Source organism: Micromonospora sp. NPDC007208 (genome assembly GCF_042869175.1).
Classification (GTDB): Bacteria; Actinomycetota; Actinomycetes; order Mycobacteriales; family Micromonosporaceae; genus Micromonospora; species Micromonospora foliorum.
Map to the genome: position 1 here is coordinate 230,687 of NZ_JBIAFG010000001.1, position 57,671 is coordinate 288,357.

49 protein-coding genes and 1 pseudogene (2 of these 50 running past the window's edge) are annotated in these 57,671 nt (G+C 70.9%); 33 read left to right on the forward strand and 17 right to left on the reverse strand.

The genetic code is table 11. From position 1 onward, the window contains the following. Positions 1–92 carry the 3' end of an FkbM family methyltransferase gene (locus ACFYL6_RS00900; RefSeq protein WP_387165804.1) on the forward strand. Its footprint begins 709 nt before the window's first position, so only the last 92 of its 801 coding nucleotides appear in the window; its start codon lies beyond the left edge, outside the window; it ends in the stop codon at positions 90–92. A gap of 12 nt (positions 93–104) precedes the next feature. On the opposite strand, the gene ACFYL6_RS00905 is transcribed toward ACFYL6_RS00900, so the two are convergent. Next, on the reverse strand, positions 105–503 hold the full coding sequence (locus ACFYL6_RS00905) for an NUDIX domain-containing protein (protein ID WP_387165806.1): 399 nt from the start codon (positions 501–503) through the stop codon (positions 105–107). 76 nt (positions 504–579) lie between these two features. On the opposite strand from ACFYL6_RS00905, the gene ACFYL6_RS00910 reads away from it, so the two are divergent. Then, positions 580–999, forward strand: a complete 420-nt coding sequence (locus ACFYL6_RS00910; RefSeq protein WP_387165808.1) for an ASCH domain-containing protein — start codon at positions 580–582, stop codon at positions 997–999. Between the two features lie 106 nt (positions 1,000–1,105). Here the strand turns inward: ACFYL6_RS00910 and ACFYL6_RS00915 are convergent, their stop codons facing one another. Then, positions 1,106–1,339: a GntR family transcriptional regulator gene (locus ACFYL6_RS00915; RefSeq protein WP_387165810.1), complete on the reverse strand. Its 234-nt coding sequence runs from the start codon at positions 1,337–1,339 to the stop codon at positions 1,106–1,108. A gap of 242 nt (positions 1,340–1,581) precedes the next feature. Between ACFYL6_RS00915 and ACFYL6_RS00920 the strand changes: the two genes are divergently transcribed. From ACFYL6_RS00920 to nrfD, 5 genes are all read left to right on the forward strand, one after another. Beyond that, a complete protein-coding gene (locus ACFYL6_RS00920; RefSeq protein ID WP_387165812.1) occupies positions 1,582–1,785 on the forward strand; it encodes a hypothetical protein in 204 nt (67 codons plus the stop codon). Positions 1,786–1,889: 104 nt separating this feature from the next. Beyond that, positions 1,890–2,687 carry a PrsW family intramembrane metalloprotease gene (locus ACFYL6_RS00925; protein ID WP_387165814.1) on the forward strand — a complete coding sequence of 266 codons (798 nt, stop codon included), beginning with the start codon at positions 1,890–1,892 and terminating at the stop codon, positions 2,685–2,687. A 146-nt stretch (positions 2,688–2,833) separates the two neighbouring features. Next, the gene (gene fdh, locus ACFYL6_RS00930) at positions 2,834–6,109 is read left to right on the forward strand and encodes a formate dehydrogenase (protein ID WP_387165816.1); all 3,276 of its coding nucleotides are present in this window, start codon (positions 2,834–2,836) and stop codon (positions 6,107–6,109) included. A 3-nt stretch (positions 6,110–6,112) separates the two neighbouring features. Beyond that, entirely contained in the window at positions 6,113–7,156 is a 1,044-nt protein-coding gene (locus ACFYL6_RS00935; RefSeq protein WP_387165818.1) for a 4Fe-4S dicluster domain-containing protein, read from the forward strand. Further along, positions 7,153–8,118 carry an NrfD/PsrC family molybdoenzyme membrane anchor subunit gene (nrfD, locus tag ACFYL6_RS00940; RefSeq protein WP_387165820.1) on the forward strand — a complete coding sequence of 322 codons (966 nt, stop codon included), beginning with the start codon at positions 7,153–7,155 and terminating at the stop codon, positions 8,116–8,118. Before ACFYL6_RS00935 ends, nrfD begins: the two co-directional genes overlap by 4 nt. A gap of 86 nt (positions 8,119–8,204) precedes the next feature. Here nrfD and ACFYL6_RS00945 read toward each other — a convergent pair whose 3' ends face one another. The 6 genes from ACFYL6_RS00945 to ACFYL6_RS00970 all read right to left on the reverse strand — a co-directional run bounded on the left by ACFYL6_RS00945 (position 8,205) and on the right by ACFYL6_RS00970 (position 14,189). Beyond that, on the reverse strand, positions 8,205–9,764 hold the full coding sequence (locus ACFYL6_RS00945) for an OFA family MFS transporter (RefSeq protein ID WP_387166813.1): 1,560 nt from the start codon (positions 9,762–9,764) through the stop codon (positions 8,205–8,207). 220 nt (positions 9,765–9,984) lie between these two features. After that, entirely contained in the window at positions 9,985–10,812 is an 828-nt protein-coding gene (locus tag ACFYL6_RS00950; protein WP_387165822.1) for an alpha/beta fold hydrolase, read from the reverse strand. Continuing rightward, entirely contained in the window at positions 10,809–11,681 is an 873-nt protein-coding gene (locus tag ACFYL6_RS00955) for an SDR family oxidoreductase (protein WP_387165824.1), read from the reverse strand. Before ACFYL6_RS00955 ends, ACFYL6_RS00950 begins: the two co-directional genes overlap by 4 nt. Continuing rightward, positions 11,671–13,164, reverse strand: coding sequence for a flavin-containing monooxygenase (locus ACFYL6_RS00960; protein WP_387165826.1), 1,494 nt, complete (start codon positions 13,162–13,164; stop codon positions 11,671–11,673). The genes ACFYL6_RS00955 and ACFYL6_RS00960 overlap by 11 nt, the downstream gene beginning before the upstream one ends. After that, positions 13,165–13,464 carry a DUF4873 domain-containing protein gene (locus ACFYL6_RS00965; RefSeq protein ID WP_387165828.1) on the reverse strand — a complete coding sequence of 100 codons (300 nt, stop codon included), beginning with the start codon at positions 13,462–13,464 and terminating at the stop codon, positions 13,165–13,167. Next, positions 13,461–14,189 (reverse strand): TetR family transcriptional regulator, encoded by a 729-nt coding sequence (locus ACFYL6_RS00970; RefSeq protein ID WP_112642633.1) that lies wholly within the window; start codon positions 14,187–14,189, stop codon positions 13,461–13,463. Before ACFYL6_RS00970 ends, ACFYL6_RS00965 begins: the two co-directional genes overlap by 4 nt. Before the next feature lie 48 nt (positions 14,190–14,237). Between ACFYL6_RS00970 and ACFYL6_RS00975 the strand changes: the two genes are divergently transcribed. Beyond that, positions 14,238–15,128 carry a diiron oxygenase gene (locus ACFYL6_RS00975; protein ID WP_387165830.1) on the forward strand — a complete coding sequence of 297 codons (891 nt, stop codon included), beginning with the start codon at positions 14,238–14,240 and terminating at the stop codon, positions 15,126–15,128. Positions 15,129–15,171: 43 nt separating this feature from the next. Here ACFYL6_RS00975 and ACFYL6_RS00980 read toward each other — a convergent pair whose 3' ends face one another. Next, entirely contained in the window at positions 15,172–15,696 is a 525-nt protein-coding gene (locus ACFYL6_RS00980) for a winged helix-turn-helix domain-containing protein (protein ID WP_387165832.1), read from the reverse strand. 320 nt (positions 15,697–16,016) lie between these two features. Between ACFYL6_RS00980 and ACFYL6_RS00985 the strand changes: the two genes are divergently transcribed. Next, on the forward strand, positions 16,017–20,360 hold the full coding sequence (locus ACFYL6_RS00985) for a S8 family serine peptidase (protein ID WP_387165834.1): 4,344 nt from the start codon (positions 16,017–16,019) through the stop codon (positions 20,358–20,360). A gap of 72 nt (positions 20,361–20,432) precedes the next feature. Here ACFYL6_RS00985 and ACFYL6_RS00990 read toward each other — a convergent pair whose 3' ends face one another. After that, a complete protein-coding gene (locus ACFYL6_RS00990; protein ID WP_387165836.1) occupies positions 20,433–20,939 on the reverse strand; it encodes a winged helix-turn-helix domain-containing protein in 507 nt (168 codons plus the stop codon). Between the two features lie 273 nt (positions 20,940–21,212). Here ACFYL6_RS00990 and ACFYL6_RS00995 point away from each other — a divergent pair, with 273 nt between their 5' ends. The 4 genes from ACFYL6_RS00995 to ACFYL6_RS01010 are packed head-to-tail and all read left to right on the forward strand — an operon-like array spanning position 21,213 to position 24,856. Next, entirely contained in the window at positions 21,213–22,190 is a 978-nt protein-coding gene (locus ACFYL6_RS00995) for a phosphatase PAP2 family protein (protein WP_387165838.1), read from the forward strand. Positions 22,191–22,206: 16 nt separating this feature from the next. After that, a complete protein-coding gene (locus ACFYL6_RS01000) occupies positions 22,207–22,899 on the forward strand; it encodes a response regulator transcription factor (protein WP_238659822.1) in 693 nt (230 codons plus the stop codon). Next, a complete protein-coding gene (locus ACFYL6_RS01005) occupies positions 22,896–24,356 on the forward strand; it encodes an ATP-binding protein (RefSeq protein ID WP_387165840.1) in 1,461 nt (486 codons plus the stop codon). The genes ACFYL6_RS01000 and ACFYL6_RS01005 overlap by 4 nt, the downstream gene beginning before the upstream one ends. After that, positions 24,353–24,856 carry a hypothetical protein gene (locus ACFYL6_RS01010; RefSeq protein ID WP_387165842.1) on the forward strand — a complete coding sequence of 168 codons (504 nt, stop codon included), beginning with the start codon at positions 24,353–24,355 and terminating at the stop codon, positions 24,854–24,856. The genes ACFYL6_RS01005 and ACFYL6_RS01010 overlap by 4 nt, the downstream gene beginning before the upstream one ends. Positions 24,857–24,868: 12 nt before the next feature. Here the strand turns inward: ACFYL6_RS01010 and ACFYL6_RS01015 are convergent, their stop codons facing one another. The 3 genes from ACFYL6_RS01015 to ACFYL6_RS01025 are packed head-to-tail and all read right to left on the reverse strand — an operon-like array spanning position 24,869 to position 28,166. After that, on the reverse strand, positions 24,869–25,894 hold the full coding sequence (locus ACFYL6_RS01015) for a D-alanine--D-alanine ligase family protein (RefSeq protein WP_387165844.1): 1,026 nt from the start codon (positions 25,892–25,894) through the stop codon (positions 24,869–24,871). Then, positions 25,891–27,033: an alanine racemase gene (gene alr, locus ACFYL6_RS01020; RefSeq protein ID WP_387165846.1), complete on the reverse strand. Its 1,143-nt coding sequence runs from the start codon at positions 27,031–27,033 to the stop codon at positions 25,891–25,893. Before alr ends, ACFYL6_RS01015 begins: the two co-directional genes overlap by 4 nt. Continuing rightward, positions 27,030–28,166, reverse strand: a complete 1,137-nt coding sequence (locus ACFYL6_RS01025; protein ID WP_387165848.1) for an acyltransferase family protein — start codon at positions 28,164–28,166, stop codon at positions 27,030–27,032. The genes alr and ACFYL6_RS01025 overlap by 4 nt, the downstream gene beginning before the upstream one ends. Positions 28,167–28,314: 148 nt before the next feature. Between ACFYL6_RS01025 and ACFYL6_RS01030 the strand changes: the two genes are divergently transcribed. Further along, positions 28,315–29,187, forward strand: coding sequence for an LLM class F420-dependent oxidoreductase (locus ACFYL6_RS01030; protein WP_387165850.1), 873 nt, complete (start codon positions 28,315–28,317; stop codon positions 29,185–29,187). Between the two features lie 88 nt (positions 29,188–29,275). After that, positions 29,276–29,788 (forward strand): annotated as a pseudogene (locus ACFYL6_RS01035) (maleylpyruvate isomerase N-terminal domain-containing protein); the annotation flags it as partial. Between the two features lie 464 nt (positions 29,789–30,252). On the opposite strand, the gene ACFYL6_RS01040 reads toward ACFYL6_RS01035, so the two are convergent. Beyond that, entirely contained in the window at positions 30,253–32,514 is a 2,262-nt protein-coding gene (locus tag ACFYL6_RS01040) for a catalase (RefSeq protein WP_387165852.1), read from the reverse strand. Between the two features lie 184 nt (positions 32,515–32,698). On the opposite strand from ACFYL6_RS01040, the gene ACFYL6_RS01045 reads away from it, so the two are divergent. The 11 genes from ACFYL6_RS01045 to ACFYL6_RS01095 all read left to right on the forward strand — a co-directional run bounded on the left by ACFYL6_RS01045 (position 32,699) and on the right by ACFYL6_RS01095 (position 44,881). Then, positions 32,699–33,598: an alpha/beta hydrolase family protein gene (locus ACFYL6_RS01045; RefSeq protein ID WP_387165854.1), complete on the forward strand. Its 900-nt coding sequence runs from the start codon at positions 32,699–32,701 to the stop codon at positions 33,596–33,598. Between the two features lie 136 nt (positions 33,599–33,734). Then, complete coding sequence (locus ACFYL6_RS01050) at positions 33,735–34,523, forward strand: ABC transporter ATP-binding protein (protein WP_387165856.1); 789 nt, start codon at positions 33,735–33,737, stop codon at positions 34,521–34,523. Positions 34,524–34,581: 58 nt separating this feature from the next. Further along, complete coding sequence (locus ACFYL6_RS01055) at positions 34,582–35,304, forward strand: ABC transporter ATP-binding protein (RefSeq protein WP_387165858.1); 723 nt, start codon at positions 34,582–34,584, stop codon at positions 35,302–35,304. Between the two features lie 30 nt (positions 35,305–35,334). Then, the gene (locus tag ACFYL6_RS01060; protein WP_387165860.1) at positions 35,335–36,213 is read left to right on the forward strand and encodes a branched-chain amino acid ABC transporter permease; all 879 of its coding nucleotides are present in this window, start codon (positions 35,335–35,337) and stop codon (positions 36,211–36,213) included. Continuing rightward, positions 36,210–37,322 (forward strand): branched-chain amino acid ABC transporter permease, encoded by a 1,113-nt coding sequence (locus ACFYL6_RS01065; RefSeq protein WP_387165862.1) that lies wholly within the window; start codon positions 36,210–36,212, stop codon positions 37,320–37,322. The genes ACFYL6_RS01060 and ACFYL6_RS01065 overlap by 4 nt, the downstream gene beginning before the upstream one ends. A gap of 85 nt (positions 37,323–37,407) precedes the next feature. After that, complete coding sequence (locus ACFYL6_RS01070; RefSeq protein WP_387165864.1) at positions 37,408–38,694, forward strand: ABC transporter substrate-binding protein; 1,287 nt, start codon at positions 37,408–37,410, stop codon at positions 38,692–38,694. A 145-nt stretch (positions 38,695–38,839) separates the two neighbouring features. Then, on the forward strand, positions 38,840–39,607 hold the full coding sequence (locus ACFYL6_RS01075) for an SDR family oxidoreductase (protein ID WP_387165866.1): 768 nt from the start codon (positions 38,840–38,842) through the stop codon (positions 39,605–39,607). Positions 39,608–39,701: 94 nt separating this feature from the next. Beyond that, positions 39,702–40,313 (forward strand): TetR/AcrR family transcriptional regulator, encoded by a 612-nt coding sequence (locus ACFYL6_RS01080; protein WP_387165868.1) that lies wholly within the window; start codon positions 39,702–39,704, stop codon positions 40,311–40,313. Positions 40,314–40,377: 64 nt separating this feature from the next. After that, complete coding sequence (locus ACFYL6_RS01085) at positions 40,378–43,200, forward strand: AAA family ATPase (RefSeq protein WP_387165870.1); 2,823 nt, start codon at positions 40,378–40,380, stop codon at positions 43,198–43,200. 46 nt (positions 43,201–43,246) lie between these two features. Next, positions 43,247–44,395, forward strand: a complete 1,149-nt coding sequence (locus ACFYL6_RS01090) for an acyl-CoA dehydrogenase family protein (RefSeq protein ID WP_387165872.1) — start codon at positions 43,247–43,249, stop codon at positions 44,393–44,395. Positions 44,396–44,416: 21 nt separating this feature from the next. Further along, on the forward strand, positions 44,417–44,881 hold the full coding sequence (locus ACFYL6_RS01095) for a MaoC family dehydratase (RefSeq protein WP_387165874.1): 465 nt from the start codon (positions 44,417–44,419) through the stop codon (positions 44,879–44,881). Positions 44,882–44,947: 66 nt separating this feature from the next. On the opposite strand, the gene ACFYL6_RS01100 is transcribed toward ACFYL6_RS01095, so the two are convergent. The 3 genes from ACFYL6_RS01100 to ACFYL6_RS01110 all read right to left on the reverse strand — a co-directional run bounded on the left by ACFYL6_RS01100 (position 44,948) and on the right by ACFYL6_RS01110 (position 48,414). Continuing rightward, positions 44,948–46,249, reverse strand: coding sequence for a vanadium-dependent haloperoxidase (locus ACFYL6_RS01100; RefSeq protein ID WP_387165876.1), 1,302 nt, complete (start codon positions 46,247–46,249; stop codon positions 44,948–44,950). Positions 46,250–46,356: 107 nt separating this feature from the next. Further along, positions 46,357–47,355 carry an acetylxylan esterase gene (locus tag ACFYL6_RS01105; protein ID WP_387165877.1) on the reverse strand — a complete coding sequence of 333 codons (999 nt, stop codon included), beginning with the start codon at positions 47,353–47,355 and terminating at the stop codon, positions 46,357–46,359. Between the two features lie 21 nt (positions 47,356–47,376). Beyond that, the gene (locus tag ACFYL6_RS01110) at positions 47,377–48,414 is read right to left on the reverse strand and encodes a LacI family DNA-binding transcriptional regulator (RefSeq protein WP_238658457.1); all 1,038 of its coding nucleotides are present in this window, start codon (positions 48,412–48,414) and stop codon (positions 47,377–47,379) included. 319 nt (positions 48,415–48,733) lie between these two features. Between ACFYL6_RS01110 and ACFYL6_RS01115 the strand changes: the two genes are divergently transcribed. From ACFYL6_RS01115 to ACFYL6_RS01145, 7 genes are all read left to right on the forward strand, one after another. Then, the gene (locus tag ACFYL6_RS01115) at positions 48,734–51,097 is read left to right on the forward strand and encodes a glycoside hydrolase family 3 N-terminal domain-containing protein (RefSeq protein ID WP_387165879.1); all 2,364 of its coding nucleotides are present in this window, start codon (positions 48,734–48,736) and stop codon (positions 51,095–51,097) included. A 10-nt stretch (positions 51,098–51,107) separates the two neighbouring features. Then, positions 51,108–52,097 carry an ABC transporter permease gene (locus ACFYL6_RS01120; RefSeq protein WP_387165881.1) on the forward strand — a complete coding sequence of 330 codons (990 nt, stop codon included), beginning with the start codon at positions 51,108–51,110 and terminating at the stop codon, positions 52,095–52,097. After that, a complete protein-coding gene (locus tag ACFYL6_RS01125; RefSeq protein WP_387165883.1) occupies positions 52,094–53,002 on the forward strand; it encodes a carbohydrate ABC transporter permease in 909 nt (302 codons plus the stop codon). Before ACFYL6_RS01120 ends, ACFYL6_RS01125 begins: the two co-directional genes overlap by 4 nt. A 54-nt stretch (positions 53,003–53,056) precedes the next feature. Next, on the forward strand, positions 53,057–54,694 hold the full coding sequence (locus tag ACFYL6_RS01130; RefSeq protein WP_387165885.1) for an extracellular solute-binding protein: 1,638 nt from the start codon (positions 53,057–53,059) through the stop codon (positions 54,692–54,694). A gap of 143 nt (positions 54,695–54,837) precedes the next feature. Continuing rightward, on the forward strand, positions 54,838–55,527 hold the full coding sequence (locus ACFYL6_RS01135; RefSeq protein ID WP_387165887.1) for a DUF624 domain-containing protein: 690 nt from the start codon (positions 54,838–54,840) through the stop codon (positions 55,525–55,527). Beyond that, positions 55,524–57,557 carry a beta-galactosidase gene (locus ACFYL6_RS01140; RefSeq protein ID WP_387165889.1) on the forward strand — a complete coding sequence of 678 codons (2,034 nt, stop codon included), beginning with the start codon at positions 55,524–55,526 and terminating at the stop codon, positions 57,555–57,557. Before ACFYL6_RS01135 ends, ACFYL6_RS01140 begins: the two co-directional genes overlap by 4 nt. Continuing rightward, positions 57,554–57,671: the 5' portion of an alpha-glucuronidase gene (locus tag ACFYL6_RS01145; protein ID WP_387165891.1), read on the forward strand. It continues 2,021 nt past the right edge of the window; 118 of the gene's 2,139 nt are visible here — the first part of the coding sequence; its start codon is at positions 57,554–57,556; its stop codon lies beyond the right edge, outside the window. Before ACFYL6_RS01140 ends, ACFYL6_RS01145 begins: the two co-directional genes overlap by 4 nt.

Sequence of the window (57,671 nt, forward strand, 5' to 3'; positions counted from 1 at the left end):
TGGCGACGCACCTGCACGAACTGCCGCACGCCGCGAACTCCGGTGACGTGTACTGCGTGTCCCGCGACCGGGAGGTCGTCGCCACGCCGTAGCCGTACCCGACGCTAAATCATGCGCAGGACCAGTGCGGCGGAGACCGCCAGCTCACGATCGATCACTTGGTCCCGGGGGACGAACACCATGGCCTGCCCCTCACCGAGGACCACGTCCTCCTGCCGAGCCGTGGTGGTGCCACGAAACACGTGGACGGTCACGGTGTGGGGAAAGCCCGTTTCGTACGGACGCGGACCGCTCCACAACGGGTACAGCTCACCTGCGGTCAGACCAGTCTCCTCCAGCAGCTCGCGGCGGGCCGCCTCCTCCGGCGACTCGCCGGGCTCGATGTGGCCACCCGGCAGGCTCCACTGGCCCGGCGAGACGACCGCGTCCTCATCGCGGTGTTGCAGCAGCACCGCGCCCGACGGATTGACAAGCAGCACGAGGGCGACGTCATAGGTGGCCATGACGAGACCGTGCCACCTCGCCGTGAGCATGTCGACGGCGGTCCCTTAGGAGCACCGGATCGCGTACCCTCCGCAGATGGACCTCGACAATCTTCCGCTCGCCGAGTTCGCGTTTCCGGGGCCACTGCGGGACAAGCTCGTGGGCGCGATCCTGTCCGGGGCGAAGACGTCGACGACCGGCCTGCTGGTCGGGTACGAGTGCGCCAACGAGCCGCTGCCCGAGGTGGGCCAACTGTCCGCCGTGGTGGACTCGGCCGGCCGGCGGGTCGCGGCCATCGAGTTGACCGACGTGCGGGTGATCCGGCTCGCCGAGGTCGACCTGCCACACGCCCTGGCCGAGGGGGAGGGCGACGAGTCGGTGGCGCAGTGGCGTGCGGGGCACGAGTCGTTCTGGCACAGCGCCGACGTGCGCGCCGAACTGGGCGACCCCAACTTCACCGTGGACGACGACACCCTCGTGGTGACCGAGCGGTTCCGGCTGGCGCACGTCGTCTGAGCGTCATCCGAGCCAACCACGCCCTCGGAGGACCGTCCCTGGTGCGCGAGACCGCCACGTCGATCCCTGGCAGCTCAGCACGGCGCCGCTGGGCGTGTCGAACAGCTCAGCTCGACTGCGTGGGCTCGGCTACGTAGACACCCTTGCCCGGATGCCCCTCGACCAGCTCGCGGTCCTTGAGGATCGTCATGACCCGGTTGATCGTGGAAATATGCACGCCGTACTGCTCGGCCAGCTCGCGTGTGGACGGTAGCTTCTCACCCGGCGCGAACTCCCCAGACTTGATCTTCTCAGTGATCTCGCTAGCGATGCGCCGGTAGTCCACTTTCTCGGTCGGCATGAGTCGATCTCCGTTGGGTCCCTGGTTTCGGCACCCCAATTCGATCACGCCAGACCTGTTCCAACAAGTTCCATGCTTTCGCTTGACCTGCTCCTACAAGTTGGAATAGGTTGCCTACTTAGTCGGGTTCCCTGGTTTCGGCAAACTCCGAGGTTCCCGGCGACATGCCCACCTGGGGGAGTGCGAGGCACGGACTCTGCCCCCAGGTGGGAACTAATCATGATCGCGGGAGGGTGCCGACCATGCCGATCGACGAGCCGGCCTCCAGGGCAACCGAGCTGTTCACTGCCAAGAGGGTTCTGGACGCGCATTGGACTCGGGCGCTCGACCGACCATGGCGGGTAGGTGGGTGTCTGGAGTGTCAAGGTCGCAACGACTGTCCGCAGCTCGATTGGGCGATCGAGATCACCGCAGAGGCGGCGGCATTGATGTTCCAGAAGCGCTGATCCGGCCGCCCGCCGATCGTGGCCGATCAGCGCCCTGCGCGGCGTCGTCAGGATCTTGGGGCCGTGGCTGGTCTTCGTAACCTTGGTCGGCCAGACTGCGCGGTATGCGTGATCGTTGGCGCCGGTGGGCGTGGGTCGGGGTGCTCGTCATCGGGCTGGTCCTTTATCTGGCGGTGCTGCGGACCCTCGTGAGCACCAAGAATCCGAACTTCGTACCGGCGCTGATCCTGCTCGGGGCGACGCTGGTGCCGTTGACGTTCCTGACGTTCGCGCAGGCCCGGACCGGGCGGTGGCAGGTGCCGGCGTCGGTGTTGGTGACGTCGGCGTTCTTCGGCGGTGTGATCGGCACGGTGGTCGCCGGCACCCTGGAGTACGACACCCTGCGCGGCCTCGGCACCCTGCCGATGCTGTTCGTGGCACTGATCGAGGAGTCGGCGAAGCTGATCGTCCCGGTGGTGCTGCTGTTCACGGTGGTGGCCCAGCATCGGCGGCGGGTGCCGTCGGACGGGCTGATCATCGGTGTCGCGGCCGGCATGGGTTTCGCCGCGCTGGAGACGATGGGCTACGCCTTCACCGCGCTGCTGAGTTCGCAGGGCAACATCGGCGCGGTGGAGCAGACGCTCTTCATCCGGGGTCTGACGGCGCCCGCCGGTCACACCGCCTGGACCGGGCTGACCGCCGGCGCGCTCTGGGCGTTGTTGGCGAGCCCGAGCGCCGGGCGGCTCTTCGGGTTCATCGGCACGTTCGTGGGTGTCGTCGTCCTGCACACCCTCTGGGACACGTTCTCCGGCTCACTGGTCTTCGTCGTGTTGGCGATCATCAGCATCGGCTGGCTGTTCTGGCAGCTGCGCCGCTACCGGACCTTCGGCGACCAGCAGCTCGGCCAGCTGCAACCGCACTGACCATCGCCGTACTCCATGCCTCTCCCGGCCTGCCCGAATAGGGCCGGGGGAGGCATGACTGTTGGTGATCCCGCTGCGACCGGGTCGGCACCTCATCTAACGTCAGAGTGTTCATATTTGGCGTGCTTGGTCGGGAAGGTGCGGCGATGGGGGTGCGCAGCTGGTTCGAGGGCTGGCCGGTCTACCGTCAGCTCACCGGCACGGACCCGCTGGGCCGGGGGGCCGCGGCGAAGTCCGACGGGTCCCGCGCGCTCACCGCCCGCACCGACACCGCCGATTCGGTCGCCCGGTCCGTGTGCCCGTACTGCGCCGTGGGTTGTGGTCAGCGGGTGTTCGTGAAGGACGGGCAGGTCAGTCAGATCGAGGGTGATCCGGACAGCCCGATCTCGCGCGGTCGGCTCTGCCCGAAGGGCGCGGCGAGCAAGAGCCTGGTAACCAGTCCGCTGCGGCAGACCACGGTCCGCTACCGCCGGCCGTACGGCACCGAGTGGGAGGACCTCGACCTCGACACGGCGATGAACATGATCGCCGATCGGGTCCTGGCCGCCCGGGACGAGACCTGGGAGGACGTCGACGCCGAGGGTCGACCGCTCAACCGGACGCTGGGCATCTCCAGCCTGGGTGGGGCGACGCTGGACAACGAGGAGAACTACCTCATCAAGAAGTTGTTCACCGCGATGGGGGCGCTCCAGATCGAGAACCAGGCCCGAATTTGACACTCCTCCACCGTCCCCGGTCTGGGGACCAGCTTCGGTCGTGGCGGCGCCACCCAGTACCAGCAGGACCTGTCGAACTCCGACGTCATCGTCATCCAGGGTTCGAACATGGCCGAGGCACACCCGGTGGGCTTCCAGTGGGTGATGGAGGCCAAGCGTCGGGGGGCGAAGGTCTTCCACGTCGACCCGCGTTTCACCCGCACCAGCGCGCTGGCTGACTCGTACCTGCCGATCCGGGCGGGCACGGACATCGCGTTGCTCGGCGGGGTGATCCGCTACATCCTCGACAACGAGCTGGACTTCCGTGAGTACGTCGTCGCCTACACCAACGCCGCGACCATCGTGACCGAGGAGTACGCCGACACCGAGGACATGCACGGCCTCTTCTCCGGCTTCAACGACGACAACGCCACCTACGACCAGTCCAGTTGGCGGTACGAGGGTCACTCGCAGAGCCAGACGACCCGCGACAGTGAGACGCAGCGGGAGACGGCGGCCGGGCTGGAGAACGAGTCGCACGGCGCGCCGGTCGGCGGCCAGACCGAACGGGACGAGACGTTGCAGCATCCGCGCTGCGTCTACCAGATCCTCAAGCGGCACTACGCCCGCTACACCCCCGAGATGGTGGAACGGGTCTGCGGTATTCCGCAGGAGAAGTTCTTCGAACTGGCCCGGGCGTGGACGGAGAACTCCGGCCGGGACCGCACCGGCATGCTCGTCTACTCGGTGGGTTGGACCCAGCACAGTGTGGGTGTGCAGTACATCCGCACCGGCGCGATCATCCAGCTTCTGCTGGGCAACGTGGGCCGACCCGGTGGCGGGGTCATGGCCCTGCGCGGGCACGCCAGCATCCAGGGGTCCACCGACATCCCGACGTTGTTCAACCTGCTGCCGGGCTACCTGCCGATGCCGCACCACGCTGACCACCCGACCCTGACCGAGTGGGTGGACAGCATCGCGCACCCCGGGCAGAAGGGCTTCTGGGGCAACGCCCGCACCTACGGCGTCAACCTGCTCAAGGCGTACTGGGGCGACGCGGCCACCGCCGACAACGACTACTGCTACGGGTACATGCCGCGGATGACCGGCGACCACGGCACGTACCAGCAGGTGCTCGACATGATCGACGGCAAGATCAAGGGCTATTTCCTGCTCGGGCAGAACCCGGCGGTCGGTTCGGCGCACGGTCGCGCGCAGCGGCTCGGCATGGCCAACCTCGACTGGCTCGTGGTCCGCGACCTGTTCATGATCGAGAGCGCTACGTTCTGGCACAACGCGCCGGAGATCGAGACCGGCGAGATCACGCCCGAGCGGTGCCGCACCGAGGTGTTCTTCCTACCGGCCGCCTCCCACGTGGAGAAGGAGGGCACCTTCACCCAGACCCAGCGGCTGTTGCAGTGGCGGGAGAAAGCCGTCGAGCCGCCAGGCGACGCCCGCTCCGAACTCTGGTTCTTCTACCACCTCGGTCGCATCATCCGGGAACGGCTGGCGACGTCCACGAAGCCGCGCGACCGTGCGCTGCTCGACCTCGCCTGGGAGTACCCCACGCACGGCCCGAACGTCGAGCCGAGCGCCGAGGCGGTACTGCGCGAGATCAACGGGTACGACGTGGCCACCGGCCGGCCGCTGGCGTCGTTCACCGAGATGAAGGACGACGGCTCCACCGTCGGTGGTTGCTGGATCTACACCGGGGTGTTCGCCGACGGCGTCAACCAGGCGGCCCGGCGCAAACCTGGCTCGGAGCAGTCCTTGGTGGCGCCCGAGTGGGGTTGGGCGTGGCCGGCGAACCGGCGCATCCTCTACAACCGTGCGTCCGCCGACCCGGACGGCAACCCGTGGAGTGAGCGCAAACGCTACGTCTGGTGGGACGCGGACAAGGGTGAGTGGACCGGCTACGACGTGCCGGACTTCGAAAAGACCAAACCGCCGTCCTACCGTCCGGAGCGCGACGCGTCGGGTGTCGCGGGCATCGCCGGCGACGATCCGTTCATCCTCCAGGGCGACGGCAAAGGCTGGCTGTACGCGCCCACCGGCGTGCTCGACGGGCCGATGCCCACCCACTACGAGCCGGTCGAGTCGCCGGTGCGCAACCCGCTCTACCGCCAGCAGGCCAACCCGACCCGCAAGGTCTACACCCACCCGATCAACACGCTCAACCCGAGCCCGCCGGAACCGTACAGCCAGGTGTTCCCGTACGTGTTCACGGTCAGCCGGCTCACCGAGCACCACACCGCCGGCGGGATGAGCCGGACGGTGTCGCCGCTGGCCGAGTTGCAACCGGAGATGTTCGTCGAGGTGTCCCCGGAGTTGGCCGCCGAACGTGGTCTCAACCACCTGGGTTGGGCGCACCTGGTCACCGCCCGTGCGGCTGTCGAGGCACGGGTGCTGGTGACCGACCGGCTCACCCCGTTGCGGGTGGACGACCGGGTCATCCACCAGGTGTGGTTGCCGTACCACTTCGGTTTCGAGGGTCTGGTGACCGGCGACTCGGCCAACGACCTGTTCGGCATCAGCCTGGACCCGAACGTGCTGATCCAGGAGAGCAAGGTCGGCACCTGCGACGTCCGTCCCGGGCGACGCCCGAGGGGCGCCGAGCTGCTGGCTCTCGTCGTCGACTACCGGCGACGGTCCGGGGACCTCAGCCCGCACTATCCACCGCAGGTCACGACCGACTCCGCCGACAGCGGCCCGGACCAGGAGGTCTGACCCATGCCCCACACCAATGCCCTGTACGGGCCGCTCGACCCCGCGCCGGACGCCGGCTACGAGAACCCGCCGCCGCGGATGGGGTTCTTCACCGACACCAGCGTCTGCATCGGCTGCAAGGCGTGCGAGGTGGCCTGCAAGGAGTGGAACGGCGTCCCCGAGAGTGGGCTCGACCTGCTGGGCATGTCGTACGACAACACCGGCGCGCTGACCGCGAACTCGTGGCGGCACGTCGCGTTCGTGGAGCAGCCCCGCTCGGCCGGCTGGGCGACTCCGGCGTTCGCGGGGGACCCGGACGGGCCGGCGATCAGCCCGCTCACGGCGGCGGCCGGCGCGCGTACCGGCACCGACACCGGAACGGATCCGGGCCTCGCGCCCGGCTCGCCTGACGCGGCGGCCCGCATGTCGGGCGGCCCGGAGTTTCTGGGGATGCCGGGTGCGCAGCCGCCGGGGAGGGGTTCGGGCGCGGAGGGACGGACGGACTTCCGCTGGTTGATGATGTCGGACGTGTGCAAGCACTGCACCCACGCGGCCTGCCTGGATGTCTGCCCGACCGGTTCCCTGTTCCGCACGGAGTTCGGCACCGTGGTGGTGCAGGAGGACATCTGCAACGGCTGCGGTTACTGCATCTCCGCCTGCCCGTACGGCGTCATCGACCAACGCAAGGATGATGGTCGGGCGTGGAAGTGCACGCTGTGCTACGACCGTCTCGGGGCGGGGATGACGCCGGCGTGCGCGCAGGCGTGCCCGACGGAGTCGATCCAGTACGGCGCCCTGGACGAGTTGCGGGAGCGGGCAGCTGCGCGGGTGGAAAAGCTGCATGAGCATGGTGTGCCCGAGGCGCGGTTGTACGGGCACGACCCCAACGACGGCGTCGGTGGTGATGGTGCGTTCTTCCTGCTGCTTGACGAGCCGGAGGTGTACGGGCTGCCCCCGGACCCGATCGTGACCACCCGTGACCTGCCGGCCATGTGGAAGCGCGCCGGTCTGGCGGCGATGACGATGGCCGTCGCCACGGCGCTCGCGTTCCTGGGTAGGCGGTCGTGACCCGCGGCGGTGAGCAGCTCACGGTGCCGCCGGCCGACTTCGCCTCCTACTACGGCCGGCCGGTTCTGAAGGCGCCGGTGTGGAAGTACGACATCGCCGGCTACCTGTTCGCCGGAGGCCTCGCCGCCGGAAGCGCGCTGATCGGGGCGGGCGCCCAAGTGACCGGACGACCCGGGCTGCGCAGGGTGGGCCGTTGGACGGCCCTCGGCGGCGTCGCCGCCAGCACGTACCTGCTGGTGCACGACCTCGGCCGGCCGGCCCGGTTCCATCACATGCTCCGGGTGGCCAAGGTGACCTCGCCGATGTCGGTCGGCACCTGGATTCTCGCCGCGTTCGGCCCGCTGGCCGGCGTGGCCGCGGTCGCCGAGCTCGCGCCGCTGCTCCCGCAGCACGGTGTGCTCGGCCTCGCCCGTCGGATCGCACCGCCCGTCGGCAACGTCGCCGGCCTGGCTGCCGCAGCCACCGCGCCGGCGCTGGCCACGTACACCGGGGTGCTGCTCGCCGACACGGCCGTGCCGTCCTGGCACGACGCCTACCCGTCGCTGCCCTTCGTCTTCGCCGGCAGCGCGCTCGCCGCCGCGTCCGGGGTCGGACTGATCGCGGCACCGGCCACGGAGACCGCCCCCCTGCGACGACTCGCCCTGGCCGCCGCGGCCATCGAGTTGGGCGGGGGGCACCGGCTGGAGCGGCAGGGCCTCACCAGCGAGCCCTACAGGCACGGACGCAGCGGCCGGCTCGTCAAGGCGGGACGCGCCCTGCTCGCCGTGGGCGCCGCCACCGCGCTGGTCAGCCGACGCAGCCGGGTCCTGTCGGCGATCTCCGGCGCCGCCCTCGTGGCATCGTCGGTCGCCACCCGGTTCGGTGTCTTCGAGGCGGGACGGGTGTCGGCACGCGATCCGAAGTACACGGTCGTGCCCCAACGGGAGCGGCTCGCCGAGAAGCGGTCGACGCCTCAGCCCTGAGCGGGTCGGCGCAACGGAAGGCGCCCTTGTCGAGGGGCGCCTTCTGTTGCGATGCGAGAGGTCTGGCCGCGAGGGGCCGCCGCGCGTCAGCCGGTGAACAGCTTCGCGGCGGTGATGGCGGTCTGGACGATGCCGTACCCGAGGAGCACCGCGACCAGCAGCCACGACAACCATAGCCGCCCGGTCTGGCTGCCGACGCGCGGCGGCGCGGGCGGCTGGCTGTCCCGCCCGAGAGCGACCGGCTCGGTGATGGTGGCCTTCGCCACGGGCGAGGTCGGCCCCCGGTTCGGTTCGTGGAACCGATCGGGCACGGAACGGACCAGCAGGTTCGCGATGAACCCGATGGCCAGGATGCCGACCATGGTGAAGAGCGCGGGCCGGTACGCCGCCGCGGTGAGGGTGCCGGGCTTGCCCTGTGTGTCGAGAATCCCGTTGACGATCAGCGGGCCGGCGACACCCGCAGCCGACCAGGCGGTCAGGATCCGGCCGTGGATGGCCCCGACCTGGAAGGTGCCGAACAGGTCACGCAGGTAGGCGGGCATGGTGGCGAAGCCACCGCCGTAGAAGGAGATGATCGCGGCGGCGATCAGCACGAAGACCGCGGTCGCGGAGTGGCCGGCCACGGCGAGCAGCAGGTACAGCACCATGCCGACGCCGAGGTAGACCATGTAGATGGGCTTGCGACCGATCAGGTCGGACGTCGTGGACCAGACGAACCGCCCAGCCATGTTGAACAGCGACAGCACTCCCACGAAACCGGCCGCCGCCGTCACCGAGACCGTGGTGGCGGTCCCGTTGTCCCGGAAGAAGTCCTGGATCATCGGGCTTGCCTGCTCCAGGATGCCGATGCCCGCGGTGACGTTGCAGAACAGCACGATCCACAGCAACCAGAACGAGCGGGTACGCACCGCGTTCGACGCGGACACGCTCGCCGTTGTCACCAGCGGTCGGGCGGCGACGCTCGCGGGGTCGAACCCGGCGGGCCGCCAGTCCGGCGCCGGAACCCGGACGTTGAACGGGCCGAACATCATGATCACGAAATAGCCGATGCCGAACGTGACGAAGAGCGCCACGAGCGCATGTCCCGACGCGACGGCGGCCGGGTTGTTGGGGTTGTAGCCGGAGTCGTAGAGGGAGAGCAGTTGGCGCGCGAGCGGGCCGGCGATCAGGGCGCCGCCGCCGAACCCCATGATGGCCAACCCGGTGGCGAGGCCGGGGCGGTCCGGGAACCACTTGATCAGTGTGGAGACGGGCGAGATGTAGCCGATGCCGAGCCCGATGCCGCCGATGACGCCGTATCCGAGGTAGAGGAGCCAGAGTTGTTGGGTCGCGATGCCGAGCGCGCCGACCAGGAACCCGACGGCCCAGAAGCAGGCGGAGACGAACATCGCCCGGCGCGGTCCGTTGCGCTCCACCCAACGGCCACCCACCGCCGCGGACGAGCCCAGCATGACGATGGCGATGCTGAAGATCGCCCCGATCGCCGTCTGGCTGACGTCGAAGTGCGCGATGAGGGAGTTCTTGTAGACGCTCGTCGCGTAGACCTGGCCGATGCAGACGTGCACGGCCAGTGCCGCGGTCGGGATGAGCCAGCGGCTGTATCCCGGGGGAGCGACCGTGTGCCGGGGATCGAAGACCGACAGCATGGGCATCGTCCACACCTCCTGCGGCTGAATAGCCGCGACGTTGCCGAGCTGTCCGACCCGGCAGGTGGCCGAGCGGCGCCGCCGCGGTGGCGGCCCGGCGCACGTCTGGCGTCAGCCGATTACCGGCTCCACCTCACGTTACGTGGCAGTCGGTTCACACCATGCTGTTACCAAAAAACGCGGGCACGGAGACGTCACGTGGGCGACCTGACCCGCGACCCTAGACGGAGACCGACGGATCCGGTCGTCCGGCGCGGGGCACGGCGCCGGTGGTCTCCAGGATGAGCGCGGCGACAAGATCCGGGTCGTCGCTCATCGGCACGTGCCCGCAGCGGGGCAGCGTCACCACCCGTGCCGCCGGCAGGCCCGCCCGGGCGCGCTCGGCCTGGTGGACGCCGAAGATCCGGTCACAGTCTCCCCAGCCGATGGTCACCGGCACCGTCGCGTCGGACAGCCGAAGGCAGTCGAAGCGGTAGTCGCGGGCGGCTCGGGCCACTGCGTTGAAGCCGAGCCCGCGTCGCAGGGCGAGCGCGTCGCCCAGCGCGCGCTCGACGTCCAGCAGCGTCGGGCGGGCCATCAGCGGCGCGAAGCACAACGCCCGAAGGTACGCCGAGCGCAGCGCGACCCGCATGATCGTGGTGGGCAGGTACGAGTTGGCCCGCAGCATCCGGAGGATGGCCAGCGCCCGTCGGCGTTCCGCCGGGGTGAAGAAGCCGGCGGGGGAGAAGGCGGTGGCCGAGGCGACCGCCCCGGTGGCGGCAAGCTCCAGCGCGATCGCCCCGCCGAGGCTGTAACCGGCGACGTGTGGACGCTCCAGCCCCCACTCGGTCAGGGCCGGCAGGACCCCGGCCACGGTGGCGGCCATGTCGGCGGGCATGCCGGTGCCGGGCACCGGAGAGTTCCCGAATCCCGGCAGGTCGAGCGCGATCACCTCGTGGTGGGCGGTGAGCCGGTCGAACACCGGCTCCCACGCCTGATGACGGTGACCGATGCCGTGGATGAGCACGAGCGGCTCGCCGCTGCCCGCACGCCGGTAGTGAATGCTCACGACTGCCCTCCCACCGACGTCCTGCCGAAGGAACGCCCGAGCTGGCGTACCTCGTCTTCCATCTGGCCGACCATGCTCTGGCCACCGAACCGGGTGATCAACGCGTCGGAGAGGCCGCTCAGCACCACCGGCCGCAGCGCCTGCACCAGGGCCAGCGACCGTGGCACGTACACCTTGCGCCTGCGGCGCTCGATGCCGCGGAGCAGGGCCTCGACGCACTGCTCGACAGGTACGACGGTGGACAGCGGCCACGGCAACCGGCGCAGCGCGGTGCGGAACGATGCCAGGTCGTCGCGGATGTCGCGGACCAGGTCGGTGTCGATCCAGATCGGGTGTGCCGTGCCGACGGTGACGCCGCGGGGTCGGGTCTCCAGTCGCAGCACGTTGGCGAACTGCTCCACACCCGCCTTGGACGCGCAGTAGGCGGCCATTCCGGGCATCGCCGTGAAGGCGGCAGCGGACGAGACGACCAGGACGTGGCCACGGGCGGCGGTGACGTGAGGCAGCGCCGCGCTGACCGTGCGGATCGCGCCGCAGAGGTTCACCTCGACGGTACGCACCAGCGCGTCGACCGGTCCCACGGCGACGGTGCCGAGGTTCGCGATGCCCGCGTTGGCCACGACAACGTCGATGCCACCGAAGCGGTCCACGGTGGAGGCCACCGCGGCGTCCAACGCCGCCTGGTCGGTGACGTCACACTCGTACCAGTGCGCGTCGAGGTCGGCGCTGAGCTGCCTGAGCAGCTCGCCTTCCAGACCGACCAGGGCGACCCGGGCTCCGCGGGCGACGGCCTCGCGGGCCAGCCGCGCCCCGATGCCGCGCGCCGCGCCGGTGATGAGCAGGGTCTTGCCCGCCAGGTCATACCGCATCGGCGTGCTCCCGCTCCGCTTCGTTGGGGGTGCCGTCGGCCGAGGCGATCTGGTAGTCGGTCGGGCGGAACCGACGCAGCCGCATGCGGAAGCTGGTGGCGAAGCCCGGCCAGATGGTGGTGTTCCGGCCGGTGGCGTCGAGGTACCAGCTCGAACAGCCGGTCTGCCAGACGGTGCCGGCCATCTTCTGGTCGATCCGTTCGGTCCAGCGTCGTTGCGCCTCGGCGGTGGGCTCGATGGCCTGGATGCCCTTGGCCCGCATGTGACGCAGGGCCGCGAGCACCAGATGCAGCTGCGCCTCGATCATCAGCACCACGGAGGTGTGCCCGAGCCCGGTGTTCGGGCCGAGCAGGAAGAACAGGTTGGGAAAGCCGGCGATGGTCGTGCCCTGGTACGCGTGCATGCTGGGGGTCCACACGTCGCCCAGGCTGCGCCCGCCCCGACCGTGGATACGCCGTACGACGGGGGAGTCGGTGACGTGGAAGCCGGTGCCGAGGATGATCGTGTCCGCCCGGTGGTGGACGTCGTCGTCGGTGACGATGCCGTCGGGCGCGATCCGGGCGATGCCGGCGGTGACCACGTCGACGTTCGGTCGGGTCAGCGACGGCCAGTAGTCGTTGGAGATCAGCACCCGCTTGCAGCCCATCGCGTACCGGGGGGTGAGCTTGTCCCGCAGGTGCGGGTCGGGAACCTGCCGCCGCAGCGTCCGCAGGGACAGGCGCGAGGCGAGGCGGTTGACCGCCGGGTGCAGGAAGCCCAGGCCCATGCTCTCGCGTACCAGATAGAGCCCTGCCCGGGCGGCCCGCTGCGCGCCGGGCACGGTGCGGAACGCGGTCTGCTCGACCCCGCTGATCGGGCGTGACAACCTCGGCATGATCCAGGCGGGGGTGCGCTGGAAGAGCGTCAGTTTCTCGGCCGCCGGCTGGATCTGTGGCACGAACTGGACGGCCGAGGCGCCGGTGCCGATCACCGCGACGCGCCGGCCGGTCAGGTCGTGGTCGTGCCGCCAACGGGCCGAGTGGAACACCGTGCCGGCGAACTCGTCGATCCCGGGCAGGTCGGGGATGGCCGGGTCGCTGAGCGGGCCGGCGGCGCAGATCAGGACCCGGGCGCTGTGGTCGCCGCCGGAGGTGCGCAACAGCCAGCGTTGGCGCTGCTCGTCCCACCTCGCCTCCCGCACCTCATGGCGCAACCGCAACCTCGGGCGGATCCCGAAGCGGTCGACGCAGCCACGCAGGTAGTCCCAGATCTCCGGCTGACTGGAGAACGTGTTCGACCAGCGGGGGTTGGGGGCGAAGGAGAACGAGTAGAGGTGCGACGGGACATCGCAGGCACAGCCCGGGTAGCTGTTGTCACGCCAGGTGCCGCCGACGTCCGCACCCCGGTCGAAGACGAGAAAGTCGGTGAAGCCGGCCCGCTGTAGGCGGATGGCGGCGCCCAGGCCACCGAAGCCGGCGCCGATGATGGCAACGTCTGTCTCCATTCACTCCTCCGTGGGCTCGGGCGCGCAAGTCGGGTCGGCCACGGGCGGCCAGGGCGGATCGCCCACGCCGGTGACCCGTACGCCGCCCCACGGATCGACCTCGGCCAGTCGGGCCGCCCGGACGCGGTCGGCGATGCGCACCTCGACGTCGCGCCGGCCGGAGCGCAGCAGGTGGGCCACCCGTGGCTCGGGCTCGATCCGCCCGCCCCAGTGGAAGCGGCCGTCGACCGGCTCCCACCGGCCGCTGAGGTGCACCCGGACCGAGGTGCCCTCGACACCCGCCGGGCCGTGGTAGCTCACGGCACGATCCGTTCGTGGGCGCGGGTCAGCTCGTGCGGCAGGTCGGCGCTGGCGCGCACCCCCTCGATGCCGCTCCACAGCAGAGCGGTCAGGTAGTCGGTGAGGGCGGCCCGGCTGATCGGCTGGCCGTGCGTGGTCCACCAGTCGCCGACCGCCTGCACGAAACCCACCAGGCCGTACGCCCAGGGCTCGGCGGGACCGGCGTCCAGGCCCAGTGTGCGAAGCCGGTCGCCGATCACCCGGGCGAGCCCGGCCGCCACCTGCCGGCTGGTGCCGGCGATCACCTGGTGGATGCCGGGGTCGCCGGACTGGTGCATGAGGAACCGGTAGAGCCTCGGCTCCGACTCGATCACGCCCAGGTAGGCGTCGATCGTCGCCTCGACCAGGCCACGTTCCTCGCGGACCTGTTCGACGGCGGGCGCGATGGTGTCGACCATCCGGGCCGCCACCACCTCGCTGACCGCGACCCAGAGCTGCGACTTGTCGGCGAAGTAGCGGTACAGGACGGGCTTGCTGACGCCGGCGGCGGCAGCCACCTGTTCCATGTCGACCTCCGGCCCGTGCCGCAGCAGCGCCTGCACGGCGGCACCGACCAGCTCCTGCCGTCGTTGCTCACGATGGTCTGCCCAGCGGTCGCGGCGGCCGTTGCCCTTCGCCTTCGGACTGCCGTCGGGGGGCGTGGCCGACGGGTCGGACGCATTGACATCGGTGAGCGGCAATTGCATGCTACTACTCGTAACAGTTACTGGCCGTCACGTCAATATGGAGGAGCCATGGAGGCGACGGAAACCGGGCGTGCGGCGGTCGCCGAGCGACTACTCACGTCCTCGCTGCGGACCAGCTACGACCCCACCGTCGAGATCGACTGGGAGGCACCCCACACCCCTGGCGCCTACTGGCTCCCGCCACAGCGCAGCAGCCTCTACGGCACGCCACTGTGGGAGCAGCTCAGCGAGGAACAGCGCGTCGAGCTCACCAAGCACGAGGTGGCCAGCGCGGCCAGCGCCGGAGTGTGGTTCGAGACGATCCTCATGCAGATGCTGATCCGGGAGTACTACCGCGCCGACCCGACCAGCCGGCAGGCCCAGTACGCGTTGACCGAGGTCGCCGACGAGTGCCGGCACTCCATCATGTTCGGCCGGCTGATCGAGGCCATGGGTTGTCCGGTCTACCGCGCGAGCACCGTCGACCACCACCTCGGGCGCTTCCTCAAGGCCACCGCCAGCGGTTCCCGGATGTACGCCGCGATCCTCATCGCGGAGGAGATCCTCGACGCGTTCCAGCGCGAGATCATGGCGGACGAGTCGCTCCAGCCGCTCATCCGGATGGTCTCCCGCATCCACGTGGTGGAGGAGGCGCGCCACGTCCGGTTCGCTCGCGAGGAACTGGCCGCCGCCGTCGCGGCCACCGGCCCGGTGGGCATGGCGTACGCCCGACTGCTGGTCGGCCGCGCCGCCTACACGATCGCCAACCGCCTGATCCATCCCGACGCGTACGCGGCGGTGGGCATTCCGCCGGCGGTCGGCCGCGCCGCTGCCCGCGCCAATCCGCACTGGCGTGCCACCCTTCGCTGGTCGGCGGCGCGGGTGCACGCCAACCTGGCGGGCGTTGGCCTGGTGGCCGGGCCGGGACGTCTGCTGTGGGCCCGGGCCGGGCTGATCTGACCGGTTGTCCCTCAGCGGAGCGACATGGGGCGTGCTGTCGTGGTCAGGCCCGTTCGACCCGCGCCTGCTGGTGATCGGTCAGCCGTAGCCCCACCCCGCGGACGACATCGATGGTGGCCCCGGTGCCCAGGTCGTGCAGCTTGCGGCGCAGCCGCTTCACCAGCGACTGCACGTCCGCCTTGCGTTCGCGCCCCTCGTCACCCCAGACCGACCGGTGCAACTCGGCGTAGCTCCAGACCCGGGCCGGCTCGGTGATCAGGCAGGTCAGCAGGTCGTGTTCCAGGCGGGTGAGGTCGACCTCGCGTTTCCCGCAGCGGGCACTGGAGCGGGCCGAGTCGATCACCAGGGCGGCGACCGGCGCCGGTTCGGACGGGGCGGCGACCTGCTGCGGGGCGGAGATCAGCCGGCGCAACTCGTCGAGGTCGGAGACCAGCAGCAGCGGCGCGATGCCGTCGAGAAGCTCCGCGAGCCGGATGCGCTCGGCCGGCGACGGGGTCACCGCGATCAGCAGTGGGAACGGCTCGTCGGCCGGATCACCCCTGTTCACCGTTGCCTCGTCCTCGGCCACCGCACCACCCGGGATCGATGGGCATCCCTGCCCAGCTCTCGTCACGGTCCTGACAATGATTGGCAAGCGCGCCGCCAGCCAGGGCAACTCTTAGCGACAAGTTGCTCACGGCAAGTTCTTGATCGTCCGTTCTTCTCGATCATAGTGTCCACTCGGGCAACCGGCGTGACCCGCGCGGTGCATGGGGAGGTCCACCATGGCCCATTACACCCTGGGTCGTTCTGAGGGAGGCAGCACCGATGTTCAGACGTCCACAATGGCGGCGCGCAGCCAGATCACTGGTGAGCGCCGGCGCGGCGACGATCCTCGCCGCGACATGCTTGGCAACCATCAGCTCGGGCGCGCAGGCCGCGCCGGGTGGTGCGATGGGGGCGGGCGCCCCGACCGGGGACAAGATCCGACCGGAGCTCACCAAGCAGCTCCAGGCCAAGAGTGAAGGGGACTTCTGGATCCGGTTCAAGGACCGGGCGGACCTGAGCAAGGCCAGCGCCATCAAGGACTGGTCGAAGCGTGGCACGGCGGTGGCGGACGCGCTGCGCAAGACCGCCGCAGCGAGCCAGGGCAAGATCCGGGCCGACCTCGACAGCTCGGGCACCAAGTACCAGACCTTCTGGGCCACCAACGCCATCAAGGTGAACAGCGGCTCGTTGGCGATGGCCCAGAAGTTCGCCGGGCACTCCGAGGTCGAGGGCCTCTACGCGCCGGTCGCGTACAAGGTGCCGGAGACGACCAAGGGCACCGACGAGAAGACCGTGAACGCCCTGGAGTGGGGCATCGCCAACATCAACGCCGACGACGTCTGGTCCCAGTACGGCGTCAAGGGCGAGGGCATCACCATCGCGAACATCGACACCGGGGTGCAGTTCAACCACCCGGCGCTGGTGAACTCCTACCGCGGCAACAACGGCGACGGGACGTTCGACCACAACTACAACTGGTTCAACGCCGCCAACGCCACCGGCGCCTGCGCCACCGCCCCGTGCGACGGCGACGGCCACGGTACGCACACGATGGGCACCATGGCCGGCTCCGACGGCGCGAACCAGATCGGTGTCGCCCCCGGGGTCAAGTGGATCGCGGCGAACGGTTGCTGCCCCAGTGACGCCGCCCTGGTCGAATCCGGTCAGTGGATGCTCGAGCCGCTGGACCTCAACGGTCAGAACGCGGACGCGAGCAAGCGACCGAACATCATCAACAACTCGTGGGGCACCCGCGACCCGTCCAACGAGCCGTTCATGGAGGACGTGACCAACGCCTGGACCGCGTCCGGGATCTTCGGCACCTGGTCCAACGGCAACAGCGGGCCGGCCTGCCAGACCAGTGGCTCGCCGGGAAGCCTCGTCAGCAACTACTCCACCGGCGCGTACGACGTCAACAACAACATCGCCGGCTTCTCCTCCCGCGGCGCCGGTCAGAACGGCGAGATCAAGCCCAACATCTCGGCACCGGGCGTGAACGTCCGGTCGAGCATCCCGGGCAACGCCTACGGCAGCATCAGCGGCACCTCGATGGCGGCACCGCACCTCGCGGGCGCGATCGCGCTGCTGTACTCGGCGGCACCGTCGCTGGTCGGTGACATCAACGCGACCCGTGCGCTGCTCAACGGCGCCGCGATCGACAAGGCCGACGACCAGTGTGGTGGCACCGCGGCCGACAACAACGTCTACGGCGAAGGCCGACTGGACGCCCTCGCGTTGCTCAACGCCGCCCCGACCGGCGACATCGGCACGCTGACCGGCACGGTCACCGACGCGACCTCCGGCGCCCCGATCGCGGGCGCGACCCTGACGCTCACCGGCCCGTCCGAGCGTGAGCTGACCACCGGTGCCGACGGCAAGTTCTCGACCCAACTCCCCACCGGCGACTACCAGGTCGCCGTCGCGGCGTTCGGGTACGCCAGCACCACCAAGACGGCAACGGTCACCAAGGGAGCGACCACGACGCTCGCCGTCGCCCTCACGGCGGTGCCGAGTGTCAACGTCACCGGAGCGGTCACCGACGGCTCCGGTCACGGCTGGCCGTTGTACGCGAAGGTGACCGTGACGGGTGTGTCCGGCGTCTACGACTACACCACCCCGTCGAACGGGCGCTACAGCATCAAGCTGCCGGCCGGGCAGACGTACACCCTGAAGTACGAGCCGCAGTACCCGGGCTACCAGACCGTCACCAAGGAGGTCGTGGTCGGCTCGGGCAACGCCACCGCCAACGTCGCCGTGCCGGTGGACACCAGCGTCTGCACCACCGCGCCCGGATACACGACCGGCTCCGACGGTGAGTACGAGACCTTCGACGCCACGACCACGCCGGCCGGCTGGACCGTCGTGGACAACGCGGGCAGCGGTCAGGTCTGGACGTTCACCGACGACGGCGACCGGGGCAACCTGACCGGCGGCACCGGCAACTTCGCGATGATCGACAGCGACAACTACGGAGCGGGCACCAGCCAGGACACCTCCCTGGTCAGCCCGGTGGTCGACCTGACCAGCGTCACGGCCCCGGTCATCCGCTTCAACCAGGACTTCAACCAGCTCAACGACGACACCGCCGACGTCGACCTGAGCATCGACGGCGGTGCCACCTGGACCAACGTGCTCCGGCAGGAGACCGACGTCCGGGGACCGAAGCTGACCGAGATCCCGATCCCGCAGGCGGCCGGCAAGGCGCAGGTGCAGGTTCGGTTCCACTACTACGACGCCTCGTACGAGTGGTGGTGGGAGGTCGACAACGTTCTGATCGGCAGCCAGGTCACCTGCGTGCCGGTCGACGGTGGTCTGGTCGTCGGCAACGTCCGCGACAAGAACGACGACAGCTACGTCAACGGCGCGACCGTCACCAGCAAGGACCGGCCCGCCGAGAAGGCCGTCACCGTGGCGACCCCGGACGACCCGGGGCTGGCCGACGGCTTCTACTGGATCTACTCGTCGCTGACCGGCGAGCACCCGTTCACGGCGACCGCCGGCAACTACGTCAGCCAGACCAAGCCTGTCGACGTCGAGGCCGACTGGGCGACCACCGCGAACTTCCAGCTCGCGGCCGGGCGGCTGTCGGTGACCCCGACGCAGCTGAGCGCGACGCTCCAGATGCCCAACGGCAAGACCAGCAAGACGTTCACGGTGACCAACACCGGCGGCGCGCCGGTCGAGGTCAAGTTCGGTGAGCGGGACAACGGATTCGAACTCCTGCGGGCGGACGGCTCCACGGTCACCCGGCAGCAGGTGCTCGGCTCCAGCGGCGCGCCGGAGCAGCGGCTCACCGTACCGACGTCGTTCGCCGCCAAGGCGTCCGGCAAGGAGGCCAAGGCCGCCGCCGCGGCGGCCGGCCCGCAGGCGGCGCCGTGGACCGACATCGCCAACTACCCGGCCACGATCATGGACAACCGGGTGGTGAACCTGGACGGCAAGGTGTACTCGCTCGGTGGCGGCAACGGTGAGGCCTCCACCACCAAGAACTACGCCTACGACCCGGCCGCGCAGACCTGGACGGCGATCGCCGACCTTCCCGGCGCGCGCAACGCCCTGACCGCGGGCGTGGTGAACGGCAAGATCATTGTCACCGGTGGCTGGGCCGACGCCGGCCCGGACTCCGCCACCTGGTCGTACGACCCGGGGGCCAACACCTGGACGGAGCTGGCCGACAACCCGGCGCCGCGGGCCGCGGCAGGTCAGGCCGTCGTCGACGGCAAGCTGTACGCGGTCGGTGGCTGCACGACGGCGGCCTGCCTGCCGATGTCGAACAGCGTCGTCCGGTACGACCCGACCAGTGACACCTGGGAGACGATGGCCAACTACCCGAAGTCGGTGGCCTTCGCCTCCTGCGGCGGGATCGACGGCGTCCTCTACTGCACCGGCGGCAACGACGGTTCCGCCGCGCAGAAGTCCAGCTACGCCTTCGACCCCGGTGCCAACACCTGGACCGCCATCGCCGACGCGCCGGCCGACAACTGGGCCAGCTCGTACGCCGTCGCCAGCGGCAAGCTCCTCGTCGTCGGTGGTTCGCAGGGTGGGGCCATCAGCAACGCCGGCTTCGCCTTCGACCCAGCCGCCGGTTCGTGGTCCAACCTGCCCAACGCCAACACCGCGCGGTACCGCGGCGGCGCGGCGTGCGGCTTCTACAAGATCGGCGGCTCGTCCGGCAGCTTCAACGCGGCCGCGGAGAGTGAGGTGCTCCCGGGCTTCGAGGGATGCTCCGAGTCGGCGGCCGACGTCAGCTGGATGACCATCGACAAGTCGGCGGTCACCCTCGTACCGGGTGCGAAGGTCACGGTCACCGTCGGTCTGACGGCGAACGTGGACCAGCCGGGCACCTACTCCGGCGCGGTCGCGATCTCCGAGAACACCCCGTACTCGGTGGCGCCGGTCGCGGTGACCATGACCGCCAACCCCCCGAAGACCTGGGGCAAGCTCATGGGTACGGTCACCGGCACCAGCTGCCAGGGTGCGACGTCGCCGCTCACCGGCGCGGTCGTGCAGGTCGACTCGTGGGCGGCGTCGTACACCTTCGCCACCGATGCCGAGGGCAAGTACGCCTACTGGGTGGACCGCCGCAACAACCCGCTCACGATGATCGTGGCGAAGGACGGCTGGAAGCCGCAGACCCGTCAGACGAGGATCGACACCGCCACTCCGACGGTGGAGAACTTCGGGTTGGCGCCCATCCGGTGCTGACGCCCGAACGCTAGCCGAAGAAGTCCGGCCCGCCTGGTCGCAGACCAGGCGGGCCGGACCGCGTCCGGGTGGTCAGACGGGAGCGAGCCGGAAGCCGACGCCGCGCACCGAGTGGATGGTCGCCGCGGCGTCGAGCCGGGCGAGCTTGGCGCGCACCCGGCGGATCACCGAGTGCATGTCGGAGCCCCGGCCGAGGTGCCGGTTGCCCCAGACCTCAAGGTGCAGCCGCTCGTAGGTCCAGACCTGCCCGGGCGCGTGCACCAGGCAGAGCAGGACATCGTGCTCCAACCGGGTCAGGTCGATCTCCTGGTCGCGCCACCGCAGCACCCGACGGTCGGAGTCGACGGCCAGATCCGGTGGCGGCGGCTGTGGGATCGGCGCCACCTCGGCGAGCGCCGCCCTGGTCGGGGGAGTCGGGACGGGCGGGGCCTCGACCACCCCGAGGAACTCTCGTGCCTGGTCGACGGTCGAGACGATCAGGAAGGCGTCACTGCCGCCGAGCAGCCGGGCCAGATGTCGTCGCTCGGCCGGCGAGGATGCGATGCCGATGACCAGGCTGGCGACTGGAACTCCCTGCATTTACCAACACCTTCCGGTTCCCCAACTCGCTCCGGATGGATTTTTCGCACCGCCGACCGAAACATCGATCGATCGGCGTCCTGACCCTAGTGGTGGCTCATCTCGGCTGGGTAAAACATCGTTGCATGTAAGCATGTGAATCCCGCCGTGCCGTCCGGACCCACCCGGTCCCACCGCCGACGATCCGCTTTCCGGGAGCGGTGGGGGCGGTTGTGACAGAACCAAGACAATTCGAGGACGGCGTACGGACCTGCCGGGGCGAGCATGGTCGCCATGTCCATCGGATCGTCGTACTCCGTCGGGCGGCCGACGCCCGGTCCGACGCGACCGCTGCCCCACGCCCGCGCGGCGGTGCCGCTGGGGCTTCGGTTGCTCGCGGCGGCGCTGTGCGGTCTGTTCGCCCTGGTGCTCACCGCCGCCGTCTTCGTGCGGACGGACTTCGGGCAGTGGCTGGACGGGGTGCTCCTGCCGCGCGCCGAGCGGGGCGGAGGGTACGAGCAGCAGACCGTGCTGGTGGGCCCGGCCCGGAGCGTGCTGGCCACCTTCGGCAGCCCGACCCTCATCGCGGCCCTGCTCGGCGTGGTGCTGCTGGTGGGTGTGCTCGGCCGACGGCTGGTGGCCGGGGTCGTCGGCGTGGGCATGGTCGTCTGCGCGGTGCTGGTGGCCGGCGCGGTGAAGTCGGCGCTGCCCCGCCCGGAGCTGCAGATCGAGAGTTCCACCACCCACAACAGCTTCCCCAGCGGCCATGTCGCGGCGGCGACCGCCCTGCTGCTGGCGTTCATGCTGGTCCTGCCCGGGTGGGCCCGACGGTGGCTGGCGGTGCCGGGCGCGGTGGCGGTCTCGGTGATCGCCTCCGCCACGATGATCGCGGGCTGGCACCGGTTCAGTGACGTGCTCGGTGGCGTACTGCTGGGGGTGACCCTGTTCTGCCTGGCCGCGTCCGCGTTGGCGGCCTGGCCCGGCGACCGCGACGCGGCCGGCGGGTCGGACGGCGGCGGCCTCTGGCGCAGGCTGGCCGAGACGGGAGTCGGGCTGGTCGTGCTGGTCTGGGCACTGGTGGTGGTCGTGCCCGGCCTGGCCTCGTCGGTGCAGCGCGGCTTGCTGGTCGCCATCGTGACCGCGGCCGCAGCGACGATGTTCCTGGTGGGCGCGGTGGTGTTCCTGGTGCGTTCGACGGATTTCGCGGTGCCGTCCGCCGCGCGGAGCCCCGAGCGGCCGCAGCCGTCGGCCGAAACCCGAAACATCTCATGATGGGATACTTGACGACATGTCCCAGGTGCTGTTGATCGAAGACCACCAGACGGTGCGCGACGGACTGCAGTTGGCGCTCACCCGACAGGGCCACACGGTGCACGCCGTGGGGACCGGTGAGCAGGGATTGGAGCGGCTGCGCAGCACCCCGTCCGACGTCGTGGTCCTCGATCTCATGCTGCCCGGGATGGACGGGTTCGAGGTCTGCCGCCGGATCCGGCAGCTCGGGGACCTGCCGATCATCATGCTCACGGCCCGCAACGACGACATGGACGTGGTGGCGGGCCTGGAGGCGGGCGCCGACGACTACGTGGTCAAGCCCGTGCAGGCCCGGGTCCTCGAGGCGCGCATCCGCGCGGTGCTGCGACGGACCGGTGCCGAAACGCGGCGCGGCGGCGACCGGGCCGGCCCGGAGCAGCACGGCGCGTTGACCATCGACCGGGCCGCACTGGTGGTCAGCAAGGACGGGACGCCGGTCAGCCTCGCCCCGACGGAGCTGCGGCTGTTGCTCGAACTCTCGCACACGCCCGGTCAGGTGCTCAGCCGCCAGCAGCTGCTGGAGGCCGTGTGGGAGCACGGGTACCTCGGCGACTCGCGACTCGTGGACGCGTGCGTCCAGCGGGTACGCGCCAAGATCGAGGCCGATTCGTCGGCACCGGTCTTCATCCAGACCGTGCGTGGTTTCGGATACCGGTTCGGGCCGCTGTGACACTGTGGCGCCGGATCGGCGCGCGGGTCTCGGGTCTGCGGGTCCGGCTCGTGCTGGCGTTCGCGCTGCTGGGCGTGACCACGACGGTTGCCGTGGCCAGTGGCAGCTACTTCCAGGCCCGGACCGTCATCCTGCAGCAGGCGCAGGACGCGGCGGTGATGTCACTGACCGAGCAGCTCACGAAGGTCTACCCGATCGCCCAGCTTCCGCCGACCCAGGACGACCTCGAACTGTTGGCCCAGCGCCTCAGCGACCGGGAGAGCTTCGCGGTGGTCGTCTACCGGGACCTGCGGGCACAGGGCGGCTCGGAACTCGCCGACCCGCTCACCCCCGAGCTGCGGCAGAAGGTCCGGGACGGTCGGATCGCCTGGCAACGTGTGTCACTCGCCGGAGAGCCCGCGCTGCTCATCGGCACCCAGTTGGCGCTAGACCGCCCGGACGGCACGTCCCGCCCGTCCGGGGTGGAGGTCTACTCGGTGCGCAATCTCGTGCCCGAGCAGCAGAGCATCGACCGGCTCGCCACCAGGGCGTGGCTGACCGGCGGCCTGTCCCTGGCCCTCGCCGTCCTGCTGGCCCTGCTGTCCGCCCGCGGAGTCCTGCGACCCGTTCGTGACCTGGGCCGGGCGGCGCGTCGCCTCGGTGAGGGGGACCTGACGACCCGGCTGACGGTCCGGGGCGCCGACGAGCTGGCCGATGTGGCGCGGACCTTCAACGACACCGCGGGCACGCTGGAGCGACAGGTCGGCGAGCTGCGCCGGTTGGAATCCGACGCCCGCCGCTTCGTGGCCGACGTCTCGCACGAACTCCGGACGCCGTTGGCCGCGATGACGGCGGTCACCGACGTCCTCGACGAGGAGGCGGAGAACCTGCCGGGGGATGCGGGCCGCGCCGCCCGGCTGGTCAGCCAGGAGACGCAGAACCTGACCCAACTGGTCAACGACCTCATCGAGATCAGCAGGTTCGACTCCGGCACCGCCCGGCTCGCCCTGGACGACGTGGACGTGGCCGCGGCGGTGACCGCGACCCTGCGGATCCGCGGGTGGCTGGACCGGGTACGAACGGAGCTGCCACCCGGCGTCGTGGCCCGACTCGACCCCCGCCGGCTGGACGTCATCGTCGCCAACCTGGTCGGCAACGCCTTCCGGCACGGTGCCGAGCCGGTGTCGGTGCGCCTGAGCGCGGATCCGGACTGGGTCACCATCCAGGTGGCCGACCGAGGGCCGGGGTTGGAGCCGGAGGTGTTGCCGCACGTCTTCGACCGCCTCTACAAGGCCGACACCGCGCGAACCCGCTCCGAGGGCAGCGGCCTCGGCCTCGCCATCTCCTGGGAGAACGCGCGGCTGCACCGCCACGGCGAGCGACGGGGAAGTCTCGTCGCGGGCAACGGCACCCACGGCGGCGCGGTGTTCACCCTCCGCCTGCCCCGCGACACGGCGGACACCGGCGGTGCCCGGTGATCGGCCGGCGCACTGGCCGCGCGTTGGTCGCCGGCGGACTGCTTCTGGCGCTGCTTGCGGCGGGCTGTGGGGTACGGCCCAGCGCCGTCATCATCGGTCGCCCGCCGATCAGCGGCCCCGCCCAGGGCACCTGGCTCTACCTGCTCGCGCAGGGCGAACTGGTGCTGGTCCTGCGCCCGGCCGCGGTCGACCCGTCGCCCGCCGACGCGCTCGCGCTGCTCGCGGCCGGTCCGCAGGAGAACGAACGCGGCCAGGGTTTCACCAGCGACGTTCCGGCCGGGCTCGGCCCGGTGACGGTGACCGAGGGAACCGGTCGGTCCGGTGACCTCACGGTGCGGACGAACGCCGCCGCGCAGACGTTGTCAGCGCACGCGGCCGACCAGATCATCTGCACGACGGTCGCCGCCGCGGCGCAGGTCAACGCCGCGAACACCGCCACCACCGTCACCATCGTCGGGCCGGACGGCGCCCGGGGGCCTCGGGCATGCCCGATCAGGTGACCGGGCACCGACTCACACCAGCTGGTGGACCGCTCGATCCGGCCGGGGCAACCCGCTGTGGCGAACCCGGTCCTGGTCCGCCAACGCGCCGGCGATCAGGATGTCGATCAGTGCGGCGAACTCGATGCCGGCCTGCTGCCAGATCTGCGGGAACTGTGACGCGGCGGTGAAACCGGGGAACGTGTTGACCTCGTTCACGATGGGCTCGGTCGACCCCTCGGTGGGCAGGAAGAAGTCGACCCGCAGCAGCCCGCGGCAGTCGAGGGCCTCGAAGGCGCGGATCGCCCGGTCCTGCAGCACCTCCGTGGTCTCCGCGTCGAGCGGGGCGGGAATCTGGAAGATCGCCCCGCCGTCGTACTTCGCGTCGTAGTCGAAGAAGCCGGCACCGGTCACCCGGATCTCCAGCGGCGGGCCGGCCTGCACCCGGCCGTCCGGGTGTTGCAGGACGGCCACGTCGATCTCGCGCCCCCGCGCCCCCTGCTCGACGAGCACCTTCGGGTCGACCTGGCGGGCCTGCTCCAGCGCGGCGGGAACCCCGGCCCACTCGTTCACCTTGACGACGCCCAGGCTCGACCCGGCCCGGGCCGGCTTGACGAAGACCGGCAGCTCCAGTCGACGCTGGTCCTCGGGCGACAGGTCCTCCCCGGGACGCAGGGTCACCCCCGGGCTGACCCGCAGGCCCTCCGCCGCCAGGAGCCGCTTGGTGACCCCCTTGTCCATGCCGGCGGCGCTGGCGAAGACGCCGTTGCCGACGTACGGCACGCCGAGCCATTCCAGCAGCGACGACACGGTGCCGTCCTCGCCGTACGGGCCGTGCAGGGCCGGGAACACCAAATCCTGGGCGCGCAGGACGCGCAACGCCGCGGGCAGGGGTGTCGGTCGGCCGTCGACGTGCCACCCGCCGTCGCGGTCGATGAGCACCTCGGTGACCTGGTACCGCTCACGGTCCAGGTGGGCGAGGATGCTCGCCGCCGAGCGGCAGGACACCTCGTGCTCGCCGCTCTGCCCGCCGTACAGCACTGCCAGTCGGGTTGTCATGAATTCCGTGCCCTTCCGTGGAGGTGCTCGCGGGCCACCCGAGCCCCGATGCCGGTCAAGATCTCGTGTGGGTTGGTGTCGGCCCAACGGGCCCACTCGACGACCGTCGGAGGGCGCTGGTCACCCTCGCCGGGGCCGAACACCACGACCGGGTCGCCGATCGCCACGGGAAGGTCCCCGACGTCGACCACGCACTGGTCCATGGCGATGCGCCCGACGATCGGGCACCGCCGACCGGCGACCCACACCGAGGCGCGACCACCCGCGGCCCGGGGCAGCCCGTCGGCGTAGCCGAGCGGCAGTAGCGCCAGCGTGGTCGGTGCGCCGGTCACGTGCTCCGGGCCGTAGGACACGCCCGTGCCGGCCGGCACCCGCTTGACGTTGACCACTCTCGTTCGCAGGGTCATCGCGGCGTGCAGCCCGAACTCGCCCGGACCGCTCGCGCCGAACGGGTCCACGCCGTAGAGGGCGATCCCGATCCGGCAGAGGTCGAAGCGGGTCCGTGGTGCGGACAGCGCGGCCGCCGAGTTGGCCAGGTGGACGAGGTCGGGGTCCAGGCCAGCCGACCGCGCGGTCCGCAACGCCTCCTCGAAGATCGCCACCTGCCGGCTGAGCGCCGGGGCGCCCGGCAGGTCGGCGTCGGTGAGGTGGGACCACACCCCACGCACCCGGATCCCGCCCTCCCGTTCGTACTTGCGGGCCCAACCGACCAACTCGGGCCAGTCGTCCCCGGCGGCCCCGTTGCGGGACAGCCCGGTGTCCGCCTTGAGCTGCACCATCGCGGGTACGCCGAGCAGACGGGCCGCGTCGGCGACGGCGTGCAGGTGCGTCGTCGTGGACACGCCGACGTCGACGCCACCCTTGATCAACATACCGAAGTCGTCATCCGGGCCGTGCAGCCAGCTCAACGTGGGCGCGGTCACACCCGCGTCGCGGAGGGAAAGCGCCTCGGTTGTCGAGGTCACCCCCAACCAGGCGGCGCCGGCGCGGAGCGCGGCCCGGGCCACCTGCACCGCGCCATGGCCGAACCCGTCGGCCTTCACCACGGCCATCAGTCCGGTGCCGGTGACCGACGCGATCGTCCGCACGTTCGCGGCGATCGCATCCAGGTCGACCAGGGCCTCGGCGAGGGCGCTCATCCGGCCGCCGCCGTCCGACGCGTGCCGGGAAGCGCGAACAGCCAGCCGGCGCGAACCGCCAGCAGCCCGCGGTGGACGGCCAGGCTCAGGCCGATCACGAGGCCGGTCAGCAGAATCGGATAACCGAGCACAATCAGGTCCTGAGCGGACCGACCCAGCCCGGAAACCGGTACGAGCAACAGCCGGTGCAGCAGGGCCAGGACCGGCATGTGTATGACGTAGATCGGCAGGGTGATGCGGCCGAGCCTAGCCAGCGGTTTGCTGAGCGCCGACCACCGGGCCACCCGGGCAGCGGCGGTTATGCCGAAGATCACTGCCAGCACGGAGACCGCCGTCCATACCCCGAACCACTGCTGGGCGCCGGTCACCGCCATCGCGGCGAGCGCCAGGACGTAGGCGCCCGAGGTCAGCACCAGCCGGCGGCGGCTGGCGGTACCGGCCCACCGCTGGATCTGCGGCCGCAGGTACAGGCCGGCGAGGAAGAAGAGCAGGTTCTGGTAGAGACCGGCGCGGTTGCCCGGGGTGTCGAGCAGGCCGGCCGCGGCGACGGCAGACAAAGCGGCGGCGGGGACCAGGACCAGCGCCCGGGGCACCCGACGGGTCGCCTTGGCGATCGTGAAGTACAGCGCCAGGGCGTACAGGTACCAGAGGTTGGACGGCGTGACGGTGAGCTGCTCCAGCAGGCCGAGAGCCGAGTTGGCACGGTCGGTCGGCAGTTCCGGCGCGGCGGCGAGAACCACTGTGTGGATCAGCAGCCAGATGGCGTACAGGTAGAGGAACCCGGCGATCCGGCTGCGGGCCACCACTCGCCACGGCCGCTGGGCGGCGTTCGCCGCGAACACGCCCGAGATCGTGAAGAACAACGGCATCCGCAGCGGAAGGAACTGCTCACCCAGCGTTCCCCAGAGGCCCGGCACCGGTACGCCGACGTGCCAGTCGATCTGGAGGTAGTCCTTGACGACGACGTGCCACAGGACGACGAGGATGATGCAGAAGCCCTTCGCGGCATCGGCCCACTCGGCCCGCTGTGGTCGTCCCCCGGCGGGGGCGGGCATGGTCCGGTGACGGGGTCGGACGCGCGTCGCGCCCGGGCTCCGGTCGGCGGGCCGGGACTCGGTCAGCTGTTGGATCACCCACCGAAAGCTGCCAGCCGGATATCCGCAGGTGATCCACGAAATGTCATGGTCCGGTAATGGACGTCGCCGGACCCGATTCGTCGGTGGATCCGAGCCGCTGCCGGCGGACGCCGGGGGCACTAGGCTCGTTGCGGAGGTGCCGAACATGAAGCTCGGGCTGCACTACTGGAACTACTCGACCCCGGCCGACCCCGCCGCGATCGCACCGACCCTGGCGCAGGCGGCGACCACCGCCGAGCAGGCCGGCGTCGCGTCGTTCACGGTGATGGACCATTTCTTCCAGATGGACGCGGTGTTCGCGGCCGAGGAGCCGATGCTGGAGGCGTACACCACGCTGGGCTACGTCGCGGCGAGGACCCAGCGGATGACGCTGGGCGTGCTGGTCACCGGCGTGATGTACCGCTATCCGGGGTTGCTCGCCAAGACCGTGACGACCCTCGACGTGCTCTCCGGCGGCCGGGCCCGTCTCGGCATCGGCGCCTCCTGGTACGAGCGGGAGCAGCTCGGGCTGGGTGTGCCGGTCGTCCCGGTGGCCGAGCGGTTCGAGAGGTTGGAGGAGACACTGCGCATCTGCCGTCAGATGTGGAGTGCCGACGACGGTCCGTTCAACGGCAAGCACTACCAGCTCGCCGAGACCATCAACTCGCCGCAGCCGTTGAGCCGCCCGCACCCGCCCATCATGATCGGTGGTGGGGGCGAGAAGAAGACCCTGCTGCTGGTGGCCCGGTACGCCGACGCCTGCAACCTGTTCGGCCGCGGCGGCATCGACGACGTCGCGCGCAAGCTGGATGTGCTGCGTGGGCACTGCGCCGCGGAGGGCCGCGACTACGACACCATCGAGAAGACGGTGGTCGCCTCCCAGGCGCCGCTGGACGACACCGACGCGTTCCTCGCCGAGGTGTCCGAGTACGCCGCGCTCGGGGTGAGCGAGGTGCAGGTGACGCCGGATCGGCACCCGGTGGAGTTCGCCCAGCGGCTCGGCGACGAGGTGCTGCCCCGGTTGGCCGACATCGGCTGATCCCGGGTTGCGTTGGGCGCGCCGGAAACACCGCCCGCGCGGCGGATCTCGGTTCGTTGCTCCACTTCGCGGGGTCTTGGCGGCGGCGATGGTGCGGTACGTTGCGCGCAGCGAGGGTCGGCGGAGGGGGAGCGTGACTGTCAACCGCAGTGATGACGGGTGGGGCGGGGTGCGCGAGAGCCTCGACGCGACCGTTGACCGGTTCGGCGACCTGGTTCGGACGGCCCAGCATCCGGCGGCATTGGCGACCGCGCGCTGGTCGATCGTCGACACCGCCGCGCACGTGGTCGCCATCGCCGCGCTGTACACCTCGATCGTCCGGCCTGGTACGGCACCGTCCGCGCTCGCGGCGCCCGCGATCGGACATCAGCTCCAGGCGACCACCATCGACACTGTGTCCGACCTCAACGACGTGGTGATGCGGCACTTCACCGAGCGCGACCCGGAGATCCTGACCCAGCGGCTTCGCGCCGATGTCGACCAGATCCTCGGTACGACGGAGAACGTCGATCCCGCGACGCCGGTGCCCTGGCTCGGTGGCTCCCGACTGCCGGTCGCCGCTGTGCTGGCCCACCTGCTTAACGAACTGCTGATCCACGGCTGGGACATCGCCCGGGTGGCGCGGCTCCCGTGGTCCATCCCGCCGCGGGACGCGGCACTGTACTTCGACCTGTTCCTGATCGGGTTGCTGACGAATGACCACGGGCGGCTGTTGGACTCGGCGGAGCCGGTTCGGGCGGGCCGGATCGCGGTCGAGTTCCGCTCCGCGTACACGTCCACGACGACGCTGGTGCTGCGGGACGGCCGGGTGTCGGTGGACGAGCCCGGACGCGACCTGGATGTACGGGTGTCCTTCGACCCGCCGACGATGAACCTGATGATGTTCGGGCGGATCAACCGGTCGCGTACTCGCCCGCAAGATCGTCATCGGTGGCCGCCGTCCGTGGCTGCTGCCCCGGTTCCTGCGGACGGTGCGGGCGCCCGCCTGAACGGTCGCTGGCCGGTTGCCGACCGAGGGCTGCCCTCCAGCGGTGTGGAGGACAGCCCTCGAACGGATCGGCTGGGTCAGGCGACCGAGGCGGGGAACCGTTCCCACACCCGGTGCGCGGCCATCAACTGCTGTACCGCGGTCAGCGCCTCGGCGCCCGAGCCCGCCGCCACGACGCCCGGGGTGCCGGCGACACCGGCCTGCTCCAGCACGGTGACGCCGGCGCCCCAGGCGCCGATCGCCTTGGCGTGCCGCCAGCACTCCTCGACGAGCAGCAGCACGCGGGGGTCCACGGTGGCCGGGGCAGGACTGCCCGCCTTGGCGTCGCGGGCGGGCAGGGCATCCGGTGCGGGTGCCGGTGCTCCGGCCAGCAGGACCGCGTCGAACTCGACCGACCGGCCGGTGGCGAAGGTGCGCTGCACCGACAGGTCGCCCACCATGCCGCCGTGCGGGGCGATCAGCAGCGGCACCATGCCGGCGTCGAACACGGCCCGGCGGACCTCGTCGACGCCGTCCAGGTCGCCGTCGGGGTCGACGACGATCCCGACCGTGCGGCCGTCGCTCGGCCACTCCCGACCGACCTGCGACAGCGCCGGGCTGGGCGTGACGTCGGGGAGCGGCACGGTCGGCTGCGGCGCGGGCAGGCCCAGGCCGGTGGCGACCTGCTCGCAGAGCACCGGGTCGATGTTGGCGAGGCTCTGCAGCTGACGCTCCTTGATCGCCTGGTGGTAGCACTTGCCCAGCTCGAAGGTGTACGCCCGGATGATGTGCTCCTTCTCGACCGGCGACATGCTCAGCCAGAACAGGCGGACCTGGCTGTAGTGGTCGTCGAACGAGGCCGGGTTCGCGCGTACCTTCGGTGCCTGCGCGACAGTGACCGGCACGTCGACGAAGGCGTGCTCGGCGTCACCGGCCGGGAACGGGTTGCCGCCGTCGAGCGAGTTCGGTCGGTACGGCGCGACACCCGCGTGCACGGCGTGCTGGTGGAAGCCGTCGCGCAGCATGTCGTTCACGGCGGCGTGCGGGCGGTTGATCGGGATCTGCGTGAAGTTCGGCCCGCCCAGCCGGGTGAGCTGCGTGTCGACGTACGAGAAGAGTCGGCCCTGCAACAGCGGGTCGTTCGTGACGTCGATGCCCGGCGGCAGGTGACCGAGGTGGAAGGCGACCTGTTCGGTCTCGGCGAAGAAGTTCGTCGGCGTCCGGTTGAGCACGAGCCGCCCGACCGGCTGCACCTCGGCCAGCTCCTCCGGCACGATCTTCGTCGGGTCCAGCAGGTCGATGCCGGCGAAGGTCTCCTCGGGAGTGTCCGGAAAGACCTGGATGCCCAGCTCCCACTCGGGGTACGCGCCGGCCTCGATGGCGTCGTAGAGGTCACGGCGGTGGAAGTCCGGGTCGATGCCGCCGATCAGTTGCGCCTCCTCCCAGGTCAGCGAGTGCACGCCCAGCTTCGGCTTCCAGTGGAACTTGGCCAGCACCGTCTCCCCGGCCTCGTTGACGAGGCGGAAGGTGTGCACGCCGAAGCCCTCCATCGTCCGGTACGAACGCGGAATGCCCCGGTCGGACATGTTCCAGATGGTGTGGTGCTGCGACTCGGTGTGCAGCGACACGAAGTCCCAGAAGGTGTCGTGGGCGCTCTGCGCCTGCGGGATCTCCCGGTCGGGGTGCGGCTTGCCGGCGTGAATGATGTCCGGGAACTTGATCGCGTCCTGGATGAAGAAGACCGGGATGTTGTTGCCGACCAGGTCGAAGGTGCCCTCGTCGGTGTAGAACTTGGTGGCGAAGCCACGGGTGTCGCGGACCGTGTCGGCCGAACCCCGCGAACCGAGCACGGTGGAGAACCGGACGAAGACGTCGGTCTCGCGCCCCTTCTTGAGGAAGCCGGCCCGGGTGACCGCCTCGGCGGTGCCGTACGCGGTGAACACACCGTGCGCGCCAGCGCCCCGGGCGTGCACCACGCGCTCCGGAATGCGTTCGTGGTCGAAGTGCGTGATCTTCTCGCGTAGGTGGTGGTCCTGCAGGAGGACCGGGCCGCGCGGGCCGGCCTTGAGCGAGTGGTCGGTGTCGCGCAGCCGCGCCCCGTTCGCGGTCGTGAGGTAGGCACCCTGCTGACCGTTCGCGATCGTCGGCGCGCCGGTCTCCGCGCCGGTCGGCGTGCGCGTCTGCGGCGCACCCTGTTCCGGCTTCGGCGGCAGCGGGTCGTGCGGGGTCGTCGGCTCCTCAAGGGGCGGTGGCGCGCTTCCCGGCGCACCGGGGACGTCCGGGGTGAGGGCGTCGGCGATCTTTCCTGAGGCGGTCTTCACGGCGTTCTTGACCGCCTCGGCGGGCTTGCTGGAATCCACTGAATGAACCTCTCCATGGCGCGTGTGCGGGCCGGCGCCTGCCCTGCTACCCCAGGTCAGAGGGTCGAAACACGACTCATCTCGGCATCCTGCCCCGGGACTGGTGATTTCGCCGATGCCGGGATCGGCGGAGCAGCCAAAACTGACACACGTCGATATCCCTCGACTCTAGGGAGTGCCCGACGTGTCCTCACCAACCACCACCCGTCCCCGTTCCGTCGCAGCCCGTGCCACCCGGCTCGCGCTGGCCGCCGTCCTGGCCGCCGGCGGCGTCCTGGCCGGATCGTCCGGCGCCGCCCAGGCAGCGAGCCCGTACGAGCGGGGCCCCGCCCCGACCACCGCGATCCTGGAAGCCAGCCGCGGCCCGTTCGCCACGGCCTCGCAGAGCGTGTCCTCGCTGAGCGTCACCGGCTTCGGCGGCGGCGTCATCTACTACCCGACCAGCACCAGCGAGGGCACCTTCGGCGCCATCGCCATCTCACCCGGTTACACCGCCGCCTGGTCCAGCATCAGCTGGCTCGGACCCCGCATCGCCTCGCACGGCTTCGTGGTGATCGGCATCGAGACCAACAGCCGGCTGGACCAGCCGGACAGCCGGGGCCGGCAGTTGCTCGCCGCGCTGGACTACCTCACCGAGCGCAGCTCGGTGCGTACCCGGATCGACAGCAGCCGACTCGCGGTGGCCGGCCACTCGATGGGTGGCGGTGGCACCCTGGAGGCGGCCTCGTCCCGGCCGTCGTTGCAGGCCGCGGTGCCGCTGGCACCGTGGAACACCGACAAGAGCTGGTCCGAACTGCGGGTGCCCACGCTGATCATCGGTGGCGAGAGCGACACCGTCGCGCCTGTCGCGTCGCACTCCGTGCCCTTCTACAACAGCATCCCGGCCTCCGCCGAGAAGGCGTACCTGGAGCTGAACGGGGCGAGCCACTTCTTCCCGCAGACCACCAACACGCCGACCGCGCGGCAGATGGTGGCCTGGCTGAAGCGGTTCGTCGACGACGACACCCGCTACGAGCAGTTCCTCTGCCCCGGCCCGAGCGGATCGCAGATCGAGGAGTACCGCAACACCTGTCCCAGCGCCTGACGGCGGTCACGGGGCGGTCGCCGCTGGCGGCCGCCCCGTCCACGTGCGCGCAGCGGCATTGAAGGTCTTGACGCCAAACCCGAGAAACGTACACTGCGAGTGTAAATAAACACCCGCCACGACAGAGGGATGGGTGATGGAGCGCGGCCTCGAACTGCACCACATCGGCGTCCGTTTCGGCGGCCTCACCGCCCTCGACGACGTCTCCCTGCGGGTGCCACCCAGCCAGGTGGTGGGCGTCATCGGGCCCAACGGCGCCGGCAAGACCACGCTCTTCAACGTGATCTGCGGCTTCGTCGCACCGGAGACGGGTTCACTCACCCTCGACGGCCGGCCGCTGCGACCACGGCCGCACCGGCTGACCCGGCTCGGCATCGCCCGGACCCTGCAGGGCACCGGGCTCTTCGCCGGGCTGAGCGTGCTGGAGAACGTGATGACCGGGGCGTCACACACCGCCCGCGCCGGCTTCGTCCCGGCGCTGCTCGGGCTGCCGGCCAGCGACCGCGACGAGCGCCGGCTCCGCGGGGAGGCCCTGGCCATCCTCGACGAGCTGGGGATCGCCGGGCACGCCGAGGCCGCGCCGGCCACCCTGCCCTTCGCCGTACGCCAGCGGGTCGCCCTGGCCCGCGCGCTCGCCGCCCGGCCCCGACTGCTCCTGCTCGACGAGCCCGCCGGTGGCCTCGGCGCCGACGACATCGCCGAGCTGGCGGAGCTGGTCCGGCAACTGCCCCGGCGGGACAGCGACCCCTGTGCCGTGCTCCTGGTCGAGCACCACATGGACCTGGTGATGGCCGTCTGCGACGAACTCGTGGTGCTCGACTTCGGCCGGGTCATCGCCGCCGGCACCCCGGACGAGATCCGCGACGACCCCGCGGTCACCGACGCGTACCTCGGTGCCACCGTCGAGGAAGAGGTCTCCCCGTGAGCGCGAGGAGTGAGCCGGGTTTGCGAGCCCCGCAGTCGCGAACGAAAGGTGGCACGCCGTGACCGGCACCGACCTGCTCGTGGTGCGGGGGTTGGTCGCCGGTTACGGTGCCGCGCCCGTGCTGCGGGCCATCGACCTCACCGTCCCGGCCGGCACGATCGCCGCGGTCGTCGGCGCCAACGGCGCCGGCAAGACCACCCTCCTGCGCGCGCTCAGCGGCATGATCCGCCCGGCCGCCGGCCAGGTCCTGCTGGCCGGGGAGGATCTTCGGGGTACGCCTGTGGAGCAGCTCGTCCGACGCGGCATGGCGCACGTCCCGGAGGGCCGGGGCGTGATCAGCGAGCTGACCGTCGACGAGAACCTGCGGCTGGGCGGGTTGTGGCGGCGCGACCGGGCCGACGCGGGGCGGGCCCTCGACGAGGTCTACCAGCTCTTCGAGCCGCTGGCCCGACGCCGCCGGCACCTCGGCCACCAGCTCTCCGGCGGTGAGCGGCAGATGCTCGCGCTCGGTCGGGCCCTGGTCGGCCGACCCCGTCTGCTGCTGCTGGACGAGCCGTCGCTCGGCCTGGCGCCACGGGTGGTCGCCCGGACCATGGCCCTGCTGCGCCAGCTGCGCGACCGCACCGGCCTGACCGTCCTGCTGGTCGAACAGAACGTGCGCAGCGCGCTCGCCGTCGCCGACCAGGGCGTCGTGATGTCCCTCGGTCGGGTGGTGATCGCCGCCCCGGCGGTGCAGCTGCGCGACGACGTCGACCTGCGCCACGCGTACCTCGGTTTCTGACCACCACCTCGTCCCCCGGAGGGAGAACTGTTGGACCGCTTCGTCTTCCTCACCGTCGACGGCCTGTCCCGGGGCGCGGTGTACGCCGCGTTCGCACTGGCCCTGGTGCTCATCTGGCGGGCGGCGCGGGTCGTCAACTTCGCCCAGGGGGCGATGGCCGTCGCCGCCGCGTACGTCGCCTACACCGTCAGCGCCGCGACGGGCTCCTACTGGCTGGGCTTCGTGGTCGCGATCGTCGCCGGCCTGCTGCTCGGTGCGCTGGTGGACCGCGTGGTGATGCGGCACGTCGATCACGCCTCACCGCTTAACCCGGTGATCGTCGCGCTCGGGCTGGTGCTACTGATCCAGGCAGTGCTGGGCATGGTGTACGGCAGCGAGTTCCGCCCCGCCGAGGCACCCTTCAGCCGGTCCGCCCTCACCGTGGGCGGGGTCGCCGTGCTGTCCCCGTACGACCTGTTCGTCTTCGCCACGATCGGCGTGGTGGTGAGTGGCCTGGCCTGGATGTTCGCGCGTACCCCGGTGGGGTTGCGGATGCGCGCGGCGGCCTTCGCTCCGGAGGTCTCCCGGCTGCTCGGGGTCAACGTCGGTGGCATGCTGACCCTCGGCTGGGCGCTCGCCTCCGGGGTCGGCGCGCTGGCCGCCATGCTGGTCCTGCCGACCGAGTTGGGCCTGCACCCGCACGCGATGGACCTGGTGTTCGTCTCGGCATTCACCGCGGCGGTGGTCGGCGGGCTGGACAGTCCACCGGGGGCGGTGGTCGGTGGTCTGGTGGTGGGTCTACTGCTCTCCTATGTGAGCGGCTACGCCGGCAGTGACCTCACCCCGCTCGCGGTGCTGGTCCTGCTGCTGGCGGTGCTGCTGGTCCGGCCCGGTGGGCTGTTCGCCCCGGTCGCGGCGAGGCGGGTGTGAGCGCCACGAGGGCGGCCCTGCCGCCGACACACCAGCTCGACGACCCGGGCGGCCGACCGGTCGACCGGCGACGCGGCTCCACCCTGCTGCGTCACCTCGCGGTGGTGCTGGCCGCCGGATTGCTGCTGGTGATGCTCAGCTACGCCGTCGAGCCGTTCCGCAACTTCCAGCTCGCCACCGTGGCCGCCTACCTCTGCGCGACTGGCGGCCTGACCGTCCTCACCGGGCTCAACGGTCAACTGTCGCTCGGGCACGGCGCGTTGATGGCCACCGGGGCGTACACCGTGGCGTTGTGCCAGACCGCGTTCGCCGACCGGGGCATGACCGGCGGCTGGTTGCTGCCGCTCTCGCTCGGTGCGGCGATCCTCAGCACCGTCGCGGTCGGCGCGGTGGTCGGTGTGGCCGCGGCCCGGCTGCGCGGCCCCTATCTGGCCGGGGTCACCCTCGCGGTGGCCGTGGTGGTGCCGGCGTTGGCCGTCACCTTCGACGGCGTCTTCAACGGCGAGCAGGGGCTGTCGGTGCCGGTGGAGCCGCCGCCGCTGTCGCTCGGCCCGTACTTTCCCTACGAGCGGTGGCAGCTCTGGGTCACCGGCGCGGCCACCCTGCTCGCCCTGCTGCTGCTGGCGAACCTGATCCGCAGCCGGTACGGGCGTACCTTCCGGGCGGTCCGCGATGACGAGGTGGCCGCCCGCCTCGCCGGCATCCACGTGGCCCGCACCCAGGTCCTCGCGTTCGTGGTCAGCGCCGCCACCGCCGGGCTCGGCGGCGCGCTGCTGGCGGTGCTCGCGCAGAGCGTCTCACCCGGGGCGTTCTCGCTGACCCTGTCGCTGTTCCTGCTGATGGCCGTGGTGATCGGTGGCCTGGGTCGACTGACCGGCGCGCTGTGGGGGGCCGTCCTGCTGGTCGCCCTGCCCGACCTGACCCACTCGGTGACCGAGATGCTCACGCTCTCGCCCGCGCTGGCGCAGCGGCTGGAGGGCAACCTCCCCCTGGCGATCTTCGGACTCACCCTGATCGTCGTCATGATCGCCGCCCCCGGCGGTGTGCAGGGTCTGCTGTCGCGTCTCGGCCGGGCGTTGCTGGCCAGGCGGCCGACCCGGCGTTCCTGAGCTGTCCTCGGTCCGGCCTCGGCCGGGCGCCCCACCACCACACCGTTCCCACAGAAAACCGGACCGAGAAAGGTCGGTGTTTCCCATGCACCGTAAAGCGCATCGTGGCCTCGCGATCGCCAGCACCCTTGCCCTGCTCATCACCGCAGCCGGCTGTAGCGGCGACGACGGCCCCGGCTCCGGCGGCGCGTCGGTGCCGGGCGTCACCGACACCGAGATCGTTGTCGGCACCCACATGCCGCTCACCGGGCCGGCCTCGGCCGGATACTCGAAGATCGCCCCGGCGACGAAGGCGTACTTCGACTACGTCAACGCCAACGGCGGAGTGCACGGCCGAAAGATCACCTACAAGATCATGGACGACGGCTACAACCCGGCGAACACCCAGCAGGTGGTCCGTCAACTCGTCCTGCAGGACAAGGTCTTCGCCGTTCTCAACGGTCTGGGCACGCCGACGCACACCGGTGTGCTCGACTTCCTCAAGAGCAACCGGGTGCCCGACCTCTTCGTCGCCTCCGGCAGCCGCAGCTGGGACCAGCCGGACAAGTATCCGGGCACGTTCGGGTTCAACCCGGACTACACGGTCGAGGGCAAGATCCTCGCCAACTACGCGAAGCGGGACCTGGCCGGGCAGAAGGTCTGCTTCCTCGGTCAGGACGACGACTTCGGCCGGGACAGCCTGGCCGGCGTGGAGAAGGTGCTCGGCGCCGGTGCCGTGGCGGTCAAGCAGACGTACGTCACCAGCAACACCAACGTGGCGCCGCAGATCGGCGCGTTCAAGGCGGCCGGTTGCCAGGTCGTCGTGCTGGCCACCGTGCCCGGCTTCACCGCGCTCTCCATCGGCACCGCGGCACGGTTGGGCTTCAAGCCGCAGTGGCTGGTCTCCAACGTCGGTGCCGACCACCCGACCCTGGCCAAGCAGCTCGGCGCCGCCGCACCGCTGCTGGAGGGCATGGTCGGCACCAACTACCTGCCGATGCAGAACGACACCGCGAACCCGTGGATCCAGCTCTTCACGAAGGTCAACAAGGAGCACAACGGCGACGCGCCCTTCGACGGCAACACCGTCTACGGCATGTCGGTCGGCTACCTCTTCGTGCAGGTGCTGCTCGCCGCCGGCAAGGACCTCACCCGGGAGAAGGTGCTGGACGCCGTGCAGAAGGGCGGATTCCAGGGCCCGGGGCTGGTGCCGCTGCGCTTCTCCGCCAAGGACCACTCCGGGTACGGCGGCCAGCGGCTGAGCCGGGTGAGCGGGGGAGTGCAGAGCTACTTCGGGCCGGCGTACGAGACGGACGAGGCGGACGGGTCGGTCAACGAGTACACGGCCACCCCGGCCGCGCCGCCGGCGAACGGGGTACCGACCGTCTCCTGAGGTTCCGTAGCCCCGACGTCCGACCGGGTGTGGTCCCGCGTGGCCACACCCGGTCGGACGGCTGCGCGCGTGCTGCTGGCGTGGCCTGCCGGCCGATCGTCGGAGGCGTTGACCGATACCGATCGACGCTCCTACTATCTGCACCGTGAATGCATATTCGGGCCGACTCGCGGACCGGGTCGCCATCGTCACCGGCGCCAGTCGGGGCATCGGTCTGGCCATCGCCCAACGCCTCGTCGCCGAGGGCGCGCGAGTGGGTCTGACCGCCCGCCGCCCCGAAGGGCTGGCCGAGGCGGTCGCCACCCTCGGCGGCCCGGCGCACGCCCTGGCGGTGCCGGGGCGCGCCGACGATCCCGCGCACCGGGCCGCCGCGGTGCGCCAGGTGGGCGCGGCGTTCGGGCCGGTGGACCTGCTGGTCAACAACACCGGCATCAACCCGGTGCACGGCCCGCTGGTCGAGCTGGACCTGGCCGCCGCCCGCAAGATCCTCGACGTGAACGTGGTCGCCGCGCTCGGCTGGGTGCAGGAGGTCTGCGCCGCCGGCATGACCGAGCGCGGCGGCAGCGTCGTCAACGTGTCGTCGATCGCCGGGCTCGGCCCGTCGCCCGGCATCGCCTGCTACGGGGTCAGCAAGGCCGCGCTCAACCACCTCACCGCCAGCCTCGCCGTCGAGCTGGGGCCCACGGTGCGGGTCAACGCGGTCGCCCCCGGCGTGGTGAAGACCCGCTTCGCCGCCGCCCTCTACGACGGGCGGGAGGCCGAGGTCGCCGCGCGGTACCCGCTCGGGCGCCTCGGCCTGCCGTCGGACGTGGCGGGCACGGTCGCCTTCCTGGCCTCCGACGACGCCGGCTGGATCACCGGGCAGACCATCGTCTGTGACGGCGGAGTCTCGCTGACCGGCCGAGCCGGATGACGACGTCGGCGGAGCGTCCGTCGCCGCTGATCAACGCCTGTCTAGACTCGGCGGTGCGTCGGCGGACGCCATGGCGGTGAGGGGGCGGGGGCGGATGGACGGGGTCGATGTGGCGGGCCGGGTCGACGGGCGCACCGCCCGCGCCGAGCGGACCCGCGCGGCCATCGTCGAGGCGCACCTCGCGCTCATCTCCGAGGGCGACCTCCGCCCGACCGGGGAACGCATCGCCGAGCGGGCCGGCATCTCGCTGCGCACCCTCTGGACCAACTTCAAGGACATGGAGACTCTCTTCGAGGCCAGCGGCGCGGAGGTGCTCCGCCAGCAGGACGCCGCCTATCGGCCGATCTCACCCGGGCTGCCGTTGGCGAAGCGGGTCGACGCGTACTGCCGGCAGCGGGCTCGGCTGCTCCAGCTCATCGCGCCCTCGGCGCGGGCCGCCCAGATGCGGGAGCCGGTCTCCGAGCAGCTGCACCGCAACCGTCTCAAGCACATCGAACGGGTCCGCGACGAGGTCGAGGAGCTCTTCGCCGTCGAGCTGGCCGCCGCCGGGTCGGGACGGGAGCAGTTGCTCAACGCCCTGGTGGCGGCGAGCATGTGGCAGGCCTGGTCGATGCTGCGCTACGGGCTGGGTCTGGGCGTGGACCAGGCCCGCGCGGTGATGTCCCGGACCGTGGGCGCACTGCTGGCCGAGGTCGCGCCCGACTGATTCCGGCCCGGCCCGATATCGCCGACTCTTTCCATTCGGTTTCCGATGGGTAACACTGGCAGGCATGGTTACTGCATCAAGAGTGCAACTAACCGTGCTGCGTGGCCGGGACGACGAGTGCCGGGCTGTCCGGAGCCTGCTCGACGGCATGACCAACGCCGGCGGTGCCCTGCTGGTGCGCGGAGAGCCCGGATCGGGCCGGACGGCGCTGGTCGGCTACGCCCACCGGCACGCCGAGGGCCACACCGTGCTCGCCGGCAGCGGGCTCGCCGAGGAGGCCGCCCTGCCGTACGCCGGCCTGCAACGACTGGTCGACCCGGTGCTCGACCGGGCCGCCGCCCTGCCCACCGAGCAGCGCCAGTTGCTGCGGCGCGCGCTGGCCGGGGAGGGCTGCCCAGCCGATCGGCAACTGACCCTGTCGATGGCGGTGCTCGGGCTGCTCGCCGCCGCCGCCCGGGACCGGCCGTTGCTCGCCACCATGGACGACATCGACCGAGGTGACCCGCAGACCGCGCAGGTGCTGGCGTTCGTGGCCCGCCGACTGCGGCACCTGCCGCTCGCCGTCCTGCTCACCGCGGACGTCACCGCCAACCTCGACGGGATACCGGCACACCGACTGCGCCCGCTGACCGAGCCCGAGAGCACCGCCGTCCTCACCGACCGGCTCGACCGACTGATCGAACGCGAGGGCGTGGAGCGGCTCCCCGACCGACCCGCCGCGTCGGCCCTGACCGCGTTGGCCACGATCGGCGGCGGCAACCCGCAGGCCCTGGTGGACCTCGCCGAGGTGCTCACCGCGGGACAGTGGCGGGGGGAGGAGTCGTTGCCCGTCGCGCCGCCGGCGGACGGCGCGCTGGGTCGCGCGTACCGCGCCCGGCTGGACCGGCTGCCACCGGAGACCCGACGGGTGCTGCTGCTCGCCGCGCTCGACGAGGACGGCGAGCCGGGCACCCTGATCCGCGCCGCGGCGGCTGCCGGCGCCGAGGTCGAGGCGCTCGCCCCGGCGGAGGTCGCCGGCCTGGTCCGCGTCGAGCAACGCGGCGTCACCTTTCCGCAGCCGCTGGTACGCGCGATGATCGCGGCCAGCGCGCCGCTCGCGGAGCGCCGCGCGGCGCACCGACTGCTCGCCGAGGTGCTGGTCGCGGACGGGCAGCGGCTCCGTCGGGCGATGCACCTCGCCGCCGCCACGGCGGGAGCCGATCCGGTCCTCGCCGCCGAGCTGGAACAGGCGGCGGTCGGTGGACCCGACGGCTGGGCCGCCGCCTCGGTGGCCCTGCGGTGGTCCGCCGAGCTGAGCGACCATCCGACGCTGGCCGCCGCCCGCCTGCTGACCGCCGCCCGGTACGCCTGGGCCGGGGGACAACCCGACGAGGCCCGGCTGCTGCTCGACCGCCTCCGCGCCGTCACCGCCGACCCGGTCGTCCGAGGACGCGCCGACCTGCTCCGCGGTGAGCTGGAGCTGCGCTGCGGCACCGCGTCGAGTGCGTCGGTCACGCTGCTGGCCTCCGCCGCGGCGGTGGCCGGCACCGACCGCGCCCTGGCGTTGGCCGGGCTGGTGCGGGCCGGCGAGGTGGTTTGCTTCACCGGCGACCAGCACCGGTACGCCGAGGTCGGCCGCCGGGCGTCGGCCTTGCGGCGCCCGGACGACCCACCGGCCCTGGAGGTCATGGGCTGTCTGATCGCCGGGGTGGCGGCGACCCTGCGGGGTGACCACGAACGAGCCGGGCCCGCGCTGCGCCGCGCCGTGGTGCTGGGCGGCCGGCTGACCGGTTGGGCGTTGACCCCCACCGCGCTCAGCTGTGCCGCGGCGGCCGGACTGCTGGTGGCCGTGGACGGCGCGGCCCACCGGCTCGCCGAGCGTGCCGTCGAGCTGGCCCGGGAACGCGGCGAGCTGTCCATGCTGTCGCGGGCGTTGGAGCTGCGGGCGGTCGCCGAGTACTGGCTGGGTCGACACGAGGCGGCGGCGGAGACCTCCCGCGACGGGCTGCGCGTCGCCCGTGCCACCGGCCAGGTCAACTGCGCCAACGTTCATCTGGGCATGCTCGCCGTCCTCGCCGCGATCCGGGCCGACCGCGACACCAGCCTGCGGCGGATCCGCGAGATCGGCGAGTCGCCGACGCCGGGCAGTCGTCCGCACGCGTTCGCCGCGTGGGCCCTGGCGGTGCTCGACCTGGTCGACGGCCGGCACGCCGAGGCCGCCGACCGGCTGGCGTCGCTGGCCCGGATCGGCACGGGTCGAGGTCAGGTCCTCGTGCAGGTGATGGCCACCCCGTACCTGGTGGAGGCGGCGGCGCACCTGGCGCACCGGCCGGCGGCGACGGCCGCGCTCGCCGCGTTCGACAGGTGGGCCAGCAGCACCGCGAGCCCGCTGCGCCGGGCCCTCTCCGCGCGGTGCCACGCGCTGCTCGCCCCCCGGGGCGGGGCCGAGGCGGAACGGGATTTCCAGGCGGCGCTGCGCCTGCACCCCACGGAGGCCGGCACGTTCGAGCGGGCCCGCACCGAACTGCTCTTCGGCCAGGAGTTGCGCCGCAGTCGACGCCCTCGCGACGCGCGGACGCACCTGCACCAGGCCCGCGAGATGTTCAGCCTGCTCGGGGTGGAGTGCTGGGCCGAGCAGGCCACCACGGAGCTGCGGGCGGCCGGGGAGTCGATCGGTCCGCCGGACCTGCCCGCGGCGCGGTTGCTGACCGGCCAGCAACTGCGGATCGCCGAGTTGGTCGCCGAGGGCGCCACCAACCGGGAGATCGCCGCCCGGATGTTCCTCTCCACCCGTACGGTCGACCACCACCTGCGCAACGTGTTCCACCGGCTGGGCATCCGTTCGCGGACCGAGCTGGCCCGCGCGTTCACCGCCGAACGGCACGTCGGTCTGGCCTCCGACCGGTGACCGTCCGGTCTGGACGCGTTTAACTATCACCGCTAGTTTGAGCGTCATGGACCTCACCCTCTCCGCCGAGCAGGCGGCGGTCCGCCAGCTGGCCGCCGAGTTCGCCGACCGCGAGCTGCTGCCGCACGCGGCCGCCTGGGACCGCCGCGAATCGGTCGACCCCGCCATCGTCGGCATGCTCGGTGACCTGGGCTTCCTGGGGCTGACCATCGCCGAGGCCGACGGCGGTTCCGGCGGCGACCACCTCGCGTACTGCCTGGTCCTCGAAGAGCTGGGCCGGGGCGACTCGGCGGTGCGTGGCATCGTCTCGGTCTCCCTCGGCCTGGTCGCGAAGTCGATCGCCGCGCACGGCAGTGCCGAACAGCGGGCCGAGTGGCTGCCGAGGCTCTGCGCCGGCAGCGCACTCGGCTGCTTCGCGCTCACCGAGCCGGACAGCGGCTCGGACGCGGCCGCCCTGCGCACCCGTGCGGTCCGCGACGGCACCGACTGGCTGCTCACCGGCACGAAGACGTTCATCACCAACGGCACCACCGCCGACGTCGCGCTGGTCTTCGCCCGCACCGGCGGCCCCGGGCACCGAGGAATCACCGCGTTCCTGGTGCCCACCGACAGCCCGGGGCTGACCCGGCGGGAGATCCACGGCAAGCTCGGCCTACGCGGTCAGGCCACCGGCGAGCTGGGCTTCGACGAGGTACGCGTGCCGGACACGGCCCGCCTCGGCGCCGAGGGCACCGGGTTCCGGTTGGCCCTGGCCACCCTCGCCAAGGGTCGGATGTCGGTGGCCGCCGGGTGTGTCGGCATCGCCCAGGGCTGCCTCGACGCGGCGGTCGGTTACGCCGGACAGCGCACCCAGTTCGGCAAGCCGATCGCCGGGCACCAGCTCGTCCAACAACTGCTCGCCGCCATCGCGGTGGACACCGCCGCCGCCCGGCTGCTGGTGTGGCAGGTGGCCGACCTGATCGACCGCGACCAGCCGTTCGCCACCGAGGCGTCGACGGCCAAGCTCTTCGCCAGCGAGGCCGCCGTCCGCGCGGCCAACAACGCGGTCCAGGTGTTCGGTGGGTACGGCTACATCGACGAGTACCCGGTCGGCAAGTACCTGCGCGACGCCCGGGTGGCCACGCTCTACGAGGGCACCAGTCAGATCCAGCAACTTCTCATCGGACGCGCGCTCACCGGCGTCAACGCCTTCTAGTAGCTGTAGGGGAGACCTGGCATGAGAGTGTTCACCTCGTTCGAGGAGTTGGCCGCCGCGACCGGTGAGAGCCTCGGGCCCGGCCCGTGGCAGCGCATCGAGCAGAGCCGCGTCGACCTCTTCGCCGACGCCACCGACGACCACCAGTGGATCCATCTCGACCCGGTCCGCGCCGCGGCGGGGCCGTTCGGCGGCACGATCGCGCACGGGTACCTCACCCTGTCGCTGTTGCCGGCGTTGGCGAGCGGGCTCTACCGGGTCGAGGGGGTGGCGATGGGGGTCAACTACGGGCTGAACCGGGTGCGCTTCCCCGCACCGCTGCGGGTCGGCGCCGCCGTACGCGCCACCGCCACCATCGCCGACGTGTCGCCGGTGAGCGGCGGGGTGCAGCTGGTCGTGACGGTCACCGTGGAGAGCGACAGCGGCGGCAAGCCCGTCTGCGTGGCCGAGACCGTGAGCCGGCTCTACCGCGCCGTGGAGCAGTGACCGCCCAGCTCGGCGGGGGCCGGCCGAGGTTCCGTCCGCGCCGGTAGCCAGGTCTCGAAAACTCCCTTACCTCAGGGGGCGGAAGTAGTGCCGGACCGCGTAGCGGTAGACCTCCTCACCCAGATGCGCCCCTTCGACGTCAGCGGTGCGGAAGTGGACCCCGCCCCAGACACGTGCGCCGATCAGCTCGTTGAGCGCCTGGGAGAAGCTGGTGAAGTGCCTGGTCGTGCCGGAGTCGACGCTGGAACCGCTGAACGCGATGTCGTCTCGGCCGAAGAAGTACCGGTACAGCGACATACGCGCGCCGGTGCCGCAGGCGTGGCCGGAGGGGTATTCGGGGAAGGGGGGCGTGACGAGCAGCGACTGCCAGCCTGGCTCGGCCGCCGTCCTTGGGTTGCCGTCCGTGTCGGCCGATTGGATCCCCGTGACCGGACGCCAGTAGCTCCAGAGGTCCTTCTGGCTGAAGCACGCTACTCCCGAGTCGGCCACGACGAGGTCGGTCATCGCGAAGAAGCGCGCGGTCTGCAGGGCGTCCAGTCGTTGGGTGGTGGCGAGTTGTCGCTTGATCTCCCAGGAGGCGGAGCGCCGGTCGTGCCACCAGATCGCGGCCTCCGTCTGGTCCTGGGTCCGCACCGTGCTCGTCGCGGAGCCGACCTCCTTCACCTCATTGAGGTCGCGGGCGTATGCGCTGCTGCTCAATCGTGGCGGCGGGGGTGTGCGGAACGTCGACGCACGGGGGATGAGGAACGGCCGCATGTGGCCGGTCCATGCGCCCTGGGACAGGAAGAGCGGCGGCGTCGGACGCCACTGGCCGGGTCGTGTCCCGTCTTTCCACTGCTGGTCCCCGAACGCGCCGTCGTCCTGCCGCGCGGCGACCATCGCGGCCGCGGCTCGTGCTCCGATCACGATGCCGCCCTGCTTCGACCGCCCGTCGGGAATGACCGCGAGAGCCGCGTCGTACTGTGCGCGCAGCCGCTCCTGCTGAGCGGGGAAGAGGGCGGCGAGTACGTCGTGGGCGGCGGCGGCGACGGCAGCGTCCGCCGACTCGGTCCCCGTCGACGGCGGTGCGGTCAGGTACGGCTGGTAGGGGGTGCCGGCGGTCGCGTTCAACGCGTCGTAGACAGCCCCGTTCACCATCGCGAAGCTGCGCACCTGTTCGTTCGGCTGCTGAGCCGCGACGTCCCAGATCGCCGTTTGGGCATTGAGGTCCCAGGTGACCACCGGATTGGCGGGACCGGTGCCAGGGGCCGCGGCCTCGGCGCGGGGTGCCGGCCCGGTCATCGTGGACGCGACCAGCGAGCCGAGCGCGATGGCTGTGGGAACGATGCGGGACCAGATCGCACGGCGCGTTGGGTTCTGGCTCGTCATGATCTCCCCGTCGCTGAGGTGTCGACGCTCGTGTCGAAATAGGCGGCCGACGGAACGGTATCGATGACGATCGAACATAGCACCGTCACGCCTCGACGGTGGGCCGCTCAGGCTCGCGCTGGCTGGAGCACCGAGCCGAGCCAGCGCAGCTGACGCTTGACGTGCACGGCCTCGCCACCCTCGTGGCCGTTGAACGGGTAGACGTGCATCTCCCGCTCGGGTGGGACGGGCCGCCCGTTCGCGGCGCCGTAGTGGTTGTAGGCGGCGAAGGCGGTTCGCGGTGGGCAGACGGTGTCGCGCCGGCCGACTCCGAAATGCGCCGGTGCCGTGGCACGTCGGGCGAAGCTCACGGCATCCACATAGGACAGCGTCTGCCACACCGACTCCTCGGCCTCCCGGTGCACGGCCAGGTACCGGGCGATCTCGCCGTATGGCGCGAGGTCGGTGAGCGCGACCGCCCGGCGCATGTCGCAGAGGAACGGGGCGGTGGTCAGCACCGCGCTGAGATCGTCGACGAGACCGGCCGCCGCCAGGGCGATGCCGCCGCCCTGGCTGTTGCCGACCACGCTGACCCGGTCACCCTCGACGCCTGGCAGCGCACGGACCGCCTCGATCGCCCGGACCGCGTCGGTGATCAGGCGGCGGTAGTGGTAGTTCCGCGGATCGAGGATCCCCCAGGTGACCGGCCAGGGACCGCCGGGCGCGCCGTGCGGGTCGGGGGTGTCCCCGGCGCCGTACTGCCCCGCCTGGCCCCGGTTGTCCATCAGCAGGTGCGCGTACCCGGCCACCGGCCAGGTCAGCCGTTCGTGGGGCAGGCCCCGGCCGCGACCGTAGCCGGCGTACTCGACCACGGCCGGCAGCGGTTCTCGAACGCCGGCCGGGCGGGTGTACCAGGCGCGGACCGGGTCACCGCCGAAGCCGGCGAACGTGACGTCCCAGGAGTCGAGCAGCAGCAGGTCGGTGGGCTCGGGGCGGACGTCGACGAGCACCGGCACGGCGGCCGCCCCGGCGAGCGTGTCCCGCCAGAACTCGTCGAAGTCGTCGGGTTCGGCGACCTCGGGCGCGTACCGCTGGAGTTCGTCGAAGGTGAAGGCGGAGTGGGGCACGGGTCCTCGCAGGGGCCGGGGTCAGTGCGGGTCGGCGGGGGGCGCGGTGCTCTCCCGGACGACCAACTCGGTCACCAGGTCGATCCGGCTGGTCGCCGGCTCGTTGCCCCTGGTCAGGTCGAGCAACATCTGGGTGGCGATGCCGGCCATGTCGCGCAACGGCTGGTTGATCGTGGTGAGGGCCGGGTCGGTCCAGGCGGAGACCGGCAGGTTGTCGTACCCGATCACCGAGAGGTCCTCGGGGACTCGCAGGCCGCACTGACGGGCGGCCCGGAGCACCCCCATGGCCTGGATGTCCGACCCGGCGAAGATGGCCGTGGGCCGGTCCGGCCGCTGGAGCAGTTGCAGCCCGTGGGCGTGCCCGGCTCCGGCGGAGAAGCTGCCGTAGCGGATCAGCTCGCGGTCGACCACGATTCCGGCTTCGTCGTGGGCCGACTGGAAGCCGGCGGCGCGGGCGCGGCTGCACAGCACGTCGGGTGGCCCGGAGATGATGGCGATCCGTCGGTGCCCCAGCTCCAACAGGTGCCGGGCGGCGAGCAGGCCACCGTTCCAGTTGTTCGACCCGACGGTGGGAACCGAGGCCGAGGTCGCGCTGTCGGTGTCGACGACGACGAACGGGATGCCCTGCCGGCGCAGGTGCTGCTGTTGCGCCTCGGCCAGGTGGGAGAGGACGAACACCACGCCCAGCGGGCGGTCGGCGAGTAACGCCTCCAGCCACCGCGCCGGCGGGCGGTGCGCGCCGTCGAGTTGGGCGACCGACAACCCGATGCCGGCCGCGGAGGTCACCGCCTCGACACCCCGCAGGATCTCCATCGCCCAACCCGTGTCGAACTCGTGGAACACGAGGTCCACCCGGCCGCCGCTGGTCGCGTGTCGCCGGGCACGGCGTTGGTACTGGTGGCGGTCGAGACTCGCCTCCACCCGGGCTCTGGTGCCGGGGGCGACATCGCCGCGTCCGTTGAGGACCTTGGACACAGTCGCGACCGAGACGCCGACATCGTTGGCGATCGTCGCGATGGTGGTGGAGGCGGGTGGGTCGAGCGGGCGGTGCTCTGTCATCGCGGCCTCATACAACATCCGAAAGTTTCGGGCGACCTTAACACGATCAGACATTCACGCCAGTCGGTGCCGTGGCCGGGCTTCCCATTCGCGGTTCATCGTGCGGCTCATCGGCGACGGAGCGCCGATTGCGGAGTCACCGTGTGCAGGAAACACCTCCTGGTAGTCCGATTGGGACTCTTGACAGGCATCGATGGGGCACTTAGGTTGCCGAAAAGGTTACGCAGGTTTCCGGAAAGTTTCGGATCGTGAGAAACGTCCGCCACGGAGCCGGTTTCACGAGGGCACGGGGATGCGGCCGGAGCTAAGGGGTCATGGCATGAGAAGTCAGTCGCTCGGGGACGGCGACGCCGCGCCGTGGCGTGATCAGCGGCTGTCGCCGACCGAGCGGGCCGAGGCGCTCCTGCCCAAGATGTCCCTCGAAGAGAAGATCGCCCAGCTCGTCGGGGTCTGGGTCGGCGCCGAGGCCAGCGGCGAGGGCGTCGCACCGCACCAATCGGACATGATCAGCGACTTGCCGCCGTGGAGCACTGTCATCCGGTACGGGTTGGGCCAGCTCACCCGCCCGTTCGGCACCGCCCCGGTCGACCCGGTGCTCGGCGCCCGGTCGCTGGCGGCCTCGCAGGCGCAGATCGTGGCCGCCAGTCGGTTCGGCATTCCCGCACAGGTGCACGAGGAGTGCCTCACCGGGTTCGCGGCCTGGCGGGCCACCGTCTACCCGACTCCGCTCAGCTGGGGTGCGTCCTTCGACCCGGAACTGGTCGAGGCGATGGCCGACCGGATCGGACGGTCGATGCGCGCCGCCGGCGTGCACCAGGGTCTCGCCCCGGTCCTGGATGTCACCCGGGACTACCGTTGGGGCCGTACCGAGGAGACGATCGGCGAGGACCCCTACCTGGTCGGGACGACCGGCGCCGCGTACGTGCGGGGCCTGGAGCGGGCCGGGGTGGTGGCCACACTGAAGCACTTCGCCGGCTACTCCGCCTCCCGCGGTGGACGTAATCTCGCGCCGGTGCCGATGGGCCGCCGCGAACTGGCCGACGTCATCCTGCCGCCGTTCGAGATGGCGCTGCGCCTCGGCGGCGCCCGCTCGGTGATGAACTCCTACGCCGAGATCGACGGGCTGCCCGTCGCGGCCGACCGTGGGCTCCTGACCGGGCTGTTGCGCGCCGAGTGGGGCTTCACCGGCACCGTGGTGGCCGACTACTTCGCCGTACGGTTCCTGCAGACCCTGCACCGAGTCGCCGAGGACAGCGCCGACGCGGCCCGGCTCGCCCTGCGGGCCGGGATCGACGTCGAGCTGCCCACCGTGGACGCCTTCGGCGAACCGCTCGTGGAGGCGGTGCGCCGCGGCGAGGTCGACGAGGCGCTTGTCGACTGCGCGCTGCGCCGGGTGCTGATCCAGAAGATCGAGCTCGGGCTGCTCGACGAGGGCTGGCAGGAGCTGCCCGACGACGTCGCGTCCCTGCGCCTCGACGACGAGGCCAGCCAGGATGTGGCCGTACGCCTGGCCCGGGAGTCCGTCGTCCTGCTGCGCAACACCGGCGTCCTCCCGCTGCCCGTGGCGACCCGGGTCGCCCTGGTCGGTCCGGTCGCCGACGACCCGATGGCCATGCTCGGCTGCTATTCGTTCCCCAACCACGTGGGCGTCAACCACAGCGACTTCGGGCTCGGCGTGGACATCCCCACACTGCGCGACGAGTTGACCCGACGCGTCCCGCTGCTCACCCACGAGCCGGGCTGCGCCATCACCGGCGAGGACACCTCGGGCATCCCGGCCGCGGTCGCCGCGGCCACCGCCGCCGACGTGTGCGTGCTGGCCGTCGGCGACCGGGCGGGGATGTTCGGCCGGGGCACCTCAGGTGAGGGCTGCGACGCCGTCGACCTGCGACTACCCGGCGTGCAGGCCGACCTCGTCCGCGCCGTCCTGGCCACCGGCACCCCGGTGGTCCTGGTGTTGATGACCGGCCGCCCCTACGCGCTCGGCCCGGAGTTCGACGCCGCGGCGGCCGTGGTGCAGGCGTTCTTCCTCGGTCAGCTCGGTGGGCAGGCGCTCGCCGAGGTGCTCACCGGCGAGGTCAACCCCTCCGGGCGGTTGCCGGTCAGCGTTCCCCGGGATGCCGGTGGCCTGCCGAGCACCTATCTCGCCCCACCGCTCGGCCGGCGCAACAAGGTCTCCTCGGTCGACCCGACCCCGGCGTACCCGTTCGGCCACGGGCTGAGCTACACCACCTTCGAGTGGTCCGACGCGACGGTGGTCGAGCCGCGCGACGATCCGGCTGCCTGGCCGGTCGACGGCGAGGTACGGGTCCGGATCACCGTCACCAACTCCGGTGAGCGGGCCGGCACCGAGGTCGTGCAGCTCTACCTGCACGACCCGGTCGCGCAGACCACCCGCCCGGTGGTCCGGCTGATCGGCTACACCCGACTGCCGTTGGCGCCCGGCGAGGTGGCGTACGTGACGTTCGGCGTACCAGCCGATGTGGCGTCGTTCACCGGGCTGACCGGCGAGCGGATCGTCGAGCCCGGCGACGTCGAACTGCGGTTCGGCCGATCGAGCGGCGACGTGGCGGCGGCCCTGCCGCTGCGACTGGTCGGCACCGAACGCCAGGTCGGTTACGAGCGGGAACTGCTCACCTCGGTACGGATCGAGCCCCTCGTGGCTGTTCCACAGTCGGCATAGGAGGCCACGGATGACATCCACCCTGCGGCCACCGCCGCCGGCGCCGCCGAATTCTGCGCAGCAGGCGCAGAGCCCCGCCCCGCGCTCGCCACGACGCCGTCGCAGTTGGCGGCAGGCGCTGCGCCGGGACTGGCAGCTCTACTCCCTCGCCATCCTGCCGCTGCTGTTCTTCCTGGTCTTCCGGTACCTGCCGATGATCGGCAACATCATCGCCTTCCGCCGGTTCAAGCCGGGCGGCAGCATCTTCGGTGAGTACTGGGTCGGGCTGCGCTACTTCCGGATGTTCCTGAGCGACCCGACGTTCTGGGAGGTGTTCACCAACACCCTGGTGCTCGGGACGCTGACCCTGCTGTTCTGTTTCCCGCTGCCGATCGTGCTGGCGCTGCTGCTCAACGAGGTCCGGGCCCGCCGGTTCAAGCGGTTCGTCCAGTCCGTGTCCTACCTGCCGCACTTCCTGTCGATCGTGATCGTGGCGGCGATGGTCATGCAGTTCACCTCGATCGACGGCACCGCCAACCAACTCGTCAACCTGTTCGGTGGCGACCCGGTGGCGTTCCTGCAGAAACCCGAGTGGTTCCGCACCATCTACGTCTCGTCCGAGGTCTGGCAGACCGTCGGGTGGGGCACGATCCTCTACCTCGCCGCCCTCACCACCGTCGACGAGGACCTGTACGAGGCCGCCCGGATCGACGGCGCCGGCCGGCTGCGGCAGACCTGGCACGTCACGTTGCCCGGCATCCGTCCGACGATGGTGACCCTGCTGATCCTCAACATCGGCAGCTTCCTGGCGGTCGGGTTCGAGAAGATCCTGCTGCTCTACAACCCGTTGACGTACCCGACCGCCGACGTGGTCTCCACCTATCTGTTCCGGATGGGCTTCCAGTCGAGCAACTTCAGCTACGCGGCAGCCATCGGTCTCTTCGAGGCGGTGATCGGGCTGATCCTCGTCCTGTCGGCGAATGTCATCTCCCGTCGCACGGTGGGGACGAGCCTGTGGTGACCCTCGGTACGAGGATCGACGCCCCGAAGACGCGCGGGCCGGTGGACAGCCGGGGTTACCGGATCTTCCGGGTGGTCAACACCGTCGTCCTGCTCGGCGTCGTGGTGGTCACGCTGTACCCGTTCCTCAACATCGTGGCCCGCTCGCTCAGCGAAGAGGCGTACATCATCGCCGGCGAGGTGACAATCGTCCCGCGTGGGTTCGACCTGACCGCCTACAAGCTGCTGATGTCGGACGCGATGTTCTGGACGAACTACCGCAACACGGTGGTGTACACGGTTGTCGCCACGCTCGTCTCGATCGTGCTGACCACGTGTTACGCGTACGTGCTGTCGAAGCCGCAGCTCAAGGGGCGCCCCTTTCTCATCGGTGTCGCGCTGTTCACCATGTTCTTCTCCGGTGGCCTGATCCCCAACTACGTGCTGGTCACCAGCCTGGGCATGAAGAACACCATCTGGGCCGTGGTGATCCCCAATGCGATCAGCGTGTTCAACCTGCTGGTCATGAAGGCGTTCTTCGAGAGTCTGCCGAGCGAGTTGGAGGAAGCCGCGGCCGTCGACGGGCTGAACACGTACGGCACGCTGCTGCGGATCGTGCTGCCGCTGTCGAAGGCGATCATCGCGACGATGGTGCTCTTCTACGCGGTCTCCTTCTGGAACTCGTGGTTCACCGCGTTCCTCTACATCGACCGGCAGGATCTGCTGCCGGTCACCGTGTACCTCCGCAACCTCATCGCGGGCGCCACGAGCGCCGAGTCGGCCGCGGCCGACGCCGACAAGGTCCAGGCCGCGGCCACCCTCCAGGCCGTGACGATCGTGCTCACCACCCTGCCGATCCTGGCGATCTACCCCTTCGTTCAGCGGTACTTCGTCCGCGGCGTGATGCTCGGCGCGGTCAAGGGATGACGCCGGCGCCGCACCGCTTCCCCTTCGAAACCCCCACCACCGAAAGGACGAGCCATGCTCCACAAGACGTGGCGCCGCGTGGCATTGGCCACCGCGGGTCTGCTTGCGCTCTCCCTTGCCACCGCCTGTTCCGAGGACCCCGGCGAGTCGACCGACCTCTCCGAGAACCGGGTCGGCGCGATGGAAAACTACGGCGTCGGTGACCAGTTCAAGGCCACCGAGGCGCTCTCGTTCTCCACCCTCTACAACAACCACACGTTCTATCCGCTCAAGGAAGACTGGCTGTTCTGGTCGGAGCTCACCAAGCGGACCAATGTCAAGATCGAACCGGTGGCCGTGCCGCTGAGCGACTACGAGCAGAAGCGCAGCCTGCTGATCGGCGCGGGAGACGCACCGCTGATCATCCCGAAGACGTACCACCCGCAGGAGGACGCATTCGTGTCCTCCGGGGCGATCCTCCCGGTGAGCGACTACCTGGACCTGATGCCCAACCTCAAGGAAAAGATCACCAAGTGGAACCTCAAGCCGGAGATCGACAACCTGCGGCAGGCCGACGGTAAGTTCTACCTGCTGCCCGGCGTCCACGAGAAGCCCACGCAGGACTACACGGTGCTGGTGCGCACCGACATCATGCAGGAGCTCAACCTTCCCGTCCCGAAGACCTGGGACGAGCTGTACACGGTGCTCAAGGCGATGAAGGCGAAGTACCCGAACGTCTACCCGTATTCCGACCTGTTCAGCAAGCCCAACCCGACGGGCGCCCTGCTGAACATCCTCGGCTCGGCCCACGGCACCCAGGCGGGCTGGGACTACCAGCACGCCACCTGGGACCCGGCGGCGAAGAAGTTCAACTACACCGGCGCCTCCGAGCAGTACAAGCAGATGGTCACGTACCTGCACAAGCTCGTCGCCGAGGGCCTGCTCGACCCGGAGAGCTTCACCCAGACCGACGACCAGGCCCGCCAGAAGCTCGCCAACGGCAAGTCCTTCGTGGTCACCGGCAACGCGCAGACCCTGGTCAACAACCACCGGCCCGACCTGGCCAAGACCCTGCCGAACGCCAAGCTGGCCAAGATCCCGCTGCCGGTCGGCCCGGCCGGTGAGATCAACCCGTTCCCCCGACTGGAGAACGGGATCATGATCTCCTCGAAGGCCCGGGAGAGCAAGAACTTCGTGGCCATGATGCAGTTCATCGACTGGCTCTGGTACTCGGACGCCGGCTTGGAGTTCGCCCGCTGGGGCATCGAGGGCACGACCTTCACCAAGGACGCGTCCGGCAAGCGCACGCTCAACCCCGGAGTCGACTTCCTCGGCCTCAACCCGAACGCCCCCAAGCACCTGCAGAAGGACTTCGGCTTCCAGAACGGCGTCTTCGCCTACGGCGGCAGCCCCGACCTGGTCCGCGGCTTCTTCTCCCCGGAGGAGCTGGAGTTCCAGAAGGTGATGGACGCCCGCAAACCGAGGGAGGTGCCCCCGCCCGCCCCGTTGACCGACGAGGAGCGCGAGCAGGTGTCCCTCTGGGAGACGCCACTGAAGGACTTCGTCACCCAGAACACGCTGAAGTTCGCCCTGGGCCAGCGCCCGCTCAGCGAGTGGGACGCGTACGTGGCCGAGCTGAAGGCCAAGAACTCCGACCAGTACATCGACCTGGTCAACAAGGCGTACGAGCGGTTCCAGAAGAACAACGGCTGATCAGCGGGGAGTCCGGTCGGGCGGCCTGTCGCGGCCCGACCGGACCCCCGGCCGGTCCCGGTGCGTGCGGTCCGCCCGCCACTCGGCCGGGCGACCAGCGGGACCGCAGTGCGCACCACCGTCTCCGAGCAGAGGGAGCGATCGTGAGTGGCGCGGCCCAGACCTGGCGACAGTTCGGCGACGGACCACTGTCGCGGATCACCTCGCGCGTCTACATCCTGCTCGTCGTCGAGCTGCTCCTCCTGCTCACCACAGTGCCCGCCCTGCTCCCGCTGTTGGCGCTGGGCCGCGACCCCAGCAACCTGCCGCTGGCCGCGCTCCTCCTGGTTCCGGTCGGCCCGGCGATCTCCGCCGCCCTGTACGCCCTGCGCCACCAGCGAACCGACCTGACCGACCTGCACCCGGCAGCCCTGTTCTGGCGTGGCTACCGGGCCAACGCGTTCGGGGTGCTGCGCGTCTGGGTGCCGACGCTGCTGTGGTTGACAGTGCTCGCCGTGAACCTCGCCTACCGCGGCGCGGTCGGCCTGTCGAGCTGGTGGGCGGTGCCGCTGGTGCTGATCGGAGTGGGCGTGACGCTCTGCGCGGCCAACGCCCTGGTGATCACCTCGCTGTTCGACTTCCGCACCCGCGACGTGCTCCGGCTGGCCGTGCACTTCCTGCTGCGTACCCCCGGCGTCTCCGTCGGCAACGCGCTGCTGCTGGCCGCGGCGGCCGGGATCACCGCGGTCTTCTCCGAGGCGGTGCTGATGCTGCTCGCGTCGATCGCGGTGCTGGCGTACCTGCGCGTCAGCGACCCGATGATCCACCTGATCCGGAAGGAGTTCGTCGCATGAGCCTGCCCCTCAGCGCCAAGGTGCCCTTCGGGGGCGACTACAACCCGGAACAGTGGCCCGAGGACGTGTGGAAGCAGGACTACCGTCTCTTCGACAGCGCACGGATCGACCTGGTCACCCTCGGGGTGTTCGACTGGGCGCTCACCCAACCCGCCGAGGACACCTACGACTTCGCGCTGCTGGACAGGATCGTCGAGCGGGCCAGTGCCGAGGGACGCGGGATCTGCCTGGCCACCGGCACCGGAGCCCACCCGCCGTGGTTGGCGAAGGCGTACCCCGAGGTGACCCGGACCGACTTCGAGGGCCGCAAGCACCGGTTCGGGCAGCGACACAACTCCTGCCCCAGCTCGCCGGTCTTCCGCCGGCTCTCGACCGAGCTGGCCCGCCGGGTCGCCCGCCGCTACGCCGACACCCCGGCGGTGCTCGCCTGGCACGTCGGCAACGAGTACGGCGGCGCCTGCTACTGCGCGCTGTGCGCGGCCGGCTTCCGGAACTGGCTGCGCCACCGCTACGGCACCCTCGACGAGCTGAACGAGGCCTGGTACACCACCTTCTGGTCGCACACCTTCACCGACTGGGACGAGATCGAGCCGCCGTCGGCGCTGACCGAGCACTGGCGCGGCCCGGACCACACCGCGTTCCCGGGCATCACACTGGACTACCTGCGGTTCACCTCCGACGCGATGCTGACCAACTTCCGCGACGAGAAGGCCGCCATCCGGGAGTCCAGCCCGACGCTGCCGGTGACCACGAACTTCATGGGCATGTACCGGCCGATCGACTACCACCGCTGGGCCCCTCATCTGGACTTCGTCTCCTGGGACAACTACCCGCCCGACGACGAGTCGGCGGCCCGGATGGCACTGACCCACGACCTGATGCGCGGGCTCAAGGACGGCCAGCCGTTCTGGCTGATGGAACAGACCCCGAGCTGCACCGCGTGCCGCGACGTCAACCCGTTGAAGCGCCCCGGTCTGATGCGGCTGTGGAGTTGGCAGGCCGTGGCACACGGTGCCGACGCGGTGCTCTTCTTTCAGCTGCGCGCCTCCCGCGGGGCAAGCGAGAAGTACCACGGAGCGGTCATCGGCCACGCCGGTCGCTCCGACACCCGGGTGTTCCGGGAGGTCGCCGAGCTGGGCGCCGAACTCGAACGGCTCGGCCCGGTGTCACTGGGCGCGCGGACGCCGGCCCGGGTGGCGCTGCTGTTCGACTGGGACAGCTGGTGGGCGTTGGAGCTGTCCGACGGCCCGTCCCGGCTGGTCCGCTACCAGCAGGTGGTGCTCGTCTACCACCGGGCACTCTGGGACGCCGGTGTGGACCTGGACGTCGTCGCGGTGACCGCCGACCTGTCCCGTTACGACGTGGTCGTGGCCCCGGCCCTGCACCTTCTCAAGGGTGACCTGGCGCAGCGGCTGGAGGCGGTGGCGACGCGCGGCGGGTCGGTGCTGACCACGTACCTGTCCGGACGGGTGGACGAGAACGACCAGGCGTTCCTGATGGACGTGCCGGGTCCGCTCGGGCAGCTCCTGGGTGTCCGGGTCGACGAGTGGGACGCGCGCGGCCCGGAGGTGGTCAACCCGGTCCGCCTGGGCGACGGCGCGGATCAGGTCGACGTCGACGCGCGGCTGCTGTTCGAGCTGGTGATCCCGCAGGGCGCGCAGGTCGTCGGCACCTACCAGGCCGACTTCTACGCGGGCACCCCGGCGGTGACCCGCAACTCCTTCGGCGCCGGCGACGGCTGGTACGTGGCCGCCGGTCTGGACCAGGCCGGGGTGTCCTGGGTGGTGCGGCAGGTGCTCGACCGGCATGACCTGCTCGGGCCCTACCCGGACGTACCGGACCTGGAGTCCGCCGTCCGAGTCGCGGCGGACGGGTCGCGGCTGCTGTTTCTGCTCAACCACCGCGCCGAGCCGGTCGAGGTGACCGCCCGGACCGGCGGCGTCGACCTGCTCACCGGCGACCGCACGGCGGCCGGCGCTGCCCTGCGGCTGCCGGCGTACGGGGTTGTCGTGTTGGAGGAGGACCGGTGAACGCCGAAGAGTCGGTGGAGTTGGAGCAGCTGATGTTCGTCGAGGAGCCGATGGATGGTGACGAGCCACGCGTCCATCCGGCCTGGTTGCCCCGAGAGGCGTTCCGGTCCCTCG

What these genes read in the sequence shown, in the direction of transcription:
- ACFYL6_RS00915 (WP_387165810.1), bottom strand. Translation starts at nt 1,339, where the DNA reads ATGCCGACCGAGAAAGTGGACTACCGGCGCATCGCTAGCGAGATCACT.
- ACFYL6_RS01015 (WP_387165844.1), bottom strand. Translation starts at nt 25,894, where the DNA reads ATGACAACCCGACTGGCAGTGCTGTACGGCGGGCAGAGCGGCGAGCAC.
- ACFYL6_RS01120 (WP_387165881.1), top strand. Translation starts at nt 51,108, where the DNA reads ATGACATCCACCCTGCGGCCACCGCCGCCGGCGCCGCCGAATTCTGCG.
- ACFYL6_RS01070 (WP_387165864.1), top strand. Translation starts at nt 37,408, where the DNA reads ATGCACCGTAAAGCGCATCGTGGCCTCGCGATCGCCAGCACCCTTGCC.
- ACFYL6_RS01090 (WP_387165872.1), top strand. Translation starts at nt 43,247, where the DNA reads ATGGACCTCACCCTCTCCGCCGAGCAGGCGGCGGTCCGCCAGCTGGCC.
- ACFYL6_RS01115 (WP_387165879.1), top strand. Translation starts at nt 48,734, where the DNA reads ATGAGAAGTCAGTCGCTCGGGGACGGCGACGCCGCGCCGTGGCGTGAT.
- ACFYL6_RS01140 (WP_387165889.1), top strand. Translation starts at nt 55,524, where the DNA reads ATGAGCCTGCCCCTCAGCGCCAAGGTGCCCTTCGGGGGCGACTACAAC.
- ACFYL6_RS01100 (WP_387165876.1), bottom strand. Translation starts at nt 46,249, where the DNA reads ATGACGAGCCAGAACCCAACGCGCCGTGCGATCTGGTCCCGCATCGTT.
- alr (WP_387165846.1), bottom strand. Translation starts at nt 27,033, where the DNA reads ATGAGCGCCCTCGCCGAGGCCCTGGTCGACCTGGATGCGATCGCCGCG.
- ACFYL6_RS00970 (WP_112642633.1), bottom strand. Translation starts at nt 14,189, where the DNA reads ATGCAATTGCCGCTCACCGATGTCAATGCGTCCGACCCGTCGGCCACG.
- ACFYL6_RS00910 (WP_387165808.1), top strand. Translation starts at nt 580, where the DNA reads ATGGACCTCGACAATCTTCCGCTCGCCGAGTTCGCGTTTCCGGGGCCA.
- ACFYL6_RS01050 (WP_387165856.1), top strand. Translation starts at nt 33,735, where the DNA reads ATGGAGCGCGGCCTCGAACTGCACCACATCGGCGTCCGTTTCGGCGGC.
- ACFYL6_RS00995 (WP_387165838.1), top strand. Translation starts at nt 21,213, where the DNA reads ATGTCCATCGGATCGTCGTACTCCGTCGGGCGGCCGACGCCCGGTCCG.
- ACFYL6_RS00960 (WP_387165826.1), bottom strand. Translation starts at nt 13,164, where the DNA reads ATGGAGACAGACGTTGCCATCATCGGCGCCGGCTTCGGTGGCCTGGGC.
- ACFYL6_RS01095 (WP_387165874.1), top strand. Translation starts at nt 44,417, where the DNA reads ATGAGAGTGTTCACCTCGTTCGAGGAGTTGGCCGCCGCGACCGGTGAG.
- ACFYL6_RS00905 (WP_387165806.1), bottom strand. Translation starts at nt 503, where the DNA reads ATGGCCACCTATGACGTCGCCCTCGTGCTGCTTGTCAATCCGTCGGGC.
- ACFYL6_RS00990 (WP_387165836.1), bottom strand. Translation starts at nt 20,939, where the DNA reads ATGCAGGGAGTTCCAGTCGCCAGCCTGGTCATCGGCATCGCATCCTCG.
- ACFYL6_RS01085 (WP_387165870.1), top strand. Translation starts at nt 40,378, where the DNA reads ATGGTTACTGCATCAAGAGTGCAACTAACCGTGCTGCGTGGCCGGGAC.
- ACFYL6_RS01080 (WP_387165868.1), top strand. Translation starts at nt 39,702, where the DNA reads ATGGACGGGGTCGATGTGGCGGGCCGGGTCGACGGGCGCACCGCCCGC.
- ACFYL6_RS00925 (WP_387165814.1), top strand. Translation starts at nt 1,890, where the DNA reads ATGCGTGATCGTTGGCGCCGGTGGGCGTGGGTCGGGGTGCTCGTCATC.
- ACFYL6_RS00935 (WP_387165818.1), top strand. Translation starts at nt 6,113, where the DNA reads ATGCCCCACACCAATGCCCTGTACGGGCCGCTCGACCCCGCGCCGGAC.
- ACFYL6_RS01110 (WP_238658457.1), bottom strand. Translation starts at nt 48,414, where the DNA reads ATGACAGAGCACCGCCCGCTCGACCCACCCGCCTCCACCACCATCGCG.
- ACFYL6_RS00945 (WP_387166813.1), bottom strand. Translation starts at nt 9,764, where the DNA reads ATGCTGTCGGTCTTCGATCCCCGGCACACGGTCGCTCCCCCGGGATAC.
- ACFYL6_RS00920 (WP_387165812.1), top strand. Translation starts at nt 1,582, where the DNA reads ATGCCGATCGACGAGCCGGCCTCCAGGGCAACCGAGCTGTTCACTGCC.
- ACFYL6_RS01030 (WP_387165850.1), top strand. Translation starts at nt 28,315, where the DNA reads ATGAAGCTCGGGCTGCACTACTGGAACTACTCGACCCCGGCCGACCCC.
- ACFYL6_RS00955 (WP_387165824.1), bottom strand. Translation starts at nt 11,681, where the DNA reads ATGCGGTATGACCTGGCGGGCAAGACCCTGCTCATCACCGGCGCGGCG.
- ACFYL6_RS01000 (WP_238659822.1), top strand. Translation starts at nt 22,207, where the DNA reads ATGTCCCAGGTGCTGTTGATCGAAGACCACCAGACGGTGCGCGACGGA.
- ACFYL6_RS01130 (WP_387165885.1), top strand. Translation starts at nt 53,057, where the DNA reads ATGCTCCACAAGACGTGGCGCCGCGTGGCATTGGCCACCGCGGGTCTG.
- ACFYL6_RS00975 (WP_387165830.1), top strand. Translation starts at nt 14,238, where the DNA reads ATGGAGGCGACGGAAACCGGGCGTGCGGCGGTCGCCGAGCGACTACTC.